Source organism: uncultured Parabacteroides sp. (genome assembly GCF_902493135.1).
Taxonomy (GTDB): Bacteria; Bacteroidota; Bacteroidia; order Bacteroidales; family Tannerellaceae; genus Parabacteroides.
The window spans coordinates 1-57,671 of record NZ_CABUOD010000012.1; the positions used below are offsets into that span (position 1 = coordinate 1).

55 protein-coding genes, 2 tRNA genes and 1 pseudogene (1 of these 58 running past the window's edge) are annotated in these 57,671 nt (G+C 46.8%); 35 read left to right on the forward strand and 23 right to left on the reverse strand.

Annotated elements, in window-relative coordinates; genetic code table 11:
* Positions 1-188: 188 nt before the first annotated feature.
* From RDN79_RS07365 to RDN79_RS07390, 6 genes are all read left to right on the forward strand, one after another.
* The gene (locus RDN79_RS07365; protein WP_298554995.1) at positions 189-2,594 is read left to right on the forward strand and encodes a TonB-dependent receptor; all 2,406 of its coding nucleotides are present in this window, start codon (positions 189-191) and stop codon (positions 2,592-2,594) included.
* Between the two features lie 144 nt (positions 2,595-2,738).
* Positions 2,739-3,146 carry a methylmalonyl-CoA epimerase gene (mce, locus tag RDN79_RS07370; RefSeq protein WP_022322820.1) on the forward strand — a complete coding sequence of 136 codons (408 nt, stop codon included), beginning with the start codon at positions 2,739-2,741 and terminating at the stop codon, positions 3,144-3,146.
* Between the two features lie 97 nt (positions 3,147-3,243).
* Positions 3,244-4,797: an acyl-CoA carboxylase subunit beta gene (locus RDN79_RS07375; protein ID WP_298554990.1), complete on the forward strand. Its 1,554-nt coding sequence runs from the start codon at positions 3,244-3,246 to the stop codon at positions 4,795-4,797.
* A 21-nt stretch (positions 4,798-4,818) separates the two neighbouring features.
* Positions 4,819-5,706, forward strand: a complete 888-nt coding sequence (locus tag RDN79_RS07380) for an OadG family transporter subunit (protein ID WP_298554987.1) — start codon at positions 4,819-4,821, stop codon at positions 5,704-5,706.
* Positions 5,707-5,728: 22 nt separating this feature from the next.
* A complete protein-coding gene (locus RDN79_RS07385) occupies positions 5,729-6,160 on the forward strand; it encodes a biotin/lipoyl-containing protein (protein ID WP_298554985.1) in 432 nt (143 codons plus the stop codon).
* Between the two features lie 4 nt (positions 6,161-6,164).
* The gene (locus tag RDN79_RS07390) at positions 6,165-7,361 is read left to right on the forward strand and encodes a sodium ion-translocating decarboxylase subunit beta (RefSeq protein WP_298554982.1); all 1,197 of its coding nucleotides are present in this window, start codon (positions 6,165-6,167) and stop codon (positions 7,359-7,361) included.
* A 67-nt stretch (positions 7,362-7,428) separates the two neighbouring features.
* On the opposite strand, the gene RDN79_RS07395 is transcribed toward RDN79_RS07390, so the two are convergent.
* Both RDN79_RS07395 and tsaB read right to left on the reverse strand, forming a co-directional pair.
* The gene (locus RDN79_RS07395; RefSeq protein WP_298554979.1) at positions 7,429-7,575 is read right to left on the reverse strand and encodes a hypothetical protein; all 147 of its coding nucleotides are present in this window, start codon (positions 7,573-7,575) and stop codon (positions 7,429-7,431) included.
* Positions 7,576-7,639: 64 nt separating this feature from the next.
* A complete protein-coding gene (gene tsaB / locus RDN79_RS07400; RefSeq protein ID WP_298554976.1) occupies positions 7,640-8,344 on the reverse strand; it encodes a tRNA (adenosine(37)-N6)-threonylcarbamoyltransferase complex dimerization subunit type 1 TsaB in 705 nt (234 codons plus the stop codon).
* A gap of 277 nt (positions 8,345-8,621) precedes the next feature.
* Here tsaB and RDN79_RS07405 point away from each other — a divergent pair, with 277 nt between their 5' ends.
* The 8 genes from RDN79_RS07405 (at position 8,622) to RDN79_RS07440 (ending at position 15,852) form a co-directional block, all read left to right on the forward strand.
* Positions 8,622-9,494 (forward strand): YicC/YloC family endoribonuclease, encoded by an 873-nt coding sequence (locus tag RDN79_RS07405; protein WP_298554973.1) that lies wholly within the window; start codon positions 8,622-8,624, stop codon positions 9,492-9,494.
* 9 nt (positions 9,495-9,503) lie between these two features.
* Positions 9,504-10,073 carry a guanylate kinase gene (gmk, locus tag RDN79_RS07410; protein ID WP_298554970.1) on the forward strand — a complete coding sequence of 190 codons (570 nt, stop codon included), beginning with the start codon at positions 9,504-9,506 and terminating at the stop codon, positions 10,071-10,073.
* A complete protein-coding gene (locus tag RDN79_RS07415; RefSeq protein WP_298554967.1) occupies positions 10,070-10,243 on the forward strand; it encodes a hypothetical protein in 174 nt (57 codons plus the stop codon). The genes gmk and RDN79_RS07415 overlap by 4 nt, the downstream gene beginning before the upstream one ends.
* Entirely contained in the window at positions 10,228-10,839 is a 612-nt protein-coding gene (nadD, locus tag RDN79_RS07420) for a nicotinate (nicotinamide) nucleotide adenylyltransferase (protein WP_298554964.1), read from the forward strand. Before RDN79_RS07415 ends, nadD begins: the two co-directional genes overlap by 16 nt.
* A 90-nt stretch (positions 10,840-10,929) precedes the next feature.
* Positions 10,930-12,660 carry a lysine--tRNA ligase gene (gene lysS / locus RDN79_RS07425; RefSeq protein ID WP_298554962.1) on the forward strand — a complete coding sequence of 577 codons (1,731 nt, stop codon included), beginning with the start codon at positions 10,930-10,932 and terminating at the stop codon, positions 12,658-12,660.
* A 13-nt stretch (positions 12,661-12,673) separates the two neighbouring features.
* Entirely contained in the window at positions 12,674-13,669 is a 996-nt protein-coding gene (locus tag RDN79_RS07430) for an NAD(P)H-dependent glycerol-3-phosphate dehydrogenase (RefSeq protein ID WP_298554958.1), read from the forward strand.
* A 10-nt stretch (positions 13,670-13,679) separates the two neighbouring features.
* Positions 13,680-15,023 (forward strand): glucose-6-phosphate isomerase, encoded by a 1,344-nt coding sequence (locus RDN79_RS07435; protein WP_298554954.1) that lies wholly within the window; start codon positions 13,680-13,682, stop codon positions 15,021-15,023.
* 94 nt (positions 15,024-15,117) lie between these two features.
* The gene (locus RDN79_RS07440) at positions 15,118-15,852 is read left to right on the forward strand and encodes an HAD family phosphatase (RefSeq protein ID WP_298554951.1); all 735 of its coding nucleotides are present in this window, start codon (positions 15,118-15,120) and stop codon (positions 15,850-15,852) included.
* Between the two features lie 49 nt (positions 15,853-15,901).
* On the opposite strand, the gene RDN79_RS07445 is transcribed toward RDN79_RS07440, so the two are convergent.
* From RDN79_RS07445 to RDN79_RS07480, 8 genes and pseudogenes are all read right to left on the reverse strand, one after another.
* On the reverse strand, positions 15,902-16,789 hold the full coding sequence (locus RDN79_RS07445) for a sugar phosphate isomerase/epimerase (RefSeq protein ID WP_298554948.1): 888 nt from the start codon (positions 16,787-16,789) through the stop codon (positions 15,902-15,904).
* A gap of 97 nt (positions 16,790-16,886) precedes the next feature.
* Complete coding sequence (locus tag RDN79_RS07450) at positions 16,887-18,083, reverse strand: ABC transporter permease (RefSeq protein WP_298554946.1); 1,197 nt, start codon at positions 18,081-18,083, stop codon at positions 16,887-16,889.
* Positions 18,084-18,095: 12 nt separating this feature from the next.
* Positions 18,096-19,274 (reverse strand): ABC transporter permease, encoded by a 1,179-nt coding sequence (locus RDN79_RS07455; RefSeq protein ID WP_298554943.1) that lies wholly within the window; start codon positions 19,272-19,274, stop codon positions 18,096-18,098.
* Between the two features lie 18 nt (positions 19,275-19,292).
* A complete protein-coding gene (locus RDN79_RS07460; protein ID WP_298554939.1) occupies positions 19,293-20,300 on the reverse strand; it encodes an HlyD family secretion protein in 1,008 nt (335 codons plus the stop codon).
* A gap of 25 nt (positions 20,301-20,325) precedes the next feature.
* Positions 20,326-21,711, reverse strand: a complete 1,386-nt coding sequence (locus tag RDN79_RS07465) for a TolC family protein (RefSeq protein ID WP_298554936.1) — start codon at positions 21,709-21,711, stop codon at positions 20,326-20,328.
* 192 nt (positions 21,712-21,903) lie between these two features.
* Positions 21,904-22,503: a Crp/Fnr family transcriptional regulator gene (locus RDN79_RS07470; protein ID WP_298554933.1), complete on the reverse strand. Its 600-nt coding sequence runs from the start codon at positions 22,501-22,503 to the stop codon at positions 21,904-21,906.
* A 2-nt stretch (positions 22,504-22,505) separates the two neighbouring features.
* Complete coding sequence (locus tag RDN79_RS07475) at positions 22,506-23,411, reverse strand: hypothetical protein (RefSeq protein WP_298554930.1); 906 nt, start codon at positions 23,409-23,411, stop codon at positions 22,506-22,508.
* Between the two features lie 97 nt (positions 23,412-23,508).
* Positions 23,509-24,684: pseudogene (locus RDN79_RS07480) on the reverse strand (mechanosensitive ion channel family protein); the annotation flags it as partial.
* Between the two features lie 221 nt (positions 24,685-24,905).
* Between RDN79_RS07480 and guaA (RDN79_RS07485) the strand changes: the two are divergent.
* Together guaA (RDN79_RS07485) and guaA (RDN79_RS07490) are read left to right on the forward strand one after the other, a co-directional pair.
* On the forward strand, positions 24,906-26,426 hold the full coding sequence (gene guaA, locus RDN79_RS07485) for a glutamine-hydrolyzing GMP synthase (protein WP_298554927.1): 1,521 nt from the start codon (positions 24,906-24,908) through the stop codon (positions 26,424-26,426).
* 57 nt (positions 26,427-26,483) lie between these two features.
* On the forward strand, positions 26,484-27,791 hold the full coding sequence (gene guaA / locus RDN79_RS07490; protein ID WP_298554924.1) for a glutamine-hydrolyzing GMP synthase: 1,308 nt from the start codon (positions 26,484-26,486) through the stop codon (positions 27,789-27,791).
* A gap of 222 nt (positions 27,792-28,013) precedes the next feature.
* Here the strand turns inward: guaA (RDN79_RS07490) and RDN79_RS07495 are convergent, their stop codons facing one another.
* From RDN79_RS07495 to RDN79_RS07535, 9 genes are all read right to left on the reverse strand, one after another.
* Positions 28,014-28,703 carry a hypothetical protein gene (locus RDN79_RS07495; RefSeq protein WP_298554921.1) on the reverse strand — a complete coding sequence of 230 codons (690 nt, stop codon included), beginning with the start codon at positions 28,701-28,703 and terminating at the stop codon, positions 28,014-28,016.
* Between the two features lie 113 nt (positions 28,704-28,816).
* Positions 28,817-29,374, reverse strand: a complete 558-nt coding sequence (locus tag RDN79_RS07500; RefSeq protein WP_298554918.1) for a sugar O-acetyltransferase — start codon at positions 29,372-29,374, stop codon at positions 28,817-28,819.
* 11 nt (positions 29,375-29,385) lie between these two features.
* Positions 29,386-30,084 carry a 16S rRNA (uracil(1498)-N(3))-methyltransferase gene (locus RDN79_RS07505; protein ID WP_298554915.1) on the reverse strand — a complete coding sequence of 233 codons (699 nt, stop codon included), beginning with the start codon at positions 30,082-30,084 and terminating at the stop codon, positions 29,386-29,388.
* A gap of 49 nt (positions 30,085-30,133) precedes the next feature.
* A complete protein-coding gene (locus tag RDN79_RS07510) occupies positions 30,134-31,456 on the reverse strand; it encodes a NupC/NupG family nucleoside CNT transporter (RefSeq protein ID WP_298554912.1) in 1,323 nt (440 codons plus the stop codon).
* Positions 31,453-32,085, reverse strand: a complete 633-nt coding sequence (locus RDN79_RS07515; RefSeq protein WP_298554909.1) for a bifunctional nuclease family protein — start codon at positions 32,083-32,085, stop codon at positions 31,453-31,455. The genes RDN79_RS07510 and RDN79_RS07515 overlap by 4 nt, the downstream gene beginning before the upstream one ends.
* A 270-nt stretch (positions 32,086-32,355) precedes the next feature.
* The gene (locus RDN79_RS07520) at positions 32,356-33,156 is read right to left on the reverse strand and encodes a M48 family metallopeptidase (protein ID WP_298554906.1); all 801 of its coding nucleotides are present in this window, start codon (positions 33,154-33,156) and stop codon (positions 32,356-32,358) included.
* Between the two features lie 8 nt (positions 33,157-33,164).
* Complete coding sequence (locus RDN79_RS07525) at positions 33,165-34,085, reverse strand: DUF5106 domain-containing protein (RefSeq protein WP_298554904.1); 921 nt, start codon at positions 34,083-34,085, stop codon at positions 33,165-33,167.
* 213 nt (positions 34,086-34,298) lie between these two features.
* Positions 34,299-36,287: an OmpA family protein gene (locus RDN79_RS07530; protein ID WP_298554901.1), complete on the reverse strand. Its 1,989-nt coding sequence runs from the start codon at positions 36,285-36,287 to the stop codon at positions 34,299-34,301.
* Positions 36,288-36,342: 55 nt separating this feature from the next.
* Entirely contained in the window at positions 36,343-37,563 is a 1,221-nt protein-coding gene (locus tag RDN79_RS07535; RefSeq protein WP_298554898.1) for an S-adenosylmethionine:tRNA ribosyltransferase-isomerase, read from the reverse strand.
* A gap of 374 nt (positions 37,564-37,937) precedes the next feature.
* On the opposite strand from RDN79_RS07535, the gene RDN79_RS07540 reads away from it, so the two are divergent.
* The 14 genes from RDN79_RS07540 to RDN79_RS07605 all read left to right on the forward strand — a co-directional run bounded on the left by RDN79_RS07540 (position 37,938) and on the right by RDN79_RS07605 (position 51,239).
* Positions 37,938-38,333, forward strand: coding sequence for a hypothetical protein (locus RDN79_RS07540; protein WP_308573079.1), 396 nt, complete (start codon positions 37,938-37,940; stop codon positions 38,331-38,333).
* A gap of 87 nt (positions 38,334-38,420) precedes the next feature.
* A complete protein-coding gene (locus RDN79_RS07545; protein WP_308573104.1) occupies positions 38,421-38,846 on the forward strand; it encodes a S8 family serine peptidase in 426 nt (141 codons plus the stop codon).
* The gene (locus RDN79_RS07550) at positions 38,810-39,160 is read left to right on the forward strand and encodes a T9SS type A sorting domain-containing protein (RefSeq protein WP_308573081.1); all 351 of its coding nucleotides are present in this window, start codon (positions 38,810-38,812) and stop codon (positions 39,158-39,160) included. Before RDN79_RS07545 ends, RDN79_RS07550 begins: the two co-directional genes overlap by 37 nt.
* A 233-nt stretch (positions 39,161-39,393) precedes the next feature.
* Positions 39,394-39,702, forward strand: a complete 309-nt coding sequence (locus RDN79_RS07555; protein ID WP_308573082.1) for a hypothetical protein — start codon at positions 39,394-39,396, stop codon at positions 39,700-39,702.
* 156 nt (positions 39,703-39,858) lie between these two features.
* Positions 39,859-40,338, forward strand: coding sequence for a hypothetical protein (locus RDN79_RS07560; protein ID WP_308573083.1), 480 nt, complete (start codon positions 39,859-39,861; stop codon positions 40,336-40,338).
* Positions 40,339-40,465: 127 nt separating this feature from the next.
* On the forward strand, positions 40,466-40,624 hold the full coding sequence (locus tag RDN79_RS07565) for a hypothetical protein (protein ID WP_308573084.1): 159 nt from the start codon (positions 40,466-40,468) through the stop codon (positions 40,622-40,624).
* 236 nt (positions 40,625-40,860) lie between these two features.
* On the forward strand, positions 40,861-41,256 hold the full coding sequence (locus RDN79_RS07570) for a hypothetical protein (RefSeq protein ID WP_308573085.1): 396 nt from the start codon (positions 40,861-40,863) through the stop codon (positions 41,254-41,256).
* Between the two features lie 319 nt (positions 41,257-41,575).
* Complete coding sequence (locus RDN79_RS07575; RefSeq protein WP_298548922.1) at positions 41,576-42,652, forward strand: DUF2027 domain-containing protein; 1,077 nt, start codon at positions 41,576-41,578, stop codon at positions 42,650-42,652.
* Positions 42,653-42,654: 2 nt separating this feature from the next.
* Entirely contained in the window at positions 42,655-43,122 is a 468-nt protein-coding gene (locus tag RDN79_RS07580; RefSeq protein ID WP_298548919.1) for a CYTH domain-containing protein, read from the forward strand.
* 86 nt (positions 43,123-43,208) lie between these two features.
* Positions 43,209-45,368, forward strand: a complete 2,160-nt coding sequence (locus tag RDN79_RS07585) for a S46 family peptidase (RefSeq protein WP_298548916.1) — start codon at positions 43,209-43,211, stop codon at positions 45,366-45,368.
* A 304-nt stretch (positions 45,369-45,672) separates the two neighbouring features.
* Complete coding sequence (locus tag RDN79_RS07590; protein ID WP_298548914.1) at positions 45,673-46,779, forward strand: TlpA disulfide reductase family protein; 1,107 nt, start codon at positions 45,673-45,675, stop codon at positions 46,777-46,779.
* An 85-nt stretch (positions 46,780-46,864) separates the two neighbouring features.
* On the forward strand, positions 46,865-48,991 hold the full coding sequence (gene dnaG / locus RDN79_RS07595) for a DNA primase (RefSeq protein ID WP_298548912.1): 2,127 nt from the start codon (positions 46,865-46,867) through the stop codon (positions 48,989-48,991).
* Positions 48,992-48,996: 5 nt separating this feature from the next.
* Positions 48,997-49,923 carry an ABC transporter ATP-binding protein gene (locus RDN79_RS07600; protein ID WP_298548909.1) on the forward strand — a complete coding sequence of 309 codons (927 nt, stop codon included), beginning with the start codon at positions 48,997-48,999 and terminating at the stop codon, positions 49,921-49,923.
* Complete coding sequence (locus RDN79_RS07605) at positions 49,920-51,239, forward strand: ABC transporter permease (RefSeq protein WP_298548907.1); 1,320 nt, start codon at positions 49,920-49,922, stop codon at positions 51,237-51,239. Before RDN79_RS07600 ends, RDN79_RS07605 begins: the two co-directional genes overlap by 4 nt.
* Before the next feature lie 49 nt (positions 51,240-51,288).
* On the opposite strand, the gene RDN79_RS07610 is transcribed toward RDN79_RS07605, so the two are convergent.
* Both RDN79_RS07610 and RDN79_RS07615 read right to left on the reverse strand, forming a co-directional pair.
* A tRNA-Gln gene (locus RDN79_RS07610) sits at positions 51,289-51,359 on the reverse strand.
* A gap of 35 nt (positions 51,360-51,394) precedes the next feature.
* A tRNA-Gln gene (locus tag RDN79_RS07615) sits at positions 51,395-51,465 on the reverse strand.
* A gap of 217 nt (positions 51,466-51,682) precedes the next feature.
* Here RDN79_RS07615 and rsfS point away from each other — a divergent pair.
* The 3 genes from rsfS (at position 51,683) to RDN79_RS07630 (ending at position 55,019) form a co-directional block, all read left to right on the forward strand.
* Positions 51,683-52,042 (forward strand): ribosome silencing factor, encoded by a 360-nt coding sequence (rsfS, locus tag RDN79_RS07620; RefSeq protein WP_298548905.1) that lies wholly within the window; start codon positions 51,683-51,685, stop codon positions 52,040-52,042.
* A gap of 34 nt (positions 52,043-52,076) precedes the next feature.
* Positions 52,077-54,071: an ATP-dependent zinc metalloprotease FtsH gene (ftsH, locus tag RDN79_RS07625; protein WP_298548904.1), complete on the forward strand. Its 1,995-nt coding sequence runs from the start codon at positions 52,077-52,079 to the stop codon at positions 54,069-54,071.
* Between the two features lie 114 nt (positions 54,072-54,185).
* A complete protein-coding gene (locus RDN79_RS07630) occupies positions 54,186-55,019 on the forward strand; it encodes a phosphatidate cytidylyltransferase (protein ID WP_298548902.1) in 834 nt (277 codons plus the stop codon).
* On the opposite strand, the gene RDN79_RS07635 is transcribed toward RDN79_RS07630, so the two are convergent.
* On the reverse strand, positions 55,006-55,740 hold the full coding sequence (locus tag RDN79_RS07635; protein ID WP_298548900.1) for a porin family protein: 735 nt from the start codon (positions 55,738-55,740) through the stop codon (positions 55,006-55,008). The two genes, RDN79_RS07630 and RDN79_RS07635, sit on opposite strands and share 14 nt — an antisense overlap.
* Positions 55,741-55,893: 153 nt before the next feature.
* Here RDN79_RS07635 and RDN79_RS07640 point away from each other — a divergent pair, with 153 nt between their 5' ends.
* Positions 55,894-56,064 carry a DUF362 domain-containing protein gene (locus RDN79_RS07640; RefSeq protein ID WP_005640945.1) on the forward strand — a complete coding sequence of 57 codons (171 nt, stop codon included), beginning with the start codon at positions 55,894-55,896 and terminating at the stop codon, positions 56,062-56,064.
* 104 nt (positions 56,065-56,168) lie between these two features.
* Here the strand turns inward: RDN79_RS07640 and RDN79_RS07645 are convergent, their stop codons facing one another.
* Positions 56,169-56,531: a DUF3276 family protein gene (locus tag RDN79_RS07645; protein WP_298548924.1), complete on the reverse strand. Its 363-nt coding sequence runs from the start codon at positions 56,529-56,531 to the stop codon at positions 56,169-56,171.
* A gap of 224 nt (positions 56,532-56,755) precedes the next feature.
* Between RDN79_RS07645 and nusB the strand changes: the two genes are divergently transcribed.
* Positions 56,756-57,671, forward strand: partial view of a transcription antitermination factor NusB gene (nusB, locus tag RDN79_RS07650; RefSeq protein ID WP_298548896.1) — the 5' portion only. It continues 11 nt past the right edge of the window; the window shows 916 of its 927 coding nt (coding positions 1-916); it begins with the start codon at positions 56,756-56,758; its stop codon lies off the right edge, out of view.

The window sequence follows — 57,671 nt, forward strand, 5'->3', positions numbered from 1 at the left end:
CGTCTTTTGATGCCGCAAGTTACATCACGCCTCAAAATTATTTAGGACAATATTGAATACATAATTGATTATTGCCCCGCTACCCGGTACAGAACAGCCCGGTGCTTATTATTTTTGCCAGTTAAACAGATCATAGAGAAAATAAATCTTTGTTTCTCCCGTTAATAAACCTATAACGACAATAGATCATGAAGATTCGTACGATAGCTACGCTACTATTTATATTACTTTCGATACCTGCTTTCGGACAGGGACGTGCCAAAATCAGCGGTTACATCCGCGATGCGGACGGCAATCCGCTGGATCTGGTCAACGTCCGGGTCAAGAACACGTTAAACGGAGCGATGAGCAATGAAAAAGGCCACTATTCGTTGTCGGTTGCGACCGGCGACTCGGTGACGCTTATCTATTCATGCCTGGGCTACAACAAGGCCGAACGGATCATCCCGCAGGTAACCAAAGATATGCGGCTCAACGTGCAAATGAACTACACCTCGATCGAACTAGGCGAAGTGACGGCCACCGCCATCCGCAAACAAACGACCACCCTCGAAACCCTGAATGCCGACCGCGTCAAGCTGCTTCCCGACCCTGCCGGAGGAAGTATCGAAAGCCTGGTCGTCACCTTTGCGGGCGTTACTTCCAATAACGAATTAAGTTCGCAATACTCCGTACGCGGCGGCAGCTATGACGAAAACATCGTATATGTGAACGGACTGGAAGTGTTCCGTCCGCTGCTCATCCGTTCCGGGCAACAGGAAGGGCTGAGTTTTATCAATCCGGACATGACGGAAGCCGTCAACTTTTCCGCCGGCGGGTTTGAAGCCCGTTACGGAGACAAGATGAGCTCCGTGTTGGATATCACCTACAAGAAACCGAAAGGATTAGAAGGTTCGGCCTCCGCCAGCCTGCTGGGGGCCAATGCCTATGTGGGTAGCTCCTCCGGCAAATTCACACAGGTGACCGGTTTCCGCTACAAAACGGGGCGTTCCCTCCTGAAAACAACCGATACGGATGCCGAATATGATCCGAACTTTATTGACTTGCAGACTTATATGACATACCGGTTTGCCCCGAAATGGGAGATCAACTTCCTCGGTAACCTGGCCATAAACAATTATAAATTCATTCCCCATACCCGTGAAACATCCTTCGGTACAGCAGCCAACGCTAAAAAATTCAAAGTATTCATGAACGGGCAGGAACGGGATAAATTCGAAACGCTATTCGGTGCGCTTACCTTAAAGCACAACCTGAACGAGAACACCGAACTCGGCCTCCAAGCATCCGCTTTTACCAGCAAAGAAGAGGAAGGATATGATATTGCCGGCGATTACTGGCTGGGAGATGCGGCCGAAGAAGGCGGAGGGGAAATACAGAATTTGTCCATAGCACGCTATAACGAACACGCCCGCAACCGCTTGCACTCCAACATCATGAATATCGGACATTATGGCATCGCCCGCCTGAAAAACAACACGTTGAAATGGGGTGCCATCGTCCAGATGGAAAAGATCAACGACAAGATCAGCGAATGGGAAAAGCGCGACTCTGCCGGATACTCGCTGCCACAAGGGGGCGGGAATGTCAACGTGATCGCAAACCTGTTCTCGGACAACAAACTGGAAAGCACACGCATTTCCGGCTATTTGCAGGATGTATTCAAGTTCCGTACCAAACAAGGTCTGTTCACGCTGGTCGGCGGTGTACGCGGCAGTTACTGGAGTTATAACAAAGAGTTTATATTCAGCCCGCGTGCTTCACTCGGCTTCATTCCGAACTTCGACCAGAACCTGACCTTCCGCTTGGCTTCCGGCCTGTATTACCAGTCTCCTTTCTATAAGGAATTGCGTACGACCGTACAGGATGAACATGGCAACAGTATCATACGACTGAATAAAGACCTGAAATCGCAACGTTCCATCCATGTCATCGCAGGTGGCGATTATACCTTCCGGGCATCCGGCAGGAATTTCAAAGTCAGTGCCGATATGTATTATAAAAAGCTGGATAACCTGAACCCTTATACGGTAGATAATGTCAAAATCCGCTATTACGGTGAGAACTGCGCACAAGGTCATGCAATGGGCCTTGATGTCAAATTCTTCGGCGAATTTGTGCCGGGCACGGACTCCTGGATCAGTTTCTCCCTGATGAAAGCGGAGCAAAGCATCCGGGGCAGCGAATATGTACCGATGCCTAACAGCCAGGGTTATAACGTTTCGCTCTTTTTCCAGGATTATTTTCCCGGCTACAAGCGCGTCAAGCTGAATCTGAAAGGCGTACTGTCCGGCGGCCTTCCCGTCACAGCCCCGCGTACAGGCTACGAGGACGGCTATTTCCGTACTCCGACCTACAAACGTGTGGACCTCGGTTTCTCTTACCAGCTTGCCGGAGGGACGGATGCGATCATGGACCGCGGATTCTTCCGCAATCTCAAGAACATTTGGCTCGGTCTCGACATTTTCAACCTGTTCGACATAAAGAACACAAGTTCCTATTATTGGATAACCAACATAGACAACCACCAGTACGCAATCCCGAACTACCTGACCGGACGGCAGTTGAATGTTCGCCTTATCGTTGATTTTTAGCCGTATGATTTAAAAAATATGCTTTTTAAACATATCCGAATCATGCTGATAAATATTAACGAATTATTTCACTATTCATAAAAAGAGTGTACCTTTGCCCACATAGAACAAAAAACAATATTAAATTACTAAATTATTATTGACATGGAACTTACACATATCGAACATTTGGGTATCGCAGTGAAGAGCATCGAAGCTTGTCTGCCGTATTATGAAGAAGTTTTAGGATTGAAATGCTACAACATCGAAGAAGTTGCAGATCAGAAAGTAAAAACAGCATTCTTTAAAGTCGGTCAGACTAAGATCGAGTTGCTGGAACCGACAAGCGAAGATAGCACAATCGCTAAATTTATCGAAAAGAAAGGTGAAGGTATCCACCACATTGCATTTGCTGTTCCCGACGTACAGGCAGCATTGGACGAAGCAGAATCAAAAGGTGTCAAACTGATCGACAAAGCTCCGCGCGGTGGTGCAGAAGGCTTGAACATTGCATTCCTTCACCCGAAATCGACTTGCAGCGTTCTGACTGAGCTTTGCATGCCGGGAAAATAAAGTACGGGCGGTTCGCGAACCGCACCAACAATTAAATATTCATTTCTAACAAGTACGGGCGGTTCGCGAACCGCTCCGACAACAAATCTATAGTACAATGAGTAACCAACTTGAAAAAGTAAAGGAGCTTATCGCCCTTCGCGAAACAGCTCGTTTAGGTGGTGGAGAAAAAAGAATTGAATCTCAGCACAAGAAAGGCAAATACACAGCACGCGAACGTATTGCCATGTTGCTGGATGAAGGAAGTTTTGAAGAATTCGATATGTTCGTACAACACCGTTGTACAAACTTCGGTATTGAAAAAACTAAGTTTCTGGGCGACGGTATCGTAACAGGTTACGGTACGATCGACGGACGCCTGGTATATATTTATGCTCAGGATTTCACCGTATTCGGTGGTGCTTTGTCTGAAGCATTGGCAATGAAGATCTGTAAAGTTATGGATCAGGCAATGAAGATGGGCGCTCCTGTCATCGGTTTGAACGACTCAGGTGGTGCACGTATCCAGGAAGGCGTTAATGCTTTGGCCGGTTATGCGGAAATCTTCCAGCGCAATATCCTGGCTTCCGGTGTTATTCCCCAGATTTCCGGTATCTTCGGCCCGTGTGCCGGCGGTGCGGTCTACTCTCCTGCCCTGACAGACTTCAATATCATGACCCGCGGAACAAGCTATATGTTCCTGACCGGTCCGAAAGTAGTAAAAACAGTAACAGGTGAAGATGTTACACAGGAACAGTTAGGTGGTGCAAGCGTACACACGACCAAATCCGGTGTGGCTCACTTCGCAGTCGATACGGAAGAAGACGGTTTGCAGTTGATCCGTAAATTGATCAGCTTCCTGCCACAGAACAACTTAGAAGAAACTCCGCTGATCGAATGTAAAGATCCGATCGACCGTCTGGATGATAACCTGAACGACATCATTCCTGACAATCCCAACCAGGCTTACGATATGTACGACGTAATCGGAACCATCATCGATAATGGGGAATTCCTGGAAGTACATGCCGATTATGCCAAGAACATTATCGTCGGTTTTGCCCGTTTCAACGGCCAGACTGTCGGTATCGTAGCCAACCAGCCGAAAGTAATGGCAGGCTGTCTGGACAGCAACGCTTCCCGCAAAGCAGGCCGTTTCGTCCGCTTCTGCGATGCGTTCAACATCCCTCTGGTTACATTGGTAGACGTTCCGGGATTCTTGCCGGGTACAGGCCAGGAATATAACGGTGTAATCCTGCACGGTGCAAAATTGCTTTACGCTTACGGAGAAGCTACAGTGCCCAAAGTAACCGTAACATTGCGTAAGTCTTACGGTGGCGCTTACTGTGTGATGAGTTCCAAACACCTGCGCGGCGATATGAACTACGCATGGCCGACAGCCGAAATCGCAGTTATGGGCCCGAGCGGCGCCGTAGAAGTCATCTTCGCAAAAGAAGTGGCTGCCGCAGAAGATCCGAAAGCTTGCGCAGCTGAAAAAGAAGCCGAATACAAAAAAGCATTTGCGAATCCGTACAATGCAGCTCAATACGGCTATATCGACGATGTTATCGAACCGCGTAACACCCGTTTCCGTATCATTCGTGCTTTACAACAGTTGCAGACTAAGAAGTTAAGCAATCCTGCCAAGAAACATGACAATCTGCCTCTATAATTCTTAAAACAGGAAATGAATATGATGAATAAGAAAATAGGGGCATTGCTGCTGTTCGCGTTGCTCGTTTCATTCGGGGCAAAAGCACAGCGTGCAACCTCCATGCGAATAAATGAAGTGCTGGTCGTCAATGAGGATAACTTCGTTGATGATTACGGCAAACGCCACGCTTGGATCGAATTGTTCAACAATTCGGCAGGTTCGGTCAATATTGCCGGTTGTTACTTGACTAACGACAAGAGCAACCCGAAAAAATATCCGATTCCGAAGGGCGACGTTCTGACAGTCATCCCTCCCCGCCAGCACACTTTGTTCTGGGCGGACGGAGAACCTAATCGAGGTACATTCCATGTTAATTTCACTCTTGACCCATCAAAAGAAAATTACATCGCATTGTATGATGCAGACGGTAAAACTCTGATCGATGAGATTGTTGTTCCGGCTTCACAAAAAGCGGATGTCAGTTATGGCAGAACGTTAGACGGACAAGGTGAATGGACAACTTTAACAAAAGTTACCCCCAGCACCAATAACGTGACATTGGACTCTAACGAGAAGATTGAAAACTTTAAGAAAAATGACTCCTGGGGTATCGGTATGACCCTGACTGCCATGGCAGTTGTGTTTTCCGGATTATTCCTGTTGTTCATTATCTTTAAGCAAATCGGTAAATTCTCAATCGCTGCCAGCAAACGCAATGCACGGAAAGCTGCCGGAGCTGCTGTCGTTGCAGACAATGCAGGTCAGGAATCCGGAGAAATCTTTGCTGCCATCGGCGCTGCCCTGTATGAAATGAGCGACGATAACCACGACATCGAACATACGGTTCTTACGATCCGCAAGGTTCAAAGATCTTATTCTCCGTGGAGTTCCAAGATTTACGGTTTACGTGAAGTTCCCAAAAAGTAATTATCTCTAAAAACAAACAAGAATGAAAAGTTTTAAATATACTATTAACGGTAACGTATATAAAGTACATATCAACTCGGTAGTAGATGATATCGCTGAATTAGAAGTAAACGGCACTCCCTACCATGTTAAGATGGAGAAACCGGCAAAAAAACAGATGGTTACATTGAAACGCCCGGCTCAGGCTCCGACAACGGCAAGCGGCGAACCGGTTATTTCACGCCCGGTTGCCTCAACGACCAAAGGCGCTGTCAAATCTCCGCTGCCCGGCGTAATCCTGCAGGTTAACTGCAAAGTCGGCGATGCAGTCAAGAGAGGCCAGAATCTGCTTGTCCTCGAAGCCATGAAGATGGAAAATAACATCAACGCCGACCGTGACGGCAAGATCATTGAAATAAAAGTAAACAAAGGGGATTCCGTACTGGAAGGTGCTGACCTCGTCGTAATAGGATAATATTATGTTAGGATCAGTATTATTACAGGCTGCAGGTGCGGCTCACGAAAGTTTTCTCCAGTTCCTGGGAGAAAACCTGGAGTTGTTCCTCACGTATACAGGAGTCTACAACGCGACACCGGGTCATATCATCATGATCCTCATCGGTCTGTTGTTTATCTTCCTGGCCATTAAATATGAATTCGAGCCTATGCTCCTTATCCCTATCGGTTTCGGTATCCTGATCGGTAACATTCCGTTCAAGGATGCAGGATTGCAGGTAGGTATTTACGAACAAGGTTCCGTACTGAACATCCTCTACCAGGGTGTAACCTCCGGATGGTATCCGCCGCTGATCTTCCTCGGTATCGGAGCTATGACCGACTTCTCCGCCTTGATCTCCAACCCTAAATTGATGTTGATCGGTGCGGCTGCCCAATTCGGTATCTTCGGTGCATATATCATTGCCCTCCAGATGGGATTCGAACCGAACCAGGCCGGTGCTATCGGTATTATCGGTGGTGCCGACGGCCCGACGGCGATCTTCCTTTCTTCCAAACTGGCCCCGAACCTGATGGGTGCTATTGCGGTATCGGCCTACTCTTATATGGCGTTGGTTCCTATTATCCAACCGCCGTTCATGCGTTTGCTGACTACTCAGAAAGAACGTCTGATCCGTATGAAACCGCCGAGAGCTGTTTCTTCTACGGAAAAGATCGTATTCCCGATCGTAGGTTTGTTGCTGACTTGCTTCCTGGTTCCTTCCGGTCTGCCTCTGTTGGGTATGTTGTTCTTCGGAAACCTGTTGAAAGAAAGTGGCGTGACACGCCGTTTGGCAGAAACAGCCCGTGGTCCGCTGATCGATACGATCACGATCCTGTTAGGTATCACCGTAGGAGCTTCCACTCAGGCAACTCAGTTCCTGACACTGAACTCCATCAAGATCTTCGGTTTGGGTGCTTTGTCATTCGTGATTGCAACTTGCGCAGGTATCCTGTTCGTCAAGTTCTTCAACCTGTTCCTGAAGGAAGGCAATAAGATCAATCCGCTTATCGGTAACTCCGGTGTATCTGCCGTACCCGACTCTGCCCGTATCTCTCAGAATGTAGGTCTGGAATATGATCCGACCAACTACCTGTTGATGCACGCCATGGGTCCGAACGTAGCAGGTGTAATCGGTTCTGCCGTAGCAGCCGGTATCTTGTTGGGATTCTTAGGATAATCGACTTATTCTACATAAAAATCCTCCGCATCGCCTTGATACGGAGGATTTTTTATATCCGGTTTTATCAGATATTCTGCTCGATGGTCATCGGATCTGTCTCAGGATTTGCCTCCTGTTCCAATGTTGTTCCCAAAAACAACCAGATCATCAACAGGATAATCGCGATCACCACTCCGAAGATCAGCAGTACATTCGTATTCTTTCGTCTCATGTCTATTCTTCAATATTGATTTGAAGATAAAACAAGGCGAACCCTTTTTTGGTTTAACCGTTTCCTACTTTTGGTTTCCCAACACCTTATTCTTCGCAATCGTCGCCTGAAACTCTTTCAGGTAGAACGGTTCGAAATAGGCCGTATCTTCGAATCGACCGGCGGCAAATGCTTGCTCGGCAAGCGGGACCATGTTGACGGCAAGCGGATGGATGTCCTCTATAAAAATGGCATTCGGAGAAGTGATGACGGACTTGCATTTGGCAGCACCGTTACCGAAGAAACAGATTTTGCCTTTTTCCAGATAAGGAGAATAGGAATCGGCTTCCACTATATCGGCCGTTGTCTCACGGACAAGTTTCAAAGAAGAGTCATAAATTGCGGCATAGACTTCCATCCGGCGGGCATCCAGCATGGCGCAATACAGACAACCGGTAGCTGCCTTATCTTGCCTGATAACAGTAGCGGCCATTATATCTAATGTATGAATACCGATCAGAGGAATACCGAAACCGAAGCAGAGACCTTTAGCGACTGACACTCCGATACGCAAGCCGGTATAGGAACCGGGACCGCTGCTGACCGCAACGGCATCCAGTTTTCCCCCCTTCTCTTTCAATACGGAAAGGGCTTCTTCGACAAATACGCCTAACAAGGCTGCATGCGAAGGACCGTCGAAGGAGGCCTTCTCAAAAAGAACTTCACCGTCCATAGACAACGCTACAGAACAAACGGAAGTCGATGTTTCGATACTTAATATACAGGACATAATTAATTGCCAATCTTGATTACGGATGCAAAAGTATAAAACATAACTGTAATCGCATGATCAAAATCGATTTTATTAAGACCGACAAACCCCTAATGGCGGAATATGCCTCCTAACCCATAGCTTTAGAAGGTGTAAAGCTATGGGTTAGGAGGCATAAAGCTATGGGTTAAGATCCGTCTGAAATACGGGAAGCCCGACTTTTTCCAATAATTGTCAATTGCCAATTGCCTATTGTCAATTGATTAACTATCTTTGCAATCTAATTTTTAGAACAATGATACAATCAATGACAGGATTCGGTAAGGTTACATCCGAACTCCCTTCTAAAAAAGTAACCGTAGAAATAAAGGCTCTGAACAGCAAGCAACTGGATTTGTCTACCCGCATTCCTTCCATCTACAAAGAAAAAGAAATGCAAATACGAAGTTTGTTACTCCAGTCGCTTGAACGTGGAAAAGTCGAATTTAATATATTCATCGAGTATATTGGCAAAGACATGCCTACACAGATCAACCAGGCTGCGGTGGAAAATTACTATACCCAGATCAAAGATATCGCCGACAAACTGAATATATCGGTCCCCTCCGACTGGTTTCAGACATTGCTCCGCATGCCGGACGTGATCAAGACAGAAGCCCAGGAAGTAAACGAAGAAGAATGGGACGTAGTTGAGAAAGCGATCAAAGAGGCCATCAAGCACCTCTGCGATTTCCGTATTCAGGAAGGAGCGATGTTGCAAAAGCTATTCGAACAGAAAATCGACAATATAGCCCGCCTGCTTTCGGAAGTCGAACTATACGAGAAGGAACGGATCGAAAAGATCAAAACCCGTATCATGGACAACCTCGAAAAGATTGCCGGACAGGATTACGACAAGAACCGTTTCGAGCAGGAAATGATCTATTACATCGAAAAGCTGGACGTGAACGAAGAAAAGAACCGCTTGGACAATCATCTGAAATATTTCATCAGCACGATGGAAAGCGGACACGGACAAGGCAAAAAGCTCGGTTTCATCGCCCAGGAAATGGGACGTGAGATCAACACGCTCGGCTCGAAAAGCAACCATGCCGAAATGCAAAAGATCGTCGTGCAGATGAAAGACGAACTGGAACAGATCAAGGAACAAGTATTAAACGTATTATAAGACAGATCTATGGCTGGCAAACTGATCATATTCTCCGCACCGTCAGGTTCGGGCAAATCCACTATCATCAATTTCCTGCTGAAGCAGAACCTGAACCTGCATTTCTCTATCTCGGCAACCAGCCGGGCCCCGCGCGGGACGGAAAAAAACGGTGTGGAATATTATTTCCTTACGCCGGATGAATTCCGTACCCGTATAGCAGCAGGTGATTTTTTAGAATACGAAGAAGTATATACCGACAAATATTACGGCACGCTGAAAAGCGAAGTAGAAAGAAGGCTGAATAACGGCGATAACGTGATATTCGATGTCGATGTCGTTGGCGGTTGCAACATCAAAAAGTTTTATGGCGACCGTGCCCTGTCGGTCTTTATCCAACCTCCCTCTATCGAAGACCTGCGCGAACGTCTGGAAGGACGCGGAACAGATACCCCGGAAGTAATCGAAAGCCGCATAGCAAAAGCTGAGTTCGAATTGGGTTTTGCCGGCAAGTTTGATGTAATCGTAGTAAACGACAAGTTGGAAGCAGCACAAGAAGAAGCCTTAAAGGTGATAAAAGAGTTTCTTGAAAAACCATGAATAACAAGAGATTATCCAAAAAGTGGTTATGCACGTTCATTATAATAGCAATCGCCGCTCTTGCCACCTGCGTCGTCGGTCTGTATAATAAAGAATACATTATCGCAATCGGTACGGGGTTGGTATTTGGCGCACAAGTCTTCAACATCATCAAGTGGAAACGAAACTAACACGGCAGACGGAAGGGAAACGGAAAACCGGCATCTATTCCGGTTCCTTCAACCCGGTTCACATCGGCCACCTGGCATTAGCCAACTGGCTGTGTGAATTCACGGAGCTGGATGAATTATGGTTCCTGATCACCCCCCACAATCCGCTAAAAGAAAAGGAGGCACTCATGGATGACCGGCTCCGCTATGAGCTGGTGAAGAAATCCATTGCCGGCTATCCCAAATTCCATGCCAGCGATTTTGAGTTTTCCCTGCCTCAACCGACCTATACCATCAACACGCTCCGGGCATTGGAAGAACACTATCCGGACCGTGAATTTTACTTCATCATGGGGGCGGATAACTGGAAATATATCACCCGGTGGGTAGAGTACGAAGCCATCATTTCCAAATACCCGATCTTCATTTATCCGCGCAAAGGGTTTGATGTTGAAATCCCTCCTCAATATCCCCATATAAAAATGGCAGACGCCCCTTTGATCGAAATATCCTCAACCTTTATACGCGAAGCATTCGAGGCCGGAAAAGATGTCCGTTTCTTCCTGCCCGAAGCCATACGTAACCTGCCTTTCCCATTACAAAACAATACCCTTTAAGAACATAAAGCGTAAAGTCACATACGTTTTTAGGCAATAAGTAAGAAAAGTTTTGTACTTTTGCGCCGTATTATACAAAATAATAGCGTAATGAATCTATTAGAACTGAGTGAACAGGAAATCATAAGACGTAACAGCATGGAGCAGTTGCGCCAGATGGGGATAGAGCCTTATCCCGCAGCTGAGTATGTAACGAACGCATTTTCCAAAGAGATAAAAGAGAATTTTAAAGACGATGCAGAGCCTCGTCCCGTAAGTATTGCCGGCCGTATCATGAGCCGCCGTATCATGGGAAAGGCATCCTTCATGGAATTGCAGGATTCGGAAGGAAGAATACAGGTTTACATCTCTCGTGATGATATTTGCCCGGAAGAAAACAAAGATCTGTATAACATCGTTTTCAAGAAATTGCTGGATATCGGCGACTTTGTCGGAATCAAAGGTTTCGTATTCCGTACGCAGATGGGTGAAATTTCCGTCCATGCACAAGAAATAACGGTATTATCCAAATCACTCAAGCCGCTACCGGTTGTCAAATACAAAGACGGTGTGGCATACGATGGATTCAACGACCCGGAATTGCGTTACCGCCAACGCTATGTCGACCTGGTGGTCAATGACGGAGTAAAAGATATTTTCATGAAGCGTGCGGCGGTCATCAAAACCATGCGTGCCGCTTTGGACGAAGCCGGATATACGGAAGTAGAAACTCCGATCCTGCAATCCATTCCCGGAGGGGCAAGCGCACGTCCGTTCATCACGCACCATAACTCACTCGATATCGGCCTCTATCTGCGCATCGCAACCGAGCTCTATCTGAAACGATTGATCGTCGGAGGTTTCGAAGGTGTTTACGAAATCGGCAAGAACTTCCGCAACGAAGGCATGGACCGTACGCACAACCCGGAATTCACCTGCATGGAGCTTTACGTCCAATATAAGGACTACAACTGGATGATGAGCTTCACCGAGCAATTGTTGGAGCGTATCTGCATCGCGGTCAACGGCACGAGCGAAAGCGTAGTCGAAGGCAAAACCATCAACTTCAAAGCCCCTTACCGCCGTCTGCCGATCCTGGATGCCATCAAGGAAAAGACCGGTTACGACCTGAACGGCAAAAGCGAAGACGAGATACGCGCGATTTGCAAGGAATTGAACCTCGAAATCGACGAGACAATGGGCAAAGGCAAACTGATCGACGAAATCTTCGGCGAATTTTGCGAAGGCACGTTTATCCAGCCGACTTTCATCATCGACTATCCGGTCGAGATGAGCCCGCTGACTAAGATGCACCGAAGCAAACCGGGATTGACCGAACGTTTCGAACTGATGGTCAACGGAAAAGAATTGGCAAATGCCTATAGCGAGCTAAACGATCCGATCGACCAGGAAGAACGCTTCAAAGAGCAATTGCGCCTGAGCGAAAAGGGGGACGACGAAGCGATGTTCATCGACCAGGACTTCTTACGCGCCTTGCAATTCGGTATGCCTCCGACGTCCGGTATCGGTATCGGCATCGACCGTCTGGTGATGTTGATGACAGGTCAGACGACCATCCAGGAAGTGTTGCTCTTCCCGCAGATGCGCCCGGAAAAGACCGTTAAGAAAGATGCAGCTGACAAATACGCGGCATTGGGCATCGATGAAGCATGGGTTCCCGCTTTGCAAAAAGCCGGATATATTACAATCGACACGCTGGCCGATGTCAATCCCAACAAGTTGAGACAGGAGCTATGCGAAATGAATAAGAAATACAAACTGGAATTGCAAAACCCCTCTGCCGAAGAAGTGGAGGCATGGATTGCCAACGCAACCAAATAAATAGAATAATACTATGAAATTGCCCGGAAAAATTGCAATAATGGGAGGTGGTAGCTGGGCTACCGCCTTGGCCAAGATTGTACTTTCTACACAAGATAGTATTAACTGGTATATGCGTCGGTCCGACCAAGTGGAAGAGTTTTTGTTGTTGGGACATAATCCCAGCTACCTGTCCGCCGTCAAATTCGATACTGACAAAATCAAATTCTACACGGATATCAACGAAGTAATCAACGATTCCGACACCTTGATTTTCGCCACCCCGTCTCCTTTCCTAAAGCAGCATTTAATGAAGGTGACGACCTCCATGCAAGACAAATTCATCATTTCGGCCATCAAGGGGATCGTGCCGGACGAGAACATGCTCGTAGCCGACTACTTTGCCGAATACTACAATGTCCCGATCGACAATATCGCCGTTATCGGCGGCCCGTGCCATGCCGAAGAGATCGCGCTCGAACGGTTGTCCTACATCACATTGGCCTGTCCGAACATCGAGAACGCAAGAGCCTTCTCTTCCGTATTCAAGAACCAGTATCTGAACAACTCCTGTTGCAAGGATGTTACAGGTATTGAATATGCTTCCGTATTGAAAAACGTATATGCCATCGTCGCAGGTATCTGCCACGGAATGAAATACGGAGACAACTTTTTAGCTGTTTTCATCTGTAACGCCATCGAAGAGATGCGTAATTTCCTCGACGCCGTACACGGATTGGAACGGGACGTGACAGATTCGGTTTATCTCGGAGACCTCCTGGTAACCGCCTATTCCCGCTTCAGCCGTAACCGTACGTTCGGAACCATGATCGGGAAAGGTTATTCCGTCAAAATAGCCCAGCTTGAAATGGAAATGATTGCCGAGGGATATTACGGAACAAAGTGTATCCGTGAGATAAACGAAAAATATAAAGTAAACATGCCGATCCTAGATACTTTATATAGTATTCTATACGAAAAGAAATCGCCGACTACCGCGATACGGCAGTTGACTGAAACATTTAAATAATAATGTAAATATGAAGAACATCAGTCTTAACATTGACAAAGCACTGGGTACCGTAACGAAAGAACAAGTGTACGCTCAGGCTTCAAAGGCTAACGAATGTAATGCCACTTTACAAAATGGAAATGGAGCAGGTAACGACTTTTTAGGTTGGTTGCACCTCCCCTCTTCTATTACAGATGCCGAATTGACAGACATCGAAAATACGGCAAACGTACTTCGTTCCAAATGTGAAGTGGTTGTCGCCATCGGTATCGGCGGTAGCTATCTGGGAACAAAAGCAGTGGTAGAAGCCTTGAACAACAGCTTCGACTGGTTACATACGGACCGTAAGAACCCGGTTCTGGTATATGCCGGACACAATATCGGTGAAGATTACCTGTATGAACTTTGCGAAATCCTGAAAGGCAAACAGTTCGGTCTGATCAATATATCCAAATCCGGTACGACTACCGAACCGGCTCTGGCTTTCCGCATGCTGAAAAAGCAATTGGAAGACGCCGTCGGCAAAGAAGAAGCCAAACACCGCATCGTCGCCATCACGGATGCCAAAAGAGGCGCCCTGCGCACACTGGCTGACCAGGAAGGCTACAAGACATTCATTATCCCCGACAACGTCGGCGGTCGGTTCTCCGTACTGACTCCGGTCGGTTTGCTGCCTATCGCCGTTGCCGGTATCAGCATCCGCGATCTGGTTGCTGGAGCCGTTTCGATGGAAAAAGCTACAGACGTAAGCGTTCCTTTTGCCGAAAACATGGCGGAAATCTATGCGGCTACACGCAACGAATTATATAAGAGCGGCAAGAAGGTCGAAATCCTCGCTAACTTCCACCCGAAACTCCACTACATCGCTGAATGGTGGAAACAACTGTACGGTGAAAGCGAAGGCAAGGACGGTAAGGGCATTTTCCCGGCTTCCGTCGACCTGACAACCGACCTGCACTCTATGGGCCAGTGGATCCAGGATGGAGAACGTACGATATTCGAAACCGTCATTTCTGTTGAAGAACCGACTCACAAGATGCTTGTCCCGACGGACGAGGCGAACTTGGACGGTCTGAACTTCCTCGCAGGCAAACGCGTGGACGAAGTGAACAAGATGGCAGAACTGGGTACTCAGTTGGCTCACGTAGACGGTGGTGTCCCCAATCTGAAAATCACCATGCCGGAAGTAAGCCCTTACTACATCGGCCAGTTGTTCTACTTCTTCGAAAGAGCCTGCGGTATCAGCGGTTACATGTTAGGTGTAAACCCGTTCGACCAGCCGGGTGTAGAAGCCTATAAAAAGAACATGTTCGCCCTGCTGAACAAACCGGGTTACGAAAAGGAAAGCGAAGCGATCCGCGCACGGTTGTAATCAGCAATCACACAACATAAAATAATTTTTTCAGGCACGGTCCTTTCAAAAGAATCGTGCCTGAAAACTATCTATTAGTAAGCGTAAAAAAGAAATGATCCAAGAAGCAATCACCCGATATCTGCAAAAGCAGCAACAAACTTTCCTTTTTCCCAAGGCCGTACTTTTCGATATGGATGGCGTCCTGTATGATTCCATGCGTTTCCACGCCCGGGCCTGGTACGAAACGGCCACACACCATCAGTTGATCTCCACCCCGGAACTATTCTACCTGTATGAAGGCCGGACGGGTGAAAGCACGATCAACGAGTTGTACCAAAAGACTTTCGGACGGGATGCGACCGAAGATGAAAAGAAGTCCATCTACGAAGAAAAAGCGGTCTTGTTCAATCAATATAACGACGGAAAAGAGATGCAAGGAGCAGCCGAGGTATTGAAAGCGGCAAAAGCCTCCGGCTTGCAAACACTTGTCGTAACCGGGAGCGGACAACACAGCCTGCTGGACAAGCTGGAACATACCTACCCTGGCTATTTCAAACGGAAAAAGATGGTGACGGCCTTCGACGTGAAGTTTGGTAAACCCCATCCCGAACCCTATCTGATGGGATTGGAAAAAGCAGGCGTCAAAGCCCATGAAGCCTTCGTCATAGAGAACGCCCCGATGGGCGTACAGGCAGGAGTAGCAGCCGGGATTTTCACGATAGCGGTCAATACCGGACCATTGGATAACCGGGTTTTGCTCGACGCCGGTGCCGACCTGCTTTATCCGAGCATGACGGCTTTAGCGGAGGATTGGGAGAATCTTATAAATGCGATCAAGAACTCTTAATAAATTTAGGGAGGTTTTGACACCTCCCTAAAAAACTTATAAGAACTTCTTACTTCACATAATCCGCCTTGTTCAGGAAATCATAGCTCTGCTGGACGCTGGCAACCGGATCGTTCTGAGTGTACTGTTCGACTTCGACATACCAATCTTTGATATTGTTAGCATACATCTGGTCGAAGATTGGCTTGAAGTCCATCTTGCCACTGGCTCCGATTTCCTTTTCGTCTTTGATATGGACCGCCTTGAATTGGCTCGGACGGTTCTTCAGGTAAGCAACCGGATCACCACCGCCTTCCTGTACCCAATATACGTCCATTTCGAAGAACACATGGTTCGGGCTTACATTATCCAACAAGAAATCGTAGATCAACTGGTCCTCGATTTTGCGGAATTCAAAAGCATGATTATGATAACCGAATGCGATGCTGGCAGCCGCCGTCTTATAGCCGACGGTATTGAAATAGTCGCAATACATCTTCAAGTCGTCCAAAGTCGTCTGGTCGGTAACCGGCATCCACGGTTGAACCATGTATTTGACACCTAATTCATTGTGGGCATCGATAGCCTGATCCCACCAACTCATCACTTCGGCTTCTTTTTCCTTCGTGAATGCTTGACCCAAGTGGGCGCTCGTGCATTTCATACCCAGGTCGTTCACCATCTTCTTGAACTCGGCCGGAGCCAAACCGTAGATCTTGCCATTGTCATAGCTGGCTGTTTCAAGATTCTTATAGCCCATCTTGGAAGCCGTTTCCAACACCTTCTGGATCCCTTCTTCTTTTACAAGGTCTCTTAAGGAATATAGCTGAAGCCCGATATACTTGGAGGACTCGGAAGCTGACGCTTTACCGGCACAAGAAGATAACAACTGAGGCATCACCATACCCCCTGCGAGCATTAACGAAGCCCGCTTTAAAAACTCACGTCTGTTCTGCATAGTACTAAAAAATTAAGTTTGCTTTGAGAATTTCTACAAAAGTAAAACTATATTCGGTGGATTCTAACATAATAACGTTAAAATCATCAAAACGGAGTCATGAATTTTTTCTTATTTGGAAACGGTAGATCACGCAGGCCAGTAGGAAATAGACGCCCGCCTGAATCCATAACACATGATATTCATGCGATACCTCGTTCAATGTCGCTCCGCAAGTATTGATGCGGATGAATCCCTGGATGCCCGGCGTCGAGGGGAACAGATACCCTACGGTCTGCCAGAAAGGAGGGATCGCTTCTTTCGGCCAGGAAACTCCGGAAATGAAGATCAGGATCACGGACGTAAAGACAAACACCAGCATGGGCGCCTCGCGGGTCGTCATGAAACCGGACAACGTCATGGCAAAGAAGATCGAGGCAAACAGGTATGGCAGGATGAACAACAAGATCGTGACCGGATCGCCCACCTGAGGCAGGGAGAAGAGCTTCGGCACGACGGCCAACACCCAGATACAGACCGGCACATAAATCAGGATATATGTCAGAGACTTGCCCAACACGATACGCAAAGTCCCGTTAAAATGCCGGTCTGCCGGGACAAGGCCATGGGAACGGTTCTTCTCGCGTGCCGTCCCTCCCAACATGCCGATCCCTAAAACCAACGTTTGTTGGATGACCAAAATCAGGATGGCCGGAACCAGGAAGCTGGCAAAGCCGTTTTGCGTATTGAAGAGGGTCACGGACTCATAGGGAATCGGGTCGACCGTTATCTCCTCCTGCTTCGCCGACGCACCCGGAGCGTTATGCATCCGTATTTCTTTCCCCAGATCGAACGACACTTCCGTTGCCGCCAACAAGAACGCCTTATAAAACAAAAGGCTGCTCATATCACAATACAAAGGGACGGTCGTCTGCCTCCCCGCATGCAAATCCTTGCTGAACTCGGCTGGGAAATAGAGGATCCCATAGGCTTCCTTCCGGTCCAGCATCCGCCGGGCCTCCTCCATATCCGTCCGGACGGCGACCACCTTGACATCGGGCGTAGCATTCACACGACGAGTAAACTCGCGGCTCAGATAAGTATCGGACTGATCCACGACCACCATCTTCGCCTCGTGCACCACTTCGTTATTATAAATAAAGGAATAGAGCAACGGATAAGCAAAAGGCACCAGGAAAAAGAAGATCAGCACGCCTTCGTCCTTGAAGACGTTTTTCAGCTCGTCCTTCCAGATGTAAAAGATGTCCAGGATCCCTTCCTTGATCATATATCGTAAACGATGTTCTCTTTTCATTGCTTTTCGGTTTTACGGAATATATTTAAAGTACAACAACGCCTTCTTCAGGTTCTTTCCGATCAGGAAAGGCAAAACGAGAAAGCCCGTGAGCCAGGCATATTCGGTCCAACTATAGATGAAAGGCCTTCCGTTCAAAGCCTGGTCGACATAGATCAGGAAATAGTGCCGGAGCGGGAACAGGTCGGAGAGCGCCTGCAACGTAGGATCCATCCCCAACACCGGGAAAGAGAACCCGACGATGGAAAAGGCGATCATCCCGAACAGGCAAGCGAAGCTCAGTCCCAAGCGGAAAGTCGGCAACACACCGATCATGAAAATCCCGACCGCCTGTGAAGCGATCACCAACAAGAACAAGGCCGACAACATCGGTAGCCAGCCGCTATTCAACGGAAACGAATTGAACCCGTACAAGGCCGCCGCATACAAGAATGCCACGATCGTAAAAACCACCGTATGAGGCAATAGCTTTCCTATGAGGCTCGCCGTAAGCGAGTTCCCGCCCATCTCCAACCATTCGCGGGCCGTCGAGTATTTGATCTCGGAACCGATGCTCAACACCGTCACCAGGAAAATCATCAATTGCAAGACACCAGGCAAAAGCGTGTTGTTCAGATAGACCGAATAGTTAAGCCACGGATTCCCGATCGCGTGCGTGTCAATCACGATCGGCTGGAGTTGCGCGCGCGTCTGGGCTTCGGTATAGCCATGCGCCAACCCCGTTTGAAGACCGACCGAAGCACCAGCCAAGACCGACATGGTTTTCATATCCCGGAAGAGCAGGGATGCAGCAATAAGATAAGTCCCGTTCGTATAGAACGACAACTTAGGCTGCCGGCCTGCCGTCGCATCCACGCCGAAATCCTTCGGGATATAGAAAATGCCGTAGACTTTCCCTTCCTGCATCGCCCGGCGGGCTTCCTCGAACGAGACGGTCGTCAGCACCACCTTCGTCTGTTCGAAAGCATCCAACTGGCGGACCAAGTTGCGAGAGTTGGAAGAGCCGTCCAGATCGACAACCGCAACAGGCATATCGGTCGGCAAGCCCTCCCGCATCAACGAAAGGAAAAAGACCACACAGATAGCCGGAGCCACCAACATGCAAAAGAAGTAGACCGGGTTCTTGCTAATCCTGGATACCTCACGCTTTGCGATTGACAATAGACAATTGGCAATTGATAATTGACTCATTGATTTATTTTTCAATCCTTAATTCTCAATTTTTAATTTCTTAATGACCGACATTCCAGGACGTAAGTCAGCCACTTTTTCCACCGGCCGGGCACGCACCTCGAATGTCTTGGAGTCGAACTGCCCGTTCGTTTTCGTCGCTTTCCAAGCGGCGTATGTCCCCATATCCTTCATATAATAGACTTTCAACCTGACCGGCCGGTTGTCCAACGCCGGAATAAAAGCGTCTATCTCGGAGCCGACCTTGATGTCTTTCAGAAGGTCTTCGCGGATGCTGAAGGTCACCCACATATCGTTGAGGTCAATGATATTCATAATCGGTGCGCCCGTACCGACCAGTTCGCCCACTTCCGGGAAACGTTCGGACACTTCGCCGTCGATCGGTGAGACGAGAGCCGCTTCCTTCAGGTAGGATTCCACTTCGGCAACCGCTCCCCCGGCCTGTTGCACAAGAGCGGAGGCGGCGGCCTTATCTTCCGCACGGGCTCCGTCCACGGCCATGTCATACTGGGACTTGGCGGCTTTCTCGGTAGCGATCATCGCCTTGTAATTGGCTTCCGCCTCATCACGTTTCTGGGCGGACATGACCCCTTTGTCGAACAAGTTTTGCACGCGCGTATATGATTTACGGGCAATATCCAATCCGGCCTTCGCCTTCTGCCACATCTCGTATGCGCCGGCGATCTCCTGAGCGCGAGCTCCCTTGACAGCCTTTGCTTGCTGGGCTTCGGCGGCACGGCGCACGGCCTCCGCCTGCTGGAGCTTGGCAAGGACTTCGGGCGTATCCAGGAAGACAAGCGTGTCACCCGCCTTCACCTTGTCGCCTTCACCGAAACGATAGGCTTCGATCCGTCCGGGCACTTTACCGGAAATCCGGACTTGCGTAGCTTCCGCCTGTCCCATGATGATATCGTCCGGCGGTGTCAGCAAAAAGAAACCGGTTAATGCGACTAATCCGACCACACCTAAGAATGTAATAAATGCCAGCAGCATGTTGTTGATCGAAAACTTCTTATCCTCGTTCATAAGAGTATGTATTATTTTTTAATTTTTAATTCTCAATTTTTAATTTCCCCATCGCTTTTGTCAAGTAGACCTCCGTCAGCCTCACCTCTATCTGCGCATCTATCAGGCTGGAACGCGCCGACACCCAGGCCGTCTGGGCCTGCATCAGGTTAAGGGCCGGGATCACGCCTTCCTCGAATCCGAGGTTGGCATGGCGGAGGTTCTCTTCCGCATTCTCCATATTGCGGGCGGAAGCGGCCAGCTTCTTGTTCGCCTCATTGACCTTGTAGACGGATTGGTTGACCTGCAATTCCACCTTCTCGCGGGCATCCTGCCACTCCAACGACTTGATGCGTGTCTCGGCACGGGCCGAATTGCGTTTATAGCTTCCTTCCCACCAGCCGGAAAGCGGCACTTTCACCATCACCCCGAAATTGAACATCCCGGCAAATTCGTTCTTAAAGCCGTTCATGGAATTAGGATTCGTGACCAAGTAGTTCGCCATAAATGCCACATTCGGCAACATATCCGCCAAGACGATCCGTTCCTTGCGTTTATAAATCTTGGTCGCCAAGTCGAGGCTCCTCAACTCGCTACGGTTCATGAAGGCCTCATTCACATCGGCAGCCGTAACGGAGGGCTCCGTCGGGAAATCTTCCATATCCTCATCGGCCAAAGCAAGCGGCTCTTCCAATGGCAACCCGCATATCTGTGCCAATAGCATACGGGAAAGGGCCAGCCCGTTATCGACCTTCGTCTGCGCCATCTCGGCTTCGTTCAGTTTGACTTTAACGGAAAGCCCGTCGGCTTCGGTCGCCACTCCCTCGCCGATCATCGCCGTCATGTCGTGATCGGTCTTGCGGAGCAAATCGACATAGGCGTCGGCCAACTTCTTTTTATTTACTAAAGAAATCACCTGCCAATAGGTTTCATCGGTTTTATAGATGACATCCTGCAATTGCAGGTCATTCATCGACTCGGCCAATTGCTTGGCGTACTTGGCGATCTGGTTGTAATTGATAATCTTGCCCCCCATAAACACAGGTTGCACGAGTGAAACGCTTCCGACCCAGATATTCTGGATGTCGAGGTGTTGCAAGTCGTCCACCCCTTCCGCCAACTTCCCGAACACCGGCAATTGGGCGATCGGTCCGAGAGCCCCTCCGATAGAAGAGCCGAGTGCCCCCATATCCAACAGGTTGATATCTTTCTGGTTCCACATATACGCACCGGTCGCCGAGAGCCCGGGAAAGTATTTGGTGAAAGCGGCGCTTTTCTCATAACCGGCCATTTTAATCTTTTCTCCCGAAATCTTCAGCTCTTTGTTGTTCCGGATAGCCATCTGTCGGCATTCCTCCAATGTCAACGTACGCCCGGCACTTGCATAGCCCGACGAAACCAGTAACGCGACTAATACGACGAATCTTTTCATCTCTATCTTGTTTTATTCGGATTCTTCTCTAACGGTGCAAAAGTACGGGTTCGCTTTAAATATAAAATTGAACTAATTCAATAATTCGTTTCCTCCTGATGAAACCTTTGTTTCCCGCCGATGAAAATATAGTTTCCCGCCGGTGAAAACATAGTTCCATGCCTATGAAACTTTTTTCCCCCGCCTATCGGTTCAGGTGAATGAAAGGACTTTCCGCTTCAGCTTGCAGTACCAGGCATTGCTGATCCCCATATAATGGGCGATATACTTATCGGGAACCCGGTTGATCATCCAGGCGTAGTTCGTGTAGAGAAACTGGATGAACTCTTCCGCCGTGGAGGAGAGGCGGACGGCCAACAATACATCCAATTTATAGATGATCATCAACATGATATTCTGATAATAGGAAGCAAACAAAGGGTAACGGAACGAAAGGCTCTCGATATGGTCGCGGGAGAAACAAAGCAACTCGCCGGCTTCAAGCGCCTTGATCTCGAACTCGGAAGGCTGCTTGGTGAAATAGCCGATGGCGGATAGGAACGGAAACATGTTGTCGGCCGCAAAGCCGGTGACACATTCGTTGCCGTTCTCGTTTACATACAGATTGATGAAAAGGCCTTTGTTGATGAAATAGGCGTCCTGGCACAACTCGCCCGTACGCAACAGGTAATCTCCTTTCTTCACGGAGATCACCTTCGCATGGTTCTCCAGTTCGCCGAGAAAAGCTTCATCGCGGGCGAGGGCATCCGGAAGGTCGGCAAGTAGTCGCGCGAAATGGACATCCGTTTCCATCGCTATTTTTCGAGTGTGAAGCTTTTACGGCCGATCAAATTGCCATCCGCAAATATATCGACCCGGTAGGTGCCCGGAGAAAGGAACTCTTCGATATTCCAGTACATCGTAATTGGCAATTCCTCTCCGTCATATTCGACCATCTTCTTCATGGAGTAATTGATTTCTTTGCCTTCGAAGGTAAAGACATCGGCACGGCTCTTCAACAGGATATCATCGTCCGGCTTCATGATGCGCACATAGATCGTCTTCTCTCCGACCGGGGCCGTAATGTTCTTGCCGATCCGGAAGTCAACGACAAATTGTTCCATCTTCTTGATCACCTTCGCCTTCTTTCCGCGGCCATTGACAGGAGTCACATTGATACCCGTCGCATCCAGCCGGCTTGCCAAGGTGACGCGTTCCGTCAGTTTCTCTTTTTCCTTCTTCAAGGTGGTAGCCGTAGAAGAGGCCTGTTTGTATTTCTTTACCGCCTCGTTCTTTTCCACTTTCAACTGTTCGTTGGCACGGTTCAGGGAGTCGATCTGAACTACATAGTTACGCATGATCTTACGCAATGTCTGCAATTCCTTCTTCAGACGGGCAATCTCTTTCGTATTTGTCGCCTTTACGGTACGAAGTTCTTCCTGTAAGCGTTGTACTTTGGCTTGCTCGGTAGACAATAGATTCAGTAACGAGTCGTTACCTATATTAAATTTATATCCTTCATATTGGAGAGACAATTCGTTAAATTCATCTTCCAATGATTCCTTGTCCAGGACATAGGCCTGTTCCAAGTCTTCCATCTGCCGGTTCTGATGGAAAATATAGTAGGCAGCACCGGCGATAATCAACAATAACACAACCACTGCCATGATCAGCAATGACATCTTATTTATTTCTTTTGTCTCTTTCTTTTCAGCATCCATACGGTTACGATTAAAAATGAACACGCAAAGGTAGTATTTAATAAGTTGCTAAAAAAAGGCGGACGGTTTATTATACTTTTTTTAAGAAAAAAGAAGATCATCCTTTCGTGGCAACCGGCTTCTCCTCTTTAGGGACCGTAGAAGCGTTGCCGTTACGGAAAGCGGTGTAGTGGGGAGATAAGATCTCGACATCGGCAGCCGCAAATTGATCCTGGATATTCTGGAAAAGTTCCGAATACAACTGGTTGAGCTTATCGGCATCCTTGATATAAGCATTGATCTGGTAAACGGGATAAAAGTCGCTCAGGGAAGTTTCCAGGACAAAGGGTTCCGGTTCGCTGCTCACGCCCGGCGTAGCTTTTGCCGCATCGGTCAACAGCTGGTGGACTTTCCGCCAGGGCGTATCATAGCCGATCGTCACTTCCGCATGGATAATCAATCCCAAGTCACGCGCCGACTCGCTATAATTGGTGGTATGGGAAGACATGATAAACGAGTTAGGGATTGTCACCAGCTCGTTCTTAGGCGTACGGATACGGGTGACCAACGTTGTTTTCTCTATCACGTTCCCGACCGTATCGTTCAACTTTATGCGGTCTCCCAATTTGAACGGGCGCATATAGGTGATCACAAAGCCGGCAATGATATTGCCGATCACCGTGCTCGACCCCAACGAAACGATCAGGCCGACAAAGACCGACACTCCCTGGAACACCCCCGAATCGGCTCCCGGCAAATAGGGATAAATCATCGCGATCATAAAGGCGTATAGCAGGAAACGGACGATATGGTAGGTTGGCGACGCCCAGTCGGGATAGAAACCGGATATCTTCAACTTCCCTTCAGCCACCTGATCCGACATATATTTAAGGATACGCACGACATACCGGATCACCAACACGATCACGATGATGGTAAAGAGATTGGGCAAATAATTGACAATACTTTTTCCGATGAATTCCAGCGGCTTCCAAACATAAGAGAAGAGCCGGGACGCGAAATTCTTTGTTTCCGGGAAAATAGAGAACAGGATCGGAACCGTAAATAACAATTGTAATACGATCAACAGCCAACGTATCATATTGGCCAGAAAAATCAAGAGCTTCACCTGCTTGTCGGTATCCAGCAGATCGTAGCCGTGAAAGGAGATCGACTTCAGCCGCGTCTCTTTCAGGGAAGCGATCTTCTCCTTGGCCTTCCGGTACACAAACGAGGTCAGACCGATCAGGGCGGACTGGACCAGAAGAATCGCCAGGAAATACAAGACACGCTTTATTTCCGAATCTTCCAACGACAAAGCTTGCATTTTCTTAGCCAAGCCGTCTTCCGCCTGTAGGAAAAAGGGAGATGAGAGCAATGACGCTGATAAAAAGATAATCCGTTTCATTTTTTGTGACCTCTGATTGAATAATACTATAACCTGATGCCTCAAAAATGGTTCAAGTTTCGAATATTATTCCTACCTTTGTGCCACTCAATTAAATAATAATTTGCATGCACGAGAAACTTATTATTCTTGATTTCGGCTCGCAAACAACTCAATTAATCGGGCGTAGAGTCCGTGAGTTGAATATGTATTGCGAGATTGTCCCCTACAACAAATTCCCCCATGATGCTACAGACGTAAAAGGTGTTATTCTTTCCGGAAGTCCCTATTCCGTATATGACGCCAATGCGTTCAAAGCCGACTTGAGTGAAATACGCGGTAAATATCCCGTATTGGGAATCTGTTACGGAGCCCAATTCCTGGCCTACACATCCGGCGGAAATGTCGAACCGGCCAACTCACGCGAATACGGACGTGCCAACCTCTCGTATGTCGCGGGCACAGACGAATTGCTGAAAGGCATTAATGTCGGTTCACAAATCTGGATGTCTCACGGAGACACCATCACGGTCCTCCCCGAGAACTTCAAAGTAATCGCCAGCACGGACGATGTAAAAGCAGCCGCCTATCACGTGGAAGGCGAACCGACCTGGGGCGTACAATTCCATCCTGAAGTGTTCCATTCGACCGATGGTACTAAATTATTAGACAACTTCCTGAATATCTGCGGATGTGCCAAAGACTGGACTCCGGCCTCCTTTATCGAATCGACCGTTGCCGAACTGAAAGAGCAGCTCAAAGATGATAAAGTGATCCTCGCCCTCTCCGGCGGTGTCGATTCTTCGGTCACGGCCGTCTTGCTACACAAGGCGATCGGCAAGAACCTGACTTGCATCTTCGTCGATCACGGCCTGCTCCGTAAGAATGAATTCGAAAACGTGTTGAAAGATTACGAGCACTTGGGACTGAACGTAATCGGAGTCGACGCCAAAGAGAAATTCTATAAGGAACTGGCAGGTGTCAGCGAACCTGAAAAGAAACGTAAGATCATCGGCAAAGGGTTTATCGATGTGTTCGACGAAGAGGCCCACAAGCTGAAAGACATAAAATGGCTGGGCCAGGGCACTATTTATCCGGACGTAATCGAATCGCTATCCATTACCGGAACCGTTATCAAGAGCCATCATAATGTAGGCGGCCTGCCTGCCAAAATGAACCTGAAGCTGGTCGAACCGTTGCGCCTCCTGTTCAAAGACGAGGTACGCCGTGTCGGTATGGAACTGGGTATGCAACCCCACCTGATCAAACGCCATCCGTTCCCCGGTCCCGGCTTGGGTATCCGTATTTTAGGCGATATCACACCGGAGAAAGTACGGATCTTGCAAGATGCCGACGATATCTATATGTCGCTGATGCGCGAATGGGGCTTGTATGACAAAATCTGGCAAGCCGGAGTGATCCTCCTCCCGATCCAGTCCGTAGGTGTCATGGGTGACGAACGTACTTACGAAAACACGGTTGCCTTGCGTGCCGTAACCTCGACGGATGCCATGACGGCCGATTGGGCACAGCTCCCTTACGAATTCCTGGCGAAGGTTTCCAACGAAATCATCAACAAGGTCAAAGGCGTAAACCGCGTTGTCTACGACATCAGCTCCAAACCGCCTGCAACGATCGAGTGGGAATAAGAATCATAAAGGAACGGAACATAAGACTAACTTAATATAATTTAAAGGAGATATATAATGAAGCAGGATATGATCATTATTTTAGATCTGGGTAGCCACGAAAACACGGTGCTGGCCAGGGCGATCCGTGCATTGGGTGTCTATAGCGAAATCTATCCGCACGACATCACGGTTGAAGAACTCAAAGCGCTTCCGAATGTAAAAGGCATCATCATCAACGGTGGTCCTAACAATGTGATCGACGGCGTTGCCATCGACGTGAACCCGGAAATCTATTCGGTTGGAATCCCGGTTATGGCCGCCGGCCACGACAAGGCTCTTTGCGAAGTGAAATTAGACGAGTTCACAAACGACGTTGAAGCCATCAAAAATGCAGTAAAGTCATTCGTGTTCGACACCTGCAAAGCCGAAGCGAACTGGAATATGACAAACTTCGTCAACGACCAGATCGAACTGGTAAGACGCCAGGTAGGCGATCGCAAGGTATTGTTGGCGCTTTCCGGCGGGGTCGATAGCTCGGTCGTTGCCGCATTGCTTCTGAAAGCCATCGGCGACAACCTGGTTTGCGTGCACGTCAACCACGGCCTGATGCGTAAAGGCGAATCGGAAGATGTCGTTGAAGTCTTCAAGAACCAGTTGAACGCAAACCTGATTTATAAAGACGTTACCGACCGTTTCTTAGATAAACTGGCAGGTGTCGCCGATCCGGAAGAAAAACGTAAGATCATCGGTGGCGAGTTCATCCGTGTCTTTGAAGAAGAGGCCCGCAAGTTGGACGGCATCGACTTCTTGGCGCAAGGTACTATCTATCCCGATATCGTGGAAAGCGGCACGAAGACAGCCAAGATGGTAAAATCTCACCATAACGTAGGCGGTCTGCCCGAAGATTTGAAATTCGAACTGGTCGAACCGTTACGCCAATTGTTCAAGGACGAAGTTCGCGCTTGCGGCCTCGAATTGGGTTTACCTTACGAAATGGTCTTCCGCCAGCCGTTCCCCGGCCCAGGTTTAGGAGTGCGTTGCTTAGGTGCTATCACACGCGACCGGTTGGAAGCGGTTCGCGAAGCGGATGCCATCTTGCGTGAAGAATTCCGGAAAGCCGGATTGGACAAGAAGGTTTGGCAATATTTCACCGTTGTGCCCGACTTCAAATCCGTAGGCGTGCGCGACAATGCCCGTTCTTTCGACTGGCCTGTCATCATCCGTGCCGTCAATACGGTAGATGCCATGACGGCTACTATCGAGCCTGTCGATTGGCCTATCCTGATGAAGATCACGGACCGTATCCTGAAGGAAGTTAAAAACGTCAACCGCGTTTGCTACGATATGTCTCCGAAACCCAATGCGACAATCGAATGGGAATAAGATAAAAAAGGCCGTGCCGAACAAAGCATAGTTTTATGACAACAAACCCTATGTATTAGCCCCCGTAACCCTATGGGTTAGGTGACGTAATGCATAGGGTTTTACTTTACAATACGCTTTGTACGGAAAAAGATAGTCAAACGTCCCATTTATCGCTTGATAATCTTGGCTACCCGGTTACTTGTCCGAACGAAATAGCATGCTTATATGCCACATTAATATTTATCCGTTATTTGAATACTTAGGAGATTGGCTTTTATAAACGGATAGATTCATTTCATCAGACTTATAAATAATCGTATCGATAAAATACAGACCGCCATCTATCCCCACAAGCACATTATTGGGAGAGGCATCGAATATGTCGTACTCTCCATTCGTATAATACTCTCCATCCATTTCCGCATGGAATCCGAGTTTCAAAAATTCATTGTGAATTTCATCTTCTGTAGCTTCACGCCCAAAAATAACATACTTTTGAGCTAACAACGCACACACATTTCCTTCTCTATTCGTAGAAAACCCCATGAGCACATAGTTACAATCCGGAAATAACCTCTGTTGGGCTTTCAACCGAAAGAAAAAGGGAGAAAGATTATCATCCGAATAGCGAAAATCATTGAGTTTATATATAAACTGGCTATTCCCTTTTGACAAATAAACTTCATTCTCGGACCCCCGGTCCACAAAAGTTCCCAACTCATCCATTGAATCAACCCAACAGGCATTTTCAATGGCCCACTCTTTCAATCTTGCAATTTGGACTCCCTTGCAAGCCGTTGTTCCCGTAAGTGACTCAAGTGTTTCAAGCACTCCTCGTGCGAAAGTTTCAGCTTTTTCCAAGAGGCCATCGACTTGAGTTTCTCGATAGTTACTTTTTTGTGATATTCGTTGAGATAGACTTCCATTCATTACACATTTATTGGTTTACCCACAAATATAGAGATTTTCTCTTAATTCCAAAGGAAATGGATAAAAATAAAATACCCGATATCAATGCGACTTGCCTGCAAAGAAGCCTGCTTCTACCCGATCTTCCTGATCACCCGGCAAGGATTACCTACGGCGAGCGAATAGGCTGGAATATCTTTTGTCACCACGCTACCGGCTCCGATTACCACGTTATCACCAATTGTAACACCGGGGAGGATGATCACTCCGGCACCGATCCATACATTATCACCGATCGTGATCGGGTAAGCATATTCCAGTCCCTTGTTGCGATCGGATGCGTCCAAAGGATGTCCTGCCGTATAAATACCGACATTGGGTGCGATAAAAGCATTATCTCCTATACGGACCTTTGCCCCGTCCAGTATAACCAGATTGACATTCGCATAAAAGTTCTCCCCTACTTCTATGTTATACCCGTAGTCGCAGGCAAAAGGAGGTTCGATGATCAGGTTCTCCCCGGTCTTCCCCAAAAGTCTCTTCAGGAGTTCCATCCGTCCAGCCTGCTCGGAAGGACGCAAACAGTTATAATCATAAAGCAATTCTTTTGCACGCTCACGATCCGCCAATATTTCAGGATCATAATTGGCATCGTACAACAGGCCGAGACGGCATTTTTCTTTTTCGGTCATTGTGTTTCTTATCATTGATTCAACACATGTATCGTATGGCAAGCGACCAATGCCGCCGTTTCCGTACGCAAACGGCTTTCGCCTAATGAAATGGGTTCGAATCCCTGTTTTAGGGCAAGCGCTATTTCTTCGGGACTGAAATCTCCTTCCGGACCGATCAGGACGAGTGCGTTTTCACCCGGATGATACGTTTGTTTCAAGAGAGGTTTTACCCCTTCTTCGCAATGGGCAATAAACTTACGACCGTCAAAAGGCTGGCTGACGAACGTACGGAAATCGGTCATTCCGTTTAGTTCCGGCAAAGTCGCTTTCTGTGATTGCTTCATTGCGCTGACCAAGATCTTTTCCAAACGGGCAGGCTTAATCTCCTTCCGTTCGGAAAAACGGCAGTTCAGGCAAGTGATGGCATCGATACCGATCTCGGTCGCTTTCTCCGCAAACCACTCCATACGGTCCATATTCTTGGTCGGAGCCACTGCTATATGAAGATTGAAGTTCCATAAAGCAGGCTGTTCCCACTTTTCCAGGATATTCACTTCGCAATGTTTAGGATGGGCACGGCTGATTGCCGCTTTAAAAAAGGCACCTTTGCCATCCGTCAATAAGATCTCGTCGCCTTCAGTTAGTCTGAGTACACGAATACAATGCCCGGCCTCTTCTTCCGGAAGCTCCGGATTCACGGCTATATCCGGCGTATAAAATATCTGCACTTGAATAAATTAAAAGTTGAAAATTAAAAATTAAAAGATTTCCCCATTGTCAATTGACAATCAACATCATTCCTATAATCGTAGCCGAAAGTACCGATACCAACGCACCGCCAATCATAGCCGGAAAACCGAAACGGGTGATCAGTTCCCTCTTTTCGGGAGCCAGCACGCCCATTCCTCCCAGCAAGATGCCGATAGACGAGATATTGGCAAAACCACATAAGATATAGGTAGACATTAAAATAGATTTCTGAGACATGAACAAACCGGCATCTTTCCATTCCTGTAGCTGGAAATAAGCCACAAACTCGTTTAAAATGGTTTTCTGTCCCAACAAGGAACCGACCAGCATCACATCCTGATAAGGGACACCGATCAGCCACATAAAAGGAGATAGGATCCCCCCCAATATAAACTGGAACGTCAATCCCTGGGCCTTCCCGTCCGTAACGGAAACGATCCAGCCATTCAGCCCGGTATAGCGTCCGATCACACCCTCCAGGATATAATTGGCAAGTGCGACCATCGCTATGAATACAAGCAACATCGCCGCGATATTCACCATCAGGCGTACACCGGTCGACGTTCCGGCCGCCAATGCGTCCAAGGCAGTGGAATGCTGTCCGATCTTCTCCATCTTCACCAAGCGGTCGTCGACCTTTTCTGTCTGCGGACAAAGGATTTTAGCCAGGACGATAGAACCCGGAGCCGCCATCAGCGACGCCGAGAGCAAATGCTTCGCAAACAAAACCCTCGACACGGGATCACCTCCCGCTAACATGCCGATATAAGTTCCCATCACCGTTCCGGCTATCGTCCCCATCCCGGAAACCATCACCAGGAATATTTCCGACCGGTTCATCGCCGGCAGATAATTCTTGATCAAAACAGGCGATTCCGTCATTCCCATAAACACATTGCCGGACGTGACCAGTCCTTCCGCTCCGGAAATATTCATGAACCGCCGCAGCACCCAGGAAAACCCGCCCACTACGCGCTGGATAATCCCCCAGTAATAAAACAGAGAAACCAGGGCAGAGAAGAAAATCACCACAGGAAGCGAGTTCAACAAAAAGATAAACCCTTCACTTTTGGTTACCAGCGGCCCCAAAAGAAAAGCGACCCCGGACTGGGTAAAATCCATCAACTTGATAAAAGCCTTTCCCATCCATTCCAGGACGATCCCGACTACCGGAACATACAACACGGCAAGGGCAAAGACAAACTGCATAAACAATCCGCCCCCCACCAGTTTCCAATCGACCCGTTTCCGGTCGTAGCTCATCAGGTAAGCCACCCCCAAAACAGTAGCAATACCCAGAATACCACGTAAAAAAGATTCAAGACTAAAACCAAGTTGTTGTTCCATCATCTGGCCCCGCCCTCCTCTTCACGGCGTCGTATTTCATCCTTGTACATCTTTGCATACTCGTAATTCTCGTCGGAGATCGCATCGTCCAAACGGTCCGACAATTCATCGGCATCCAAAAGAGAGAGCCACTTCTTCAATTGAGCTTCATCTTGTATTTCTTCCGGCTCCATAGCCAGAATGGAATCATCACTATCCTTATCGGCCTCTTCCGTTGCATCTTCAAGCACGACTCCACATCCGCGGACGATCTCGAGTGTCGTATAGATATCGCATTTCACGCGCAAAGCAATGGCGATAGCATCGGAAGTACGTGAATCCAAGCGGATCTGTTTTATTCCATCCTCAAAAAGCAGTTCGGAATAAAACACGCCATCTTCAAACTTATAGATGAAAACCTCACACAAACGAACACCGAATGCCTGTGCAAAGGTAGCAAACAAATCATGCGTCAAAGGGCGAGGAGGCGTGATGCGTTCCAAAGCGATCGCGATTGACTGGGCTTCCGACGTTCCGACAATGATAGGTATGCGGCGAACGCCATCTTCTTCTGCCAGGATCAAGGCATAAGCGCCAGACTGTATCTGACTGTTCGTTAAACCCTGCACCCGTAGTTTTATTCTTGTATCCACACTATTTAGTTTTTTAGTCAATACACAAAAGTAATATTATTTCGGAATCTTAAAAACTTTCGAAAGGAAAGAAAAGTACAAAGGGACTAAAAAAAGAAAAGGTTGTCATCACGACAACCAATCTTCATTGCTAACCTTAAATCTAATACCATGAAAAACACAGTGCAAATATACGAGTTTTATGTTATTCAGCATAGTTTTACGGCAGAACATTTAAGTTTTTAGCATTATTTTAACCTGCAAATCTCCTGTTTAAAGGTGGTTAACAGTTTATTGCTGATTCTTTGTGTACTCATCCGCTTTTTCTTTCATCCTTTCGACACGTTTCTGTGTTTCGGGATGGCTCGAAAACAACTGGCGGAACTTGGATGACTTGGGAGCTTCCGCACTTAGTTCCAAGAGCTTGTTAAGCGAATTATACATACTATAAGGATCGATACCGTTCGCGATGCTGAACTCAAAGCCGTAATCGTCCGCCGCATTCTCCTGCTTTTGCGAATACTGTGCACCGGCAAGCGTTTCGGCCAGGCTCCCCAATTGCGAATCGGTCAGCTTGGCAGCCGTATTGTTGGCAGCCCCGACAGCATTCTTGGCGGCCGAAGTCAGATAAGCCTGCTTCATGGCGTCTTTCGAATCCGTATGTAAAACATGACCGATCTCATGACCGATAACGGCCAGCACTTCATTATCATCCATAATCTTCATCAAGCCTCCACAAACACGAACGCTTCCGTCGCCGCAAGCAAACGCGTTCACGTCGATCACATTATACACCTTAAAATTCAGATCGAGACCTTCGACCTTGATATCTTTCGTCAGATTTGCCAAACGCTGTCCCATCTCCGTTTCCAGTCCGGCAACCTCATTATGCGTATCCATCCATTGGATATACTCGCGAGCCATGGCAGCCACGTCCTCGTCCGACAAAGTCACCGCTTTTGCCGCATCGGATGCTGCATTCACTAATTTTTTAGTATTGATGGATTTACCTCCGATTTTAAACTGAGCCGAAGCATTCAGGCTGACTCCGGCAACCAAAGCCATTGATAATAAAATAGTCCTTACTTTCATATCATTTGTTATTGTTTTAAATAATTCTCTACCTGATTGAATGTCACATCCTTCAACACCACCCTCTTATCCTTGTCCAGCAGATAAAGGGTAGGTATTGCCTTCAGATCATAAACCTCGTCATTTTTCAGACTCACCGTACTGTCATAAGAATTGATCCAGCTTGCAGGCATATAAGAAATATGGTTTTTCCAGGCCTCCAGGTCCTCGTCCGGATAAACGGCCAGGATCTTAAGCTTGTTATTCTTGATCTGCTCCGTCACAAGCGGCGAAGCAGCGAGCCGGTCCGTAATTTCCTTACAGGCATGACAATCCGGATTATAGAAAAACAAGAGCAGATAATCGGCTTTCGTATGATACAAAGTTCCTTTCTTACCGTCCGCCAGCGTGTACGTGAAATCGGTTGCCGGTTCTCCCACCCTGTTTTTAAGAGCCAATTCGAGCAAATGAGCCGGACGTATCTTGCCGACCTCATCCAGGACCGGAGCTTCCAAAACAGCTTCCAGCACATAAATATACAAAGACTCATCCCTCATGGGAGAATTCGGATCATAGAGATACTTTTCATACAAACCGGCAAAATAGGCAAACATAGTACTGTCTGCCGACGCTTTATGCATCATATCCTTAATAGAAGAAGCAGCCGCCTCTGCCGGGACATATTTCATCATATCGATATAGTTGGAAGTCGCCTGCTCCGTTATTTCCGGGAGATGGATCAAAGTCGTATCCGTAAAATCGAACTTATCCCAATAATGTTTTACCAGGTAAGCGGCGCGTTCCTCCGGTTCCGTAATGACACTGGGGACAGAAACCATTTGAAAAACACGCTCTTTCGTGTTTTCTGCTTCCGTTTTCTTCGTCTGTTGGCCGTTGCAGGCGCTAAAGATCAATGTAAAAAATAATAGGCAAAGCATTCTTATCCTCATAGTATCTTGTTTTTATTCGTTGCAAAGATATGATTTATCAACAATTAAAAAACCGGAGGAACAAATAATTAACGATCTCATCCATAAAAGTAAGAGGTTATCCGAAAACCGGCGGGCTCATTCAGAAAAAAATGCCGGTGCTCTATAGATAACCTCTTACAGGCTACAGGTTGAAATTCGAGGTCCTTATATCTTTTTACCTTAATTGATAAATCAAAATAAATTATAGTTCGTCCGCAAGACTTTAAATTCCGTCCGACGGTTTATCTGGTCTGCAATCTCCTGCTGTTCAGGAGTCAGTTTTTCTATGAATTCTTCGGTCAGGACATCTCCTTCATTCAGGAAATCATAACTCTTGGCCATCTTCTTGTTGATTGTTTTAGGAACGCTTTCGCCATACCCTTTGGCCTCAAGCCGGTCTTGGGCGATCCCTCCGGCAATCAGATAGTCGACAACCGACTGTGCCCGCCGTTGCGCCAACCGTTCGTTGTACTGTTCCGAACCTTTCCGGTCGGTATGCGCTCCCAACTCGATCGTGACGTTCGGATTATCGTTCAGCATCTTGATCATTTCGTCCAACGCCTTCTTTGATTCCGGACGCAAAGTCGCCTTGTCGAAATCATAGAAAATATTTTCGATCACGACAGGTTTACTGATCGGGGAAAGGAAAAAGTCCACGATATATGTTTCGTTCTTCTCCTCCGGCCCTGTTTTCAACTCAAAATTCTGATTCAAGTATCCGCGTGCGCTTGCCATCATCACATAGCGGATATCACGTTCCAGTTCAACCCTGTACTTACCGTCTTTCTTGGCCAATACTTTTTCGTTCAGACCGTCCTTGCCGACAATACGGACCGTTGCGTCTTCTATCGGGTTCTCGTCCACATCCGACACGATGCCTTCGATAAAGATAGTGATAACCGGCAATTCGAAGGAATACAAATGGTCATACCCACGCGCGTCATTGCGGTTGGAGCTGAAAAAGCCGCTTTCCTTATTTCCGGCAAACGTAATGCCGAAATCATCGCCGGCAGAGTTGATCGGCGCTTTCATATTCTCGACGTTCCACTTGCCCGTGCTGTCCAAGGTGGCTTTGAAAAGATCCAACCCGCCCATTCCCGGATGTCCGTCGGAAGCAAAATAGAGCGTCACGGAATCCCGCACATACGGAAACATTTCATCGCCCGGTGTATTGATGTCCGGTCCCAGATTCTCCATCGGGCCGAAGTCGCTCCCCATGACACGCGCCCGAAACAGGTCTTTGCCTCCATAGCCGCCAACGGCATCCGACACAAAATACAGATACTTGCCGTCCGGCGATATCGAAGGGTGGCCGAGAGCCGTCACCGAATCTTTTACGATATTCGCCCTGGTTCCTTTTCCCCATTTGGCACTGCTGCGGGAAGATATATAGATTTCAGAAGTACGCGGCCCTTCCGGATCCTGTGCGCAATAGGTGTAATACATCGTATTCCCGTCTTTGGAAAAAGAAGGCGTTCCCTCGTCAAACTCGGTGTTCACCTCGTCTTCGAGTTCGACCGGAGCCAGCCAAGCTCCATTCTCGTCCTGCTTTACCAGAAATAAATCGTTGTTACGCTGTCCGGTGATGGCACTATTCGTTTCTTCCTTATCTTTCCCGGCTCCTTTCGGGGTACGGGTAGAAGCAAAATACAGCTGATCGTACTTTTCACCGTACAACATCGGACTGAATTCGGAACGGCGGGAGTTAAACTTGTCCATCCGCTTCACCGTATAACGGGTCGGCGACTGTTTCCATTTCACGGCCTCCTCGCAACCGGTCACGCCGTTAAAGGCCAATACGCTGCCCGGTTCCGCCAGCAGATAGTCGTTGTAATATTTGACTGCTTCCCCATAACGTCCGCTCTTCTGGTACATCTGTCCCAGGCGAAGATTCACGATACTGTCCGGATATTTGTACCTGAGCGCGTTCATATAAGCGCTGGTCGCACGCGGCGTATTGTTGATCAAACGGTTACATTCCGCCATCCTGAAAGCGATATATCCACGCAAGTCCCGCTTGGCAGGAGGAGTCTTCGTATATACTTTCCGGTAAATGGCCGCCGCTTCAAAATATTCGCCGATACGCTGCTTCTCTTCCGCATCGCTCAACTTCGCTGATTTACAGGAATACAGAAAAGACACTGCCAAGAACAGGAACAAATATGGGGTAAATTGTCTCATTTGCTATAATCTATGTTTTATTAAACAGGATTATGTACTATTTATTGTATGATCATTACAACAACAGCGAGCTGTCCCCGTAACTCAAAAAACGGAAATCATGCCCCAAGGCATAATCATAAATATTTTTCCAATCCCCTTTCACAAAGGCGGATATCAGTAACAGCAACGTGCTTTTCGGTTGATGGAAATTGGTCACAATACCGCGCACGATTTTAAATTCATAGCCCGGAGCGATAATGATACGGGTAGCCGTCACTAACTTGTCCGCTTGGTGCCGATCCAGATAATCCAGGATATTTTGCAACGCTTCATCAGCCGTCAACCTATTATTCGCCCCTTCATAAGGCATCCACTGTTTGACGATCAGTTCTTCGGCAGTGGCATCCGGATTCGAAGCCAACGTGACACCCATATAATAAAGGCTTTCGAGCGTACGGACCGAAGTCGTGCCGACTGCTATGACCTTACCGAGGTTATTCTTGATCCGTTCGATCGAACTCCGGCGTACCGAGATAAATTCGGTATGCATCTCATGTCCTTCGATCGTCTCGCTTTTCACGGGTTTGAACGTCCCCGCCCCGACGTGGAGCGTCAGTTCTTCCCTTCCGATACCACGTGCATCGATATCTGCCAGGACCTCCGGCGTAAAGTGCAAACCGGCTGTCGGCGCGGCAACCGAACCTTTTATCTTGGAATAGACAGTCTGATAAGTCTGCAAATCGCTTTTCTCGGTTTCGCGGTTCAAATAAGGAGGAATCGGCAAAACGCCGGCAGCATCCAACAGGTCGGCAAACGTACAAGTCGGATGATCCCATGTGAATTCAATCAGATGGCTATCCCCGCAGGTTTGCAATTTTTCGGCTTTCAGCACAACAGTCTCGCCATCCAACAGCACTTCCTTACGCAGAACCCCTTCTTTCCACTTCTTCAGGTTGCCGACCAGGCAAGTCCAACGGCAACGTTCGGTCTGCTGGAAAACCAAAGCATAATCATGCGGCTCGACCGGTTCCAGGCAGAAAACCTCGATCTTCGCACCAGTCTCTTTCTGAAACAGAAGACGCGCCTGGATCACCCGCGTATTATTGAATACCATCAGGGAACCTTCCGGCAGGTAATCCGTAATATGCTTGAATATACTTTCGCTGACTTTTCCTTCTTTATATAATAAGAGTTTCGACTCGTCCCGTTTAGGTAACGGGAATTTGGCGATCCGCTCATCAGGCAGCGGATAATCAAAATCTTCAATGCGTATCTGTTGCGTCTTTGTTGTCATGACTTCTTAATCTCTATATATGCCTGCAAAAGTACAAATTAATATTTTCCACCATCATAATCAGAAGCTGTTTTTCGCCCTGTACCACAAACTCTCATCGGCATGAGAAAAAAGTTTCTCCCGTATGAAAATAAAGTTTCCCGCAAGTGAAAATTTATTTTCATGCTCAAGAAACTTCTGAAACTTTTGTTTCAATCTGAATTTTTCTTTGAAACTTTTTCCGAAAATCTTCTGAGAGTTTTGTACTTCAATTTTAGTTGATTAAATTTGTAAATCCTATCGCAACTTAAAAGCAGACCCAAAGAGAGGAGGAAAAAATCAGTCTGTATCCCTATTTTACTATTTCACAAATCACATTAAAAACAAAGAGAGAAATGAAAACACGATTACAAATCAAATGGCTGTTGCCAATCTTGTTGCTGACGATCATGCAGATCGGTGGCGGAGCTTGCAGTGACGAAAACAACTATGAATCAGAATACTTAAAATTGACAGGTAGCTGGAAAGTGATTAAAAGTAGTGCTCAGGATATGCCTACATTCGATATCCTAATCTTTCAAAAAGATGGATTAATAGATGCCTACGAACCCATTATCGGTTGGTCGTATAGTCTAATTTCGGATTCTGAAATCAAATTTCAGGACCCGACAGGAGAAAAAGCATTCTATTGCAAATTTGTTCTTAACGATGATTCAACATTAACTATCTACAATTTTGTGGATAATTATTTAACGGAAGTTGTCAAAAATGTTACATTCTCAAAAATTTAAACGGTATGAAAAAACAATATTTTTAATTCTGTTATTGTCAATAACAGCTATGATTTTTTCTCAATCTTATTATTATAAAGATTGGATGTGGTTGCTTCTGGCCGTAATATTTTATCTACTTTGCCTAATAATCAAACAGGATATGGAAGTGGAACTTCGTTTGCTGCTCCTCACGTTACCGGTGTCACCGCCCTCGTCCTTTCCGCAAATCCCAGCCTTTCGGCACAAGAAGTCCGCAGGATCAATGTCCCGTCCAATGCGACCGTGACATGGACTTGTTCCGGCGGTGTCAGCCTGTCAGGAAGTAATACGAGGACAAGCTGCTTTGTGAAAGGAACTACTCCTGGATATGCACATATAACAGTATCCGCCAGTTTATCTGGAATGCCACCCCTATCGGAAGCAGCGGTTCCTCTCAAAGCTCGACGACAGGCCCTGCCGGAGATTACTGGTCGATACCCAAAGGCAGCTATAACGTGGAGTGCCGCATCGTCACACAATGCGCCCACATGATTGCCACTACAACCATCGGCGGTTACCGCTCTGCCGTATATCCGAATCCCATCGACAACACTCTGCATATCGATATCACAGAACTGAAGGATACTGATAACGCAGCAACGGTTTCCGCCCGACAACAAGCACCGTCAGGTTCACACGAATTGCGCCTGTTCAATTTCCAAGGAAGCCTGGTCCACAACCTGCGTATAACGGAGCGCCAAGTATCCGTCGATGTTTCCGGATTGCCGGGAGGCAACTACTTCTTGCATATCATCCGCGCAGGTTCTACCGAACCGGAAGTGCATAAAGTCATTATTTCTCATTAACTGACATAAAATGGTAGAAAGATGAAAGTTGGAAAAAGCCTTTCCGCTTCCTACCAAAACATAATTCAAAACAAGAACAAAAATATCTTCTTGATTGTTTTGTATTTCAATCTTATTTGATTAGATTTACAAAATCTTAATCACCACTTAAAAGCAGATCCAAAGAGAGGAGGAAAAAATCAGTCTGTTCCCTTTCACTATTTCACAAATCACATCAAAAAACAAAAAGAGACATGAAAACACAATTACAAATCAAATGGCTGTTGCTATCGACGATCTTTTTGATCGGTGGCGGAGCTTGCAGTGACGATGAAACGTATGAATTTGAAGGAAAAGGGTTAATCCTTTCAGCAGAATCAAATATTTGTATGGACTATACACATATTCTAAATATGGAGAATAAAACGTTGCCTTTAAAATTGAATAAAAAAGATGGAAAAACTTATGTCGGCAAATATGTCGTTGTGTATGGCCATTATATTCCTCCTATAGAATGTGACAGTGTAGTTGTGGTTGAAAAAATTAGAGAACTAAAAAAATGAATGATATGAAAAGAATAATATTTGTAACGTTTTCATTATTTATTTGCATGTCGATTTTATCTCAAAATGCAAAACAAAAATGAATTGGAAATAAGCTTTATATAAGACAAAATACTTCTTGTTTTTTCACAAATCACATTAAAAACAAAGAGAGACATGAAAACACGATTACAAATCAAATGGCAGTTACCTGTCTTATTGCTGACGATCGTATTGATCGGCAGTGGAGCTTGCAGTGAGGATGAAGTCAATTGGAAAAAAGAAATTGAAGGTTCTGTTTTCAAAGACTTCAAAACGATTCTGTATATCGGAAAAATACCAAAAACAGTGGATAAGGATAATTCAGTATACTTGTATTATCCAGATAAAACAAATCCAATAATAGATGAATTTGGAAATGAAGAAGTCGGGTATTTCCGATATTCCATACCTTTTGTAGCTCTTTATACAGATGGACATAAATATAAATTAGTTGATGAATATGGAGTCATGGATGCTTTTTTAAATGATAAACAAATATCGAAAGATGGACTTCAGATTGAATTATCTGGTACTATCATAAAAGAAGAAGGCTTATCATTTGACACTCAATACTATTTTTTTAAATTAATGAATATAAAAAAACAGGAGGAATAATGTAAAAAATATAATATCACTCATATTTTTAACTATTTCAACCTCTATTACTTCTCAAAATCAGTATTATTATTACGAGGGACAGAAGCAAATATTAGAGACTATTGAAGATTATGTATTTGTTGCTATGAAGAATTACCAAGGAAGCTTGGTCCGCAACCTGCATGTAACGGAGCGCCAAGTATCCGTCGATGTTTCCGAATTGCCGGGAGGCAACTACTTCTTGCATATCATCCGCGCAGGTTCTACCGAACCAGAAGTGCATAAAGTCATTATTTCTCATTAACTAACATAAAATGGTAGGAAGAGGAAAGTCGGAAAAAGCCTTTCCGCTTCCTACCAAAACATAATTCAAAACAAGAACAAAAATATCTTCTTGATTGTTTTATTTTTCAATCTTATTTGATTAGATTTACAAAATCTTAATCACCACTTAAAAGCAGACACAAAGAGAGGAGGAAAAAAGTCAGTCTGTTATCCCTATTCACTATTTCACAAATCACATCAAAAACAAAGAGAGACATGAAAACACGATTACAAATCAAATGGTTGTTGCCAATCTTGTGGCTGACGATCATGCTGATCGGTGGCGGAGCTTGCAGTGACGAAGACAACTATGAATCAGAATACTTAAAATTGACAGGTAGCTGGAAAGTGATTAAAAATAGTGCTCAAGATATGCCTACATTCGATATCCTAATCTTTCAAAAAGATGGATTAATAGATGCCTACGAACCCATTATCGGTTGGTCGTATAGTCTAATTTCGGATTCTGAAATCAAATTTCAGGACCCGACAGGAGAAAAAGCATTCTATTGCAAATTTGTTCTTAACGATGATTCAACATTAACTATCTACAATTTTGTGGATAATTATTTAACGGAAGTTGTCAAAAATGTTACATTCTCAAAAATTTAAACGGTATGAAAAAACAATATTTTTAATTCTGTTATTGTCAATAATAGCTATGATTTTTTCTCAATCTTATTATTATAAAGATTGGATGTGGTTGCTCCTGGTCGTAATATTTTATCTACTTTGCCTAATAATCAAACAGGATATGAAAGTAAATGATTAGGAAGCGGAAAGTCGGAAAAAGCTGTTCCGCTTCCAATACCAAACAAGAACTCTGCAAAAAAATAGTTGACAAGCATATCCACCAAAAATATCAACAAGAACCGGGATTACTCTTCAGGATTTACTATTTTTGTGGCAAATAACAAAAGTAAATCGCATTATGAGTAACATAAAAGTAGGAGACAAAGTGCGTTTCCTGAACAGCACCGGTGGAGGTGTCGTTCGCAGTTTCAAAGGGAAAGACCAGGTTTTGGTGGAAGATGAAGACGGGTTCGAAGTGCCGGCGCTGATCCGCGAATGTGTAGTCGTAGGAGACAGCGAGATGCAGGTACACAGCTCCCGGCGTTCACCGCTGCCTTCCGTGGCACAGGCACCTGTCACGCAACCCAAGAAACCGGAACCCCAACCCGAAATGGAAAAGGTAACGGAGACCGCAGAAGGCGAACGGCTGAATATCTACCTGGCTTACCTCCCGATAGAGCCTGCCAAGGTGATGCAGGGAAGCGGCTATGAAACCTATTTCATCAACGACAGCAATTACTATCTGTTCTTCAATTATATGAATCGCCAAAACAACAGCTGGATCAGCCGATATAACGGCATCGTGGAACCGAACACACAGATTTTCCTGGAAGAATTCGGCAAAGAAGGACTGAACGACTTGGAACGTATCTGCGTGCAACTGATCGCTTTCAAAAAAGACAAACCTTATTCATTGAAGAATGCCATTTCGGTAGAACTCCATCTCGATACTGTCAAATTCTATAAGCAACACTGCTTCATGGAAAACGATTTCTTCGATGAAGATGCGATGGTCTACCCGATCGTGCGCCAGGACATCCCCGAAAAAGAATTGCTGATCTCTGCTGCCGAACTCCAGCAAGCCATGCAGCAGAAAGTGCACGAAGACCGCCGTGCTCCCCAAACGATCGTCAAGAAGAAAGCGACCGACAGCTCGATTCTGGAAGTAGACCTGCATATCACCGAGCTGCTGGACAATACCAACGGGCTGAGCAATGCTGACATGCTGAACTACCAATTGGAGAAATTCCATGAAGTGCTCGCCAAATATGCCGCCAACAAAGGACAGAAAATCGTCTTTATCCACGGTAAAGGCGACGGGGTACTGCGCAAGGCAATCGAGAAAGAACTGAAAACAAGATACAAACAGCATTATTACCAGGATGCCTCTTTCCGTGAATACGGCTTCGGGGCGACGATGGTAACAATCAAATGATCATGGCGACTGAAATTGAAAGGAAATTTCTGGTAAAAGGGGATTTCAGCAAACAGGTTTCCAAATCCGAACGTATCGTGCAAGGATATATCTGCTCGCAACCCGGACGGACGGTACGGGTACGCATCCGGGGGGAAGAAGGGTTCCTCACGATCAAGGGCGCATCGGACGAGAAAGGGTTGAGCCGCTACGAGTTCGAGCAGAAGATACCACCCGCGGATGCGGAAGAACTGTTGAAACTCTGCGAACCCGGTGCCATCGACAAAGTGCGCAATCTGGTTCCTGTCGGAAAACACACTTGGGAAGTCGACGTTTTCCACGGCGACAACGAAGGGCTGATCTTAGCGGAAATCGAACTGGAATCCGAGGACGAGCCTTTTGAACGGCCTGACTGGGTCGGACAAGAGGTCAGCGGAGATCGTCGTTACTACAACTCGATGTTGACAAAACATCCGTATAAACAATGGTAAGATGTATGATTTCAGATTTATGATTTATGAAAACGATAAAGTCATAAACCTGAAATCATAATTCATAATTCATAAATCATCAATCAATGAACAGACTCATCATCTCCCTCGCGGCAGCCATCCTGTCGCTACCGGTAGCAGCCGATGAAGGCATGTGGTTGCTGCCTTTGCTGAAAGGACAAAAATTCCCGGAAATGCAAGCACTGGGACTTAAATTGCAGGATTACGATATCTATAGCCCCGACTCGGCTTCCCTGAAAGATGCCGTCGTCATATTCGGAGGCGGTTGTACGGGCGAGATCGTTTCGCCGGAAGGATTGCTCCTGACCAACCATCATTGCGGCTACGGCTGCATCCAACGCCACAGCACGCTGGAACACGATTACCTGACAGACGGCTTCTGGGCCATGTCGCGCGAACAGGAACTTCCGAACCCCGGCATGACCGTCACGTTTATCGACAAAATTGAGGATGTGACCGACTATGTGAAAAAGGAACTGGAAAAAGACACCGATCCCAACAGCATGAACTTCCTCTCTCCCAAATTCCTGAACGGACTGGCCAAAGCGAAAGCCGGAGAAAAGTTCCTGCAGGACAATCCGGGCACGGAAGTCGAGATAAAGGCGTTCTACGGCGGCAACCAGTATTTCATGTTCACAAAGAAAATCTATTCCGACATCCGTCTGGTCGGGGCTCCTCCCTCATCGATCGGGAAGTTCGGCGCAGACACCGACAACTGGATGTGGCCGCGCCATACGGGCGACTTCTCCGTCTTCCGCGTCTATGCCGATGCGAACGGCAATCCCGCTCCCTACTCCGACAAAAATGTGCCGCTTCGCCCGAAACGCTGGTTCAAGATTTCATTGAAGGGCGTCCAGGAAAACGACTATGCCATGATGATGGGATTTCCCGGCCGTACCAATAAATACTATACTTCCTGGGAAGTGGCGGAACGCCGCGACATCGACAACACGGTCCGCATCCACATCCGCGACTTGCGCCAGAAAGTCATGTTGGACGAAATGTTGAAAGACCCCGCTGTCCGGATCCAGTATGCCAGCAAATATGCAGGCTCGACGAATGCCTACAAAAACGCGATCGGCAGTAACTGGGCCATCAAAAAGCGCAATTTCGAACAAGTGAAAAAGGAGGAACAGGACAAGCTGATCGCCTGGTCCAACAAAATGTGCGAACCGAACTATCCCGACGCCCTGATGGCACTCGAACAGATCGTATCGGATCGCAAAGACCTTCGTTTCCGCAGTTGGATGTTAGATGAAGCCATCCTGCGAGGCATTGAATTCACAAGTGTGCCGACTCAAACGGATGCTGTCATAGAAGCCTTGAAAGGAAAAGATAAAAACGCGCGGCAGGAACAGCTCCGGTTGTTGGAACGGGCTTATCACGGATTCGCCAACAACAATTACTCGGCCGATGTAGACAAGAAAATCGCCAAAGTGATGCTGAAAGAATACCGCAGCCAGGTCGATCCGAAAGTGCAACCGGCCTATTTCGAACAGATCGACAAGAAGTTCAAGGGAGACACGGACCGGTTCGTCGACTATCTGTTCGAGGAATCCATCTTCGGCAGTGAAGATAACTTCAACAAATTCCTCTCCCGCCCGTCTGTCAAAGCGTTGGAAAACGACCCGATGATTCTTTTCGCCAAATCAGTCCGTACGGAGGAAGCCCATCTGAAGAATGCGTTAAAAGAGTTTGAGGATGGATATGCAATGGCTCACCGTAGTTATGTAAAAGGTTTGCTGGCCATGTACGGCGATCGTGCCAATTTCCCCGACGCCAACTTTACCCTCCGCCTCACCTACGGACAGGTAAAAGGGTACAGCCCGCGTGACTGCGACTACTATGGCCACCAGACAACCCTCGACGGCGTGATGGAAAAAGAAGATTCCACCAATTGGGAATTCGTAGTGCCCGCCCGCCTGAAAGAACTGTATGCCGCCAAAGATTTCGGACGTTACAAAGCTCCCGGCGGAAAAATGCCGGTTGCCTTCAGCGCGACCACCCATTCGACCGGAGGGAACTCCGGCAGCCCCGTGATGAACGCGAACGGCGAACTGATCGGCATCAATTTCGACCGCAACTGGGAAGGAGTCGGCGGCGACATCCAGTATCTCCCCGACTACCAGCGCAGCATCATCGTCGACATCCGTTACGTCCTTTTCATCATGGACAAATATGCCGGAGCGGGATATTTGCTGGATGAGATGGAGATTGAAGAGTAACTGGTATATATGCCGATTGATCCGGCGGAGGGTACACGCAAGGCACGGCGCCATCGCCCCTATTACGGGTGACAGGCTGTCACCTATCACCATAAACAACTGATAATCAATAATAGCTTTTTTCCCCACTGCTTTTTTATTTTTCCCGGATGCAAAAGAAACGGCTTGTTTTCACACGACTCGATCCGGAAAAACATAAAGCTATGCTTTACGAGGGCTAATGCTATGGGTTACGCCACCTAATGCATAGCTTTAGAGAGGCTGATGCGTTTTCGACCGCAACTGGGAATAACTTCAAACACACATGAAAAAAAGATTTCTTTCAACAATATTTTTAACGATATTGCATTTATTAAACTTGCAAGCAGAAACATTCAACAATAGTACATTTTCTATAATAGGTGCAATTTCAGATAAATTCAATGGGCAAGAAGTGACACTATCAGTTGTTCATAGTGACTCTTTATTACTATTATCCGTCGACACGATACAAAACGCAACTTTTTCTTTTAAAGGCTGCAAGTATTTAGAACAAGTCGCAATAGTTCGATTGAATGACTCGGAACATAATTATTCAGCCGAAGTTTTTTTGGAGGCTGGGGACATTCAAGTTAGCTTGGACAGCATAAGCCATGTAAAAGGAACTTTTCTTAATGATTTATATGCAGCCTATCTATCCGAATATCAAAACCGCATAGCTACTGCCGAAAAAGAGTATAAAGCAAATATTGAAAACAAAGAAGATCCGCAAACAGAACGATTCGAATCACTTCAAAAAGAACTTTTTGCTTATATGTCTAAATTTCAAATAGAGAACATTAACAATGCTGTAGGGAAATACCTTTACATAAAAGAAATCGGCCGTTTTTGGGATCCGTCATTTTGGGAGAATTACGAACAACTGCCTTTGGATATCAAATCTCATCCTAATGTCCAACGCTATTGTGCACGAAGACAAGAAATGGACCAAACGCAAAAAGCAATGGAGCAACAAATCGGACAAAAAATAAAAGACATACAGCTTCACACGATGGACAGCTGCAAAGTAGAATTGTCGGATTATCTAAACAACAGCTACCTATATGTGGATATATGGGCTTCCTGGTGCGGTCCTTGCATCCAAGAACTTCCTAAATTAAAGTTGATTCGCGAAAAATACAAGGATAAAGGATTGAAAATAATACTTATTTCCATTGATACAAAATTCAGTTCCTGGATGCATGCCATAAATGAACACGCATCAGGTTTTGACCATTTAATAGACTTGACCGGAGGAGAATCATTGAAACATACATTCAATTTTTCAATAATACCACATGGCGTACTATTGAACCATGAAGGAACCATCATTGCCAATAATCTATGGAATGTTTCATTAAAGAAAAAACTGATAGAACTATATGGAGAATAAAAGTAAAATAGCAAAACAGGCAGTCGTTGTATAAGTCAAAAATCATAAATCTTCTTACCTTTGCGGAGGAAAAGTAAGAAGATTTATGATCGATCAACCTACCATAGACCGGATATTGGATGCCGCAAACATTGTGGACGTTGTTTCCGAATTCGTTACCCTTCGGAAACGAGGCATAAACTATGTAGGGTTGTGTCCTTTCCATAGCGACAAGTCGCCCTCTTTCTATGTGTCGCCGGCAAAGAATATCTGTAAATGCTTTGCCTGCGGCGAAGGGGGTACGGCTGTTCACTTCATTATGAAGCATGAGCAGCTTTCTTATTATGATGCGCTTCGCTTCCTTGCCAAGAAATACAACATCGAAATACAGGAACGGGAACTGTCGGAACGCGAAAAGCAGGTGCGCAGCGACCGCGAAAGCATGCTGATCGTCAATAGCTGGGCGCAGAAATACTTCACGACCCAACTCTACGAACACCAGGAAGGCAAAGCCGCCGGCCTGCGCTACTTTGCCGAACGTGGTTTCCGGGAAGATACCATTCGTAAATTCCAGTTAGGCTACAGCCTCGACCAACGGGACGCCCTGTACAAAGCCGCAACAAAGAGCGGTTACAAAAAAGAATTTCTCGAAAAGACAGGTTTGGTGATCGCCTACGACAACGGCGGGGTAAACGACCGTTTTCGCGGGCGTGTCATTTTTCCGGTCCATACGCTCAGTGGAAAAGTCGTCGCTTTCGGAGGACGCGTCCTGAAGAAAGACGAAAAGACAGCCAAATATGTCAACTCGCCCGAAAGTGAGATTTACCATAAGAGTAACGAGCTTTACGGGATCTATTTCGCCAAACAGGCGATCGTAAAGGCTGACCGCTGCTTCTTGGTGGAAGGCTACACGGATGTGATTTCCATGCATCAGGCAGGGGTCGAGAACGTGGTCGCCTCGTCGGGTACGGCCCTCACGCAGGGACAGATCCGCCTGATACACCGCTTCACCAGTAACATCACGGTCTTGTATGACGGCGATGCAGCCGGTATCAAGGCGGCCTTGCGCGGTATCGACCTGCTGTTGGAAGACGGCATGAACGTGAAAGTGGTGCTCCTTCCGGACGGAGAAGACCCCGACTCCTTTGCCCGCAAGCACAACGCGAGCCAGTTTGCCGAGTTTATCCGGCAGAACGAGACCGATTTCATCCGTTTCAAAACGCGCCTGCTATTGGACGATGCAGGAACGGACCCGATCAAGCGGTCGGCGCTGATCTCCGACATTATCCGGACGGTGGCCATCATCCCCGACAATATCGCCCGCTCCCTTTATATCCGGGAATGCAGTACGATGATGGAAATAGACGAGATGCTCCTGTTGAACGAAGTGAACAAAATCCGTCTCAACAAGGAAGAAAGGCAAGCGAACACTCCGTCCTCCCCCATTCCGGCTACTCCCGCCAATATCCCCGAATACCCGGATATTCCCGGTTACCAGCCCTACCCGGAAGAGACGCCGGCGGAACAACCGCAGGAAAGTCCCCTGCCTCCTGACAATACGATCCCGCCCCCCCCACCGGAAGAATACAGTCCCGATGACGGAGGGGGCAACATGCCGCCGCCAGCGCCTTTCACGCCGCCGGCAAACATTCCGGTAGGGCCGAAGCGTTCGCCTTACGAGGCATACGAAGTCGCCCTGCTGCGCTACATCGTGCGTTATGGCGAACGTATCCTGTTCCAATATACGGACGAAGAGACGAACGAGGATGTCGTGATCCGCGTTTCCGAATATATCCGTTCCGAGCTGGAACGCGACGACCTGACCTTTTATACTCCGCTCTTCAAGAGTATGATGGATGAAGCGGCCGATCGCTGCCGGTCCGAAGGGTTCATCGCGAACCGGTATTTCCTCGCCCATCCCGACCCGAACGTGAGCCGCCTTGCCGCCAACCTGATCAGCGAAAAATATCAGCTCAGCAAGTATCACACCAAATATCGGGAACTGGAACAGGAAGAAGACAAACTCGACCAACTGGTAATCCGGGAACTGTATGCTTTCAAAGATGCCTATATCCTCTCGCAAATCAAAGAGATACAGGCACAGATCAAAAGCATGCAAAACAACGGAGACATGGAACAGGTTTTCGAGCTGATGAAAAAGCTCACGCGCCTGAATGAAATAAAGAATGTATTAAGTAAAGAATTGGGAGAAAGAATCATATTAAAAATGTAATGCCTATGAACTTTTTAGAAACGGAAGACGTGGTAAAGCAATACGCCAACCACCTCGCCCTCAACAAGGTCAGCATCCAGGTTCCCGAGGGGAAAGTCTTCGGGTTATTAGGGCCGAACGGAGCCGGCAAGACCACGCTGATCCGTATCATCAACCGCATCACGGCCCCCGACAGCGGCCTTGTCCGTTTTAACGGACGCGAGTTCCAGCCGGAAGATATCTACCAGATCGGTTACCTGCCGGAAGAACGCGGACTGTATAAAAAAATGAAAGTCGGCGAACAAGCCATCTACCTGGCACAGCTCAAAGGACTCTCCTACCAGGAAGCCCGCACACGGTTGATACGCTGGTTCGAAAAATTCGATATCATGCCCTGGTGGAACAAGAAACTCGAAGAGTTGTCCAAAGGAATGCAGCAGAAAGTACAGTTCATCATCACCATCATCCACGAACCGAAGCTGCTGATCTTCGACGAACCGTTCAGCGGATTCGACCCCGTAAATGCCGAATTGCTGAAAAAAGAAATCCTCGAACTGAAAGATGCCGGACACACGATCATCTTTTCCACGCACAACATGTCGTCCGTTGAAGAAATTTGTGACAATATCGCTTTGATCAACCGTTCGCAAGTTGTGCTCTCCGGCAATGTGACAGAAGTGAAAAGCCGTTTCCGGACAAACAATTTCACCATCCGTTTCCATACCGAATCAGGGAAGTTGCAGCCTATCCCGGAAATGTTCAGCCTGCTGACGGAGAAAGACCTGGCCGGAACAAGCGAAGTGCGCATCCATAAAGAGCCGGGGATTACCAACTCCGCACTTCTTTCCGCATTGGCGGGACAGACTGAGATCATCTCCTTCACGGAAGAGATCCCTTCGATGAACGACATATTTATTAACACCGTCTCCGGTACAAATACCACGCAAGCATGAATAAGATAGGACTTATAATAAAAAGAGAATACCTCCGCCGTGTCAGCAAAAAATCGTTTCTGTTGCTGACATTCCTGACGCCGTTCCTGTTTGCCGCCCTCGTGTTCGTCCCGCTTTGGTTATCCACTATCAAAGGAGATGATGCCAAGCAGGTGGCAATCATCGATACGACAGGCAAATACGCCCCGCTGTTCAAAGATACGGAAGAATACACTTTCATCACCGAAAAAGGTTCCAGCCTGGAAGAATATCGTAAAAATCCGGATAAGGAAATATTCGCTTTCCTGAATATCACAGACGATTTGCTGCAAAATCCGACCGCCGCAACGCTCTATTCGCAGAAACAGATTCCGATGGGATTGAAAAACACGATCGACAAAACGCTGTCCGAATACCTGAAAGACGAGAAACTCGCCTCTTACAATATCGACAACCTGAAACAGATCATCGAGGACAGTAAGATCGATTTCAACATCAAGACCATCAAATGGGACGAAGACGGAAGCGAGAAAAGCACTTCGGCCGAAGTCGCCTCTATCTTGGGTATGATATTGACATTCATCATCTATATGTTTATTATCATGTACGGAGCGATGGTTATGCAGGGAGTGATGGAAGAAAAGACGAACCGCATCATCGAAGTGATGATTTCGTCCGTCAAGCCGTTCGACCTGATGATGGGAAAAATCATCGGCATCGGTTTCGTCGGCCTGACACAGGTATTCCTGTGGGGAATCCTGACAACCGTTTTGGTATCGGGAAGCCTTTTCTTTTTCGGTGGCAGCACGTCGCCTGAAGACATGATGACAGCACAGATGGCGGCACAAGGTGTGGGCGATGTGGCTGCCGGTTCATCCAATATCAGCATCCAGGTGCAGGAAATCATCAATTCGATCAACTTCGGGATGATCGGCATCTGCTTCGTTCTTTATTTTATCGGAGGTTATTTGCTGTATGCAGCTCTATTCGCCGCTATCGGAAGTGCCCTGGAACAGCAGGAAGACACCCAGCAGTTCATGACTCCGATCATGCTTTTGATGGCGTTCAGCTTGTATGCCGGAATCTACAGCATGAATAATCCCGACGGCCCGCTGGCCTTCTGGTGTTCGATGATTCCGTTTACCTCCCCTATCGTGATGATGGTCCGCTTGCCGTTCGACATTCCGGTATGGGAATTGGCGCTTTCGTTTGCCTTGCTGTTTGTCACATCCATACTTATCGTCTGGTTCTCGGCCAAAATCTACCGTGTAGGTATCCTGATGTACGGTAAGAAACCGAGCATCAAGGAGATGATTAAATGGGTAAAATATAAATAACCGGATATAAAAAAGGTTCGTCACTCAAAAGAATGACGAACCTTTTTTGTTGTTCAACCAGGACTCGAACCTGGACTAACAGGACCAGAATCTGTTGTGCTGCCATTACACCATTGAACAATGTGTTTCTGACTAAGGGATTTATTTATTTTTTGTTGTTCAACCAAGACTCGAACTTGGACTAACAGGACCAGAATCTGTTGTGCTGCCATTACACCATTGAACAATTTCAAACAACTAACTCCCTTGTTTGCGAGTGCAAAAGTACATACTTTTTCAAAACAAACAAACGATACGGTAATTTTTTTTCATTAATAAACTTTTTTCTTTTCCTGCTTGTTTTGATTTTGCAAGTATATACATATATTAATAGGAGGAAATCACCCACATAATAAATATAAGAAGTATATTTGCGACTTCGAATATTACTCAATAAAAAATAGATGGATCAAACAGAAGCATTAGTTAAAACGATTGTAGAAGGCCTACAGGAAAAAAAAGGTAAAAACATTGTAACCGTAGACTTAACCCAATTATCCGGCTCGATCTGCCAATATATGATAATCTGCGAAGGAAGCACTCCTACCCAGGTTTCCGCATTGTCTGATTCGGCTTGGGATTTTGCTCATCGCCGGGCAGGTGAAAAACCGCTTTCGATAGATGGAGCACAGCGTGCCGAATGGATAGGGATGGACTATGGCACGGTTCTTGTACACATATTTTTACCGGAACTTCGCGAGTTTTACAATCTGGAAAATCTTTGGTCGGATGCCAAAGTGACTCAGATTGCCGATCTCGACTGATGACCGATCTTACATAGTATAGAGATAATCATATATGGAAAATAAAAACGACATGTTCAACAAAGCACCGAAGAATAATAAGCAAAAGATGTTCAAGTTTAATCTTTATTGGATGTACGGGCTCATCTTTATCATGCTTTTTGCTTTGTATCTGACAAACGACTCTTCGGCATCTAAAGAATTAGGCTGGACCGAGTTCCAGAAATTAGCGCAGGAAAACGTATTCGACCGGATGGTCGTCTACAACAAAAAGAATCTGGTTGAAGCAACCGTAAAAGACGGACGGAAAGGTCTGGTGTTCAGGAAAGACAGTGTGGCATTGGGCACAAACCCGAAAGTGTATGTCAAAATACCGTCGGCCGATAAATTCTCGGACTTCTATGACAAAGCCGTTGCCGATAATCATATCACTACGCAGGTCAGTTTTGAAGAAGGCGATGATGCGATCTGGAATTTCCTTGTTTCGTTCGGTCCGATCCTGTTGATCATCGTCGTGTGGATATTCCTGATGCGGCGCATGTCAGGCGGCACAAGCGGCGGTCCCGGCGGAGTATTCAGTGTGGGAAAGGCAAAAGCACAGCTTTTCGATAAAGACAACGACCGGAAAGTGACATTCAAGGATGTCGCCGGCCTTGCAGAAGCAAAACAGGAGGTGGAAGAGATCGTTTCCTTCTTGAAAAGTCCCGAAAAATATACGGAATTAGGAGGTAAAATACCTAAAGGCGCCTTACTCGTAGGCCCTCCAGGAACCGGTAAGACTTTATTGGCCAAGGCTGTAGCCGGAGAAGCCGACGTTCCGTTCTTCTCCCTGTCCGGTTCGGACTTCGTAGAAATGTTCGTCGGCGTAGGTGCTTCCCGCGTACGTGACCTGTTCCGCCAGGCAAAAGAGAAAGCTCCTTGTATCGTATTCATCGACGAGATCGATGCCGTCGGCCGTGCCCGTGGCAAAAATGTAAACATGAACAGCAACGATGAACGTGAAAACACGTTGAACCAGTTGCTTACGGAAATGGACGGTTTCGGCTCCAACAGCGGTGTGATCATCCTGGCCGCCACGAACCGTGCCGACATCCTGGATAAGGCGTTGCTTCGTGCCGGACGTTTCGACCGTCAGATTCACGTGGAACTGCCCGACCTGAACGAGCGTAAGGAGATATTCGGAGTACATCTGCGTCCGATCAAAATCGACGAAAGCGTCGATGCCGAATTCCTGGCACGCCAGACTCCCGGTTTCTCCGGAGCCGATATTGCCAATGTCTGCAACGAAGCCGCTTTGATTGCCGCCCGTAGCGGTAAAAAGTTTGTCCAGAAAGAAGACTTCATGAATGCGGTCGACCGTATCGTCGGAGGTCTGGAGAAACGCACTAAAATAACGACTGCGGATGAGCGCCAATGCATAGCCAACCATGAGGCGGGCCATGCCACCTTGAGCTGGCTGCTGGAACATGCCAATCCGTTGGTTAAAGTCACGATCGTTCCGCGAGGCAAGGCATTAGGCGCCGCCTGGTATCTGCCGGAAGAACGTCAGATTACCACCCGCGAACAATTGCTGGACGAAATGTGCGCTACCCTCGGCGGCCGTGCTGCCGAAGAACTTTTCTTGGGAAAAATCTCTACCGGAGCATCCAATGACCTCGAACGGGTGACCAAACAGGCTTACGCGATGGTCGTCTATTTCGGTATGAGCGACCGTCTGCCGAACTTGAACTACTACGATTCAAGCGGACAGGACTGGGGCTTCACCAAACCGTACAGCGAAGAAACAGCCCGGATGATCGACCAGGAAGTACAGGCCATTATCAACGAACAATACGAACGGGCCAAAAGCATCCTGAAAGAATACGCGTCGGGCCACAACATGCTGGCCCAGGTATTGCTGGAACGGGAAGTAATCTATACGGAAGATGTCGAACATATCTTCGGTAAGCGTGCTTGGGTTTCCCGCTCGGAAGAGATCCTGGAATTGCAAGAAAAAGCAAACGGTAAAAAAGCCGAAGAAGCGAATGTTGCCGAAGCCGACAAGCAGTAACATGACGCGAACAAATAATAATTCCATGCCCACGAATTTTGAAACAGATGGGCATGGAATTTATTTTTTACGTATATTTGTACCTGAATAAATCAATAAAAAAACACTATCATCTTGAAAAATTTGATTATACGGGCGTTAACCGGCATTATATTCGTCGTGGTACTGGTCAGTGCCATTTGTATCCATCCGATTTTTTTCCTCATTCTTTTTTGTATCATAACGGGATTGACCCTTTGGGAATTCGGTGGTCTGGTCAAGCATTATGAAAATGCGAATCTGCAACGGGCCGTGAATGTGCTCGGAGGAGTATATCTGTTTATCGCCACCTTCGTTTATGCAAACGGGTTGACGGACGGAAAGATCTTCCTCCCCTATCTGCTATTTATCATGTTGACAATGATAGCCGAACTCTACTATAAGGCTCCGAACCCGATCAACAACTGGGCATTTACGCTCTTTGCCCAGGTTTATTGTGCCGGCTCCTTCTCCATGCTGAACTTCATCGGTGCAGAGCCGGGAACACCCGGTGTCATGAGCTACACGCCGCTCTTCATCATGGCGATCTTTATTTTTGTCTGGTTGGACGATACCGGAGCCTATCTGGTCGGCTCCCTGATCGGAAAAAGGAAATTATTTGAACGGATTTCTCCCAAGAAATCATGGGAAGGTTTTTTTGGCGGATTGATCCTCGTTTTGGCTTCCTCGCAGGCATTCGCCTGGTACGCCCCAGAAATAAGCCGGCTTAATTGGTTGGGGCTGGCAGCAACAGTCATCCTGTTCGGGACTTGGGGAGACTTGATCGAATCCCTGCTGAAACGTACGCTCGGAGTAAAAGACTCCGGCAATGTATTGCCGGGCCACGGAGGAATGCTGGACCGCTTCGACAGCGTTATGCTGGCTGTTCCGGCCAGCTACATCTATATCGAACTCTTCATTCGAAATTAAAGGTGAGCGTCACCATCCGGGAAGTCGCTTTGGACAGGGAGCTCGGATATTTGATCAAATCCTGGTCTGTCAGGTCACCCCGGTCTTTCTCCAGCAGGTCTACCAGACCGAAACTGAACTTAAGTTCCGGACATAATTTGAAAAACGGAAGATAAATATCACATCCGATACCGAACTCGACACCGAAATCCGTTCCTTTCAACAGGATCGGATTTCCTTTTTTACGCCCCAAGTCGAAAGCGCCGTAAATACCTCCGATCAGATAAGGACGATAGTTATTCACGCGAAAAGCGCTATACTTCACATCGAGCGGAAACGTCAGGTAGTTGGAACGGACGGAAGTGGAATACATGCTTACCACCGGATTTTCATCCGTTCCCTCCATCCCTTCCATTTCAGGACGACGGAACACAAATTTCTTGTCACCGAAGTGGATCGTCGGCGTAAAACGCAGGTTGAAATATGGATTCAGGTACATATCCCCGATAACCCCGACACTAAAACCCGGCGAATAGCTCGGAATCTCGGCATACCAGGTTTCACCGTTTGTCGCCACACCGGTATTAGTCAATATCAAATCCTGCGCATGCAAACCTACATGAAACCCCAGATGGAACCATTTCAAATCCGCATAGGGCTGATTCTTCACCTTTTCTTTCTGCGCCATTACAGCAGTTAAAGACAGAAAGAACACACATATGATAAATAGTAGACGTCTCAATTCTTTTCGTAATTTTGAATTTATAACGGGAAAGAGCCCGACTTATTGCAAAAGAGCATTTATTTGTAAAAAAAAGGAGGAGTTCTTTTTTTAATTCAAAGAAAGCTCTATTTTTGCACGAACTAATAGTTATCAATTTAAACGTTTAAAAAAATGGCTTACGTAATTAGTGACGATTGTATCGCTTGCGGTACTTGTATTGACGAATGTCCGGTAGGAGCAATTTCAGAAGGCGACAAATACAGCATCGACCCTGAAATGTGTACAGATTGTGGAACTTGCGCAGATGCTTGTCCTACTGAAGCAATTCATCCGGCAGAATAAACCGCAACATCGATAGGTTTCCTTCAACAGGACCTATAAAGATAAGGGGCTGTTTCCTTTCGGAACAGCCCCTTATTATTTCCTCATTCTTTGCGCCGGCTCCGTCAAAATTCGATATTCAGTTTGATCTCATCCGAGTCGTCTTCCTGCCGATCTTCATCCGACGCCGTCTCCGCCGGCCTTTCACCGGCTCTACATTGCTTAATGTAACTGATTACATCATTCATTCCATCCATGAACTTGTCAAAGTCCTCTTTGTACAGGAAAATCTTATGTTTTTCAAAAGAGACCTGCGTACCATTCTTCGGCTGCACCTTTTTACTTTCCGTCACAGCCAGAAACAAATCGTCCTTCAGATTCTTCTTTACATCCAGATAATAAATTCTTTTTCCTGCTTTAATGGTTTTAGAGTATAAAATCTCTTTGTCACCACCTTCAACCTGCATTTTCTTCACCGAGTCTTCCATTATAGCAAACATTCGTTAAACACCCACCCTTTTATCATAACTTGCTTCAAATATGTGCATTTTTTTTTAAACAACAACTATTTTAACGCATGAAAATGCATATAAAGAATCGGAATATTATGAAATAATAAATAACGCACATAAAATTAAGCGAAGCGGCGAACTTTTATCAAAAGAATGACTAACTTTGCAGCCAAATTTATAACAAGTAGTTCCTTCAAACGATGATCAACAGAATTTTAATCCGCATTAAAGTTTTACAGATAGTATATTCTTACTATCAAAACGGCAACAACGACCTCAAAGTAGCGGAAAACGAATTGCTTTTCAGTCTTAGAAAGTCTTATGACTTATATCATTATTTTCTTCTCCTAATTGTCGACGTCACAAACTTGCAAAGACGCATCCTGGATGCCCGTAAGAACAAGTATATGCCAACAGAAGCCGAATTGAATCCAAACACTCGCCTGATAAACAACCGTTTTGCTGCACAAATAGCCGAGAACGAAGCGCTTCGGAAGTATGTAACCGAGCAAGGCCTTTCATGGGATAACGATGAAGATTTCATCAAGATGGTACTCGACCTGATCTTATCGTCCGAACAGTACGCCGAATATCTGAAGAACGAAAACGATTCATACGAAACGGACAAGGAATTCTGGCGCACCGTATTCAAAAAACTGATATGCGGCAACGAAGCGATCGACGACTACCTGCAAGACAAAAGCATTTACTGGAACGACGACATCTCCATCATCGAAACATTTACGCTGAAAACGATCAAACAATTCGAAGAAGCAGCCGGAAGCAAACAAAAATTGTTGCCGATGTTTAAAGATCTCGAAGACCAGTCTTTCGCCATCAAACTATTCCGCCAATCCTTGATGAAAGGAAGCGAATTCCGTGAACGTATCAACAAGCACATGAAGAACTGGGAGACCGAACGCATAGCCAATATGGACCTCATTATCATGCAGGTTGCGCTGGCTGAAATCATGACGTTCCCGACAATTCCCATCAACGTGACGCTGAACGAATATATCGACACGGCTAAGTACTACAGTACTCCGAAAAGCGGAACGTTCATCAACGGTATTTTAGATTCAGTAGTCAGCGAGTTAAAAAAAGAAAAGTTATTGC

Bases quoted from the DNA above. Each gene is read 5' to 3' on its own strand.
- RDN79_RS07365 (WP_298554995.1), top strand. From the start codon at position 189: ATGAAGATTCGTACGATAGCTACGCTACTATTTATATTACTTTCGATA.
- mce (WP_022322820.1), top strand. From the start codon at position 2,739: ATGGAACTTACACATATCGAACATTTGGGTATCGCAGTGAAGAGCATC.
- RDN79_RS07375 (WP_298554990.1), top strand. From the start codon at position 3,244: ATGAGTAACCAACTTGAAAAAGTAAAGGAGCTTATCGCCCTTCGCGAA.
- RDN79_RS07380 (WP_298554987.1), top strand. From the start codon at position 4,819: ATGATGAATAAGAAAATAGGGGCATTGCTGCTGTTCGCGTTGCTCGTT.
- RDN79_RS07385 (WP_298554985.1), top strand. From the start codon at position 5,729: ATGAAAAGTTTTAAATATACTATTAACGGTAACGTATATAAAGTACAT.
- RDN79_RS07390 (WP_298554982.1), top strand. From the start codon at position 6,165: ATGTTAGGATCAGTATTATTACAGGCTGCAGGTGCGGCTCACGAAAGT.
- RDN79_RS07395 (WP_298554979.1), bottom strand. From the start codon at position 7,575: ATGAGACGAAAGAATACGAATGTACTGCTGATCTTCGGAGTGGTGATC.
- tsaB (WP_298554976.1), bottom strand. From the start codon at position 8,344: ATGTCCTGTATATTAAGTATCGAAACATCGACTTCCGTTTGTTCTGTA.
- RDN79_RS07405 (WP_298554973.1), top strand. From the start codon at position 8,622: ATGATACAATCAATGACAGGATTCGGTAAGGTTACATCCGAACTCCCT.
- gmk (WP_298554970.1), top strand. From the start codon at position 9,504: ATGGCTGGCAAACTGATCATATTCTCCGCACCGTCAGGTTCGGGCAAA.
- RDN79_RS07415 (WP_298554967.1), top strand. From the start codon at position 10,070: ATGAATAACAAGAGATTATCCAAAAAGTGGTTATGCACGTTCATTATA.
- lysS (WP_298554962.1), top strand. From the start codon at position 10,930: ATGAATCTATTAGAACTGAGTGAACAGGAAATCATAAGACGTAACAGC.
- RDN79_RS07430 (WP_298554958.1), top strand. From the start codon at position 12,674: ATGAAATTGCCCGGAAAAATTGCAATAATGGGAGGTGGTAGCTGGGCT.
- RDN79_RS07435 (WP_298554954.1), top strand. From the start codon at position 13,680: ATGAAGAACATCAGTCTTAACATTGACAAAGCACTGGGTACCGTAACG.
- RDN79_RS07440 (WP_298554951.1), top strand. From the start codon at position 15,118: ATGATCCAAGAAGCAATCACCCGATATCTGCAAAAGCAGCAACAAACT.
- RDN79_RS07445 (WP_298554948.1), bottom strand. From the start codon at position 16,789: ATGCAGAACAGACGTGAGTTTTTAAAGCGGGCTTCGTTAATGCTCGCA.
- RDN79_RS07450 (WP_298554946.1), bottom strand. From the start codon at position 18,083: ATGAAAAGAGAACATCGTTTACGATATATGATCAAGGAAGGGATCCTG.
- RDN79_RS07455 (WP_298554943.1), bottom strand. From the start codon at position 19,274: ATGAGTCAATTATCAATTGCCAATTGTCTATTGTCAATCGCAAAGCGT.
- RDN79_RS07460 (WP_298554939.1), bottom strand. From the start codon at position 20,300: ATGAACGAGGATAAGAAGTTTTCGATCAACAACATGCTGCTGGCATTT.
- RDN79_RS07465 (WP_298554936.1), bottom strand. From the start codon at position 21,711: ATGAAAAGATTCGTCGTATTAGTCGCGTTACTGGTTTCGTCGGGCTAT.
- RDN79_RS07470 (WP_298554933.1), bottom strand. From the start codon at position 22,503: ATGGAAACGGATGTCCATTTCGCGCGACTACTTGCCGACCTTCCGGAT.
- RDN79_RS07475 (WP_298554930.1), bottom strand. From the start codon at position 23,411: ATGGATGCTGAAAAGAAAGAGACAAAAGAAATAAATAAGATGTCATTG.
- guaA (WP_298554927.1), top strand. From the start codon at position 24,906: ATGCACGAGAAACTTATTATTCTTGATTTCGGCTCGCAAACAACTCAA.
- guaA (WP_298554924.1), top strand. From the start codon at position 26,484: ATGAAGCAGGATATGATCATTATTTTAGATCTGGGTAGCCACGAAAAC.
- RDN79_RS07495 (WP_298554921.1), bottom strand. From the start codon at position 28,703: ATGAATGGAAGTCTATCTCAACGAATATCACAAAAAAGTAACTATCGA.
- RDN79_RS07500 (WP_298554918.1), bottom strand. From the start codon at position 29,374: ATGACCGAAAAAGAAAAATGCCGTCTCGGCCTGTTGTACGATGCCAAT.
- RDN79_RS07510 (WP_298554912.1), bottom strand. From the start codon at position 31,456: ATGATGGAACAACAACTTGGTTTTAGTCTTGAATCTTTTTTACGTGGT.
- RDN79_RS07520 (WP_298554906.1), bottom strand. From the start codon at position 33,156: ATGAAAGTAAGGACTATTTTATTATCAATGGCTTTGGTTGCCGGAGTC.
- RDN79_RS07525 (WP_298554904.1), bottom strand. From the start codon at position 34,085: ATGAGGATAAGAATGCTTTGCCTATTATTTTTTACATTGATCTTTAGC.
- RDN79_RS07530 (WP_298554901.1), bottom strand. From the start codon at position 36,287: ATGAGACAATTTACCCCATATTTGTTCCTGTTCTTGGCAGTGTCTTTT.
- RDN79_RS07535 (WP_298554898.1), bottom strand. From the start codon at position 37,563: ATGACAACAAAGACGCAACAGATACGCATTGAAGATTTTGATTATCCG.
- RDN79_RS07540 (WP_308573079.1), top strand. From the start codon at position 37,938: ATGAAAACACGATTACAAATCAAATGGCTGTTGCCAATCTTGTTGCTG.
- RDN79_RS07555 (WP_308573082.1), top strand. From the start codon at position 39,394: ATGAAAACACAATTACAAATCAAATGGCTGTTGCTATCGACGATCTTT.
- RDN79_RS07560 (WP_308573083.1), top strand. From the start codon at position 39,859: ATGAAAACACGATTACAAATCAAATGGCAGTTACCTGTCTTATTGCTG.
- RDN79_RS07565 (WP_308573084.1), top strand. From the start codon at position 40,466: ATGAAGAATTACCAAGGAAGCTTGGTCCGCAACCTGCATGTAACGGAG.
- RDN79_RS07570 (WP_308573085.1), top strand. From the start codon at position 40,861: ATGAAAACACGATTACAAATCAAATGGTTGTTGCCAATCTTGTGGCTG.
- RDN79_RS07575 (WP_298548922.1), top strand. From the start codon at position 41,576: ATGAGTAACATAAAAGTAGGAGACAAAGTGCGTTTCCTGAACAGCACC.
- RDN79_RS07580 (WP_298548919.1), top strand. From the start codon at position 42,655: ATGGCGACTGAAATTGAAAGGAAATTTCTGGTAAAAGGGGATTTCAGC.
- RDN79_RS07585 (WP_298548916.1), top strand. From the start codon at position 43,209: ATGAACAGACTCATCATCTCCCTCGCGGCAGCCATCCTGTCGCTACCG.
- RDN79_RS07590 (WP_298548914.1), top strand. From the start codon at position 45,673: ATGAAAAAAAGATTTCTTTCAACAATATTTTTAACGATATTGCATTTA.
- dnaG (WP_298548912.1), top strand. From the start codon at position 46,865: ATGATCGATCAACCTACCATAGACCGGATATTGGATGCCGCAAACATT.
- RDN79_RS07600 (WP_298548909.1), top strand. From the start codon at position 48,997: ATGAACTTTTTAGAAACGGAAGACGTGGTAAAGCAATACGCCAACCAC.
- RDN79_RS07605 (WP_298548907.1), top strand. From the start codon at position 49,920: ATGAATAAGATAGGACTTATAATAAAAAGAGAATACCTCCGCCGTGTC.
- rsfS (WP_298548905.1), top strand. From the start codon at position 51,683: ATGGATCAAACAGAAGCATTAGTTAAAACGATTGTAGAAGGCCTACAG.
- ftsH (WP_298548904.1), top strand. From the start codon at position 52,077: ATGGAAAATAAAAACGACATGTTCAACAAAGCACCGAAGAATAATAAG.
- RDN79_RS07640 (WP_005640945.1), top strand. From the start codon at position 55,894: ATGGCTTACGTAATTAGTGACGATTGTATCGCTTGCGGTACTTGTATT.
- RDN79_RS07645 (WP_298548924.1), bottom strand. From the start codon at position 56,531: ATGGAAGACTCGGTGAAGAAAATGCAGGTTGAAGGTGGTGACAAAGAG.